The sequence below is a fragment of the Nocardia sp. NPDC056564 genome, from assembly GCF_042793755.1.
Taxonomy (GTDB): Bacteria; Actinomycetota; Actinomycetes; order Mycobacteriales; family Mycobacteriaceae; genus Nocardia.
In genome coordinates this window covers 256719-313276 of the sequence record NZ_JBHTUR010000010.1, presented here as the reverse complement: position 1 = coordinate 313276, position 56558 = coordinate 256719, and the positions used below count along the sequence as shown (strand labels likewise).

Below are 56558 nucleotides of genomic sequence, written 5' to 3'. Positions count from 1 at the left end.
TGCACCTCGTCCATCACCACGAACGACAGCCCGCGCAACGCGTCCGAGGACGCGTACAGCATGTTGCGCAGCACCTCGGTGGTCATCACGACCACCGGCGCATTGGGGTTGATCGACTGGTCGCCGGTGAGCAGGCCGACGCTGTCGCGCCCGTAGCGCTCGGTCAGGTCGGCGAACTTCTGGTTCGACAACGCCTTGATCGGCGTGGTGTAGAAGCATTTTCCGCCCGCGGCCAGCGCCAGGTGCACGGCGAACTCGCCGACGACGGTTTTACCGGCTCCGGTCGGCGCGCAGACCAGGACGCTGTGTCCCTCTTCGAGTGCCGTACAGGCGGTGCGCTGGAAGGGATCCATGCTGAACTTCAGCTCGGTGGAAAACTTCGCAAGCTCGCCCGTATGCGACCGGTGATGTGTCACCGTCAGAGGGTATCGGAGTAGTCCGACATCGAGCGCCCGGTTTTATCCGGGGGCGTCACCAGCGAGTCGGCGGGGTCGATCGGGTCGGGGCCGCTGATCGAGGACGCCTCTTCGTCGGACAGCGCGGCCAGGTCTTCGGCTTCCTTCCGCGCCCGGCGGATGTCGTTGATCCGGGAGAACTGGATCGCGACCTCGAACAGCACCGTCAGCGCGAGCGCCAGCGCCAGCATGGAGAACGGGTCCTGCGGGGTCACGATGGCCGCGAATACGAACAGGCCGAAGGTGATTCCGCGCCGCCACGCCTTGAGCCGCTTGTAGGTGAGCACGCCGATGAGGTTCAACCCGATGATCAGCAGCGGGGTTTCGAAGCTGACGCCGAAGATGACCAGCAGCTGGATGATGAAGCCGAAGTATTGCGAACCGCTCAGCGCGGTGATCTGGACGTTGTTGCCGATCGAGAGCAGGAAGCTCAGGGCATGGGCGACAACCACATACGCGAGCGCGGCGCCGGTGGCGAACAACACGGTGCCGGTGGAGACGAAGCCGATCGCGTACTTGCGCTCTTTCGCGTACAGGCCGGGGGTGATGAACGCCCACAGCTGGTAGAGCCAGATCGGCGCGGCGAGCACGATGCCCGCGGTCATGCCGACCTTCAAACGCAGGGTGAACTGCTCGAACGGCGCGGTGGCCAGCAGCTTGCAGGTCCCGTCCGGGCTGATCGCGGCGCGCGCGGAATCGGGCAGCGAACAGTAGGGCCCGCGCAGGATGTCGCCGAGGCTCTCGATGCCGAGAAACCCGTACTCGTACCAGATGAACCCCAGCACGGTGGTGACGATGACCGCCGCGATCGAGACCAGCAACCGGTAGCGCAGTTCCTGTAGATGCTCGACCAACGACATGGTGCCGTCGGGATTGGTCCGGCGCTTGCTCTGCCGGGGATCGAACGGGATTCGCATGGCTGGTGATTGCCCCTGGGTCGGAAGCTCGGCAACTGAACGCGCTGGCGACCGCACAAGGCGACCGCACTACTACCGGAGTGAGAACCTACTCACCCCGGGACGAGCATCGCGCTCAGAGCGTCTTCGGCTCGGCCTGCGGCTGGGGCTGCTGGGTGACCGACGGGGTCACCGGCTGCGCGGCAGGCAGTTGCTGCGCGGGCTGCTGCACCGGAGCGGCCGGCGCGTGGTCGGACTCCTTGCCCTCGTTCTGCATCTGACTGACTTCGCTCTTGAAGATGCGCAGCGACCGACCCAGGCTGCGGGCCGCGTCGGGCATCCGCTTGGCACCGAAGAACATCACGAAAACGACCGCAATGATCAGCCAGTGCCAGATGCTCAGACTGCCCATGATTATTACCTCCCAAGACTGGTGATGGTTCTGATGCTACCGGAGGGTGACGTGCGCGAACGCACCCTCCGGCCGGGTCGGCCCGGCGTTCAGCCACGTGGTGACGACTCTCTCAACGGGCGCTCGCGTGCGCGGCCCGCAGTTGTTCGTACAGTTCGGCTCCGGTCCAGGTCCGCCGGTCGCCCTGCTCGGCCGCGACGATCAGTTCGATCAGCCGTTGATTCACCGGGGTGGGCAGGCCGACCATCGTCCCCAGACCGATGATTTCCCCACAGAGCCAGGATATTTCGGTCTTGCGGCCGAGTTCGAGGTCGTCGGCCATGGACGAGCGGGCCATCGGGTCGACGGCCAGCACGCGGCCGAAGACGCGCCGGAACATGCCGTCCGGCACGGTCAGCAGCCAGGCCATCGCGGCGGGCGGCACCGGGGTCAGGCGGGCGGGGGTGATGCGCGCTTTGCGCATCACCGCGAGCGCTTCCCGCTGGGTCAGCGCCAGGCAGCGGCGATAGTTGCGGTCGGCGAGTTCCTCGCGCAGCGGACGCCCGGACAGCGCGTTGATCGGGTTGTTCAGGTTCAGCAGCAGCTTTGCCCACTGCACGGGCCGCAGGTCGGGGTAGCGGCGCAGCCCCAGGCCGGCCTGCTCGAAGATGCCGAGGAACGGGGTGAGGCCCGGATCGTCCTGCACGGCGAGCACGCCCTGGGTGCCGCGATGGAATCGGCCGCCCGGGTGATGCACGACGTTGAACATGACCATGCCGGCCAGCACCACGCAGTTGGGCAGGATCTCCCGGATGACGGTGTCGTTGCCGATGCCGTTCTGCAGGCTCAGCACCACCGTGCCCGGCCGGATCTTGCCGGTGAGCTCGCGCACCGCGTCCGCGGTCGCCGCCGATTTCACCGCGACCAGCACCAGGTCGGCCGAGCCGACATCGTTGGGTTCGGTGGCGACGTGGAAGCGGTCGGTGGGCAGCGAGTCGTCGCCGCCGTCGAGGTCGGTGAGCCGGAGCCCGGACGCGGAGATCTCGTCGAGCATCCGCGGCCGGCCGACGAAAGTCACGTCGGCGCCCGCGACGGCCAGTTTGCCGCCGACGAACAGGCCGATGCTGCCCGCGCCGACCACCATCACCCGACTCTTCACCCGGCCTCCTCGAATCCGGCCGCCGCGTAGGCGGCCAGTGCGGCGTTCGAGCGTTCGCGCACCGCGGCGACCAGCTCCGGCGGGCCGAGCACGGTGACGCCCGCGCCGAAACCGAGCAGCAGGCGAGCCATCCAGTCCAGGGTGGCGAACCGCATGGTCGCCTCCAGGCTGCCGTCGGCGTTCACCGCGACCCGGTGCATCGGATACTGGTCCAGAACCCAAGCGTAGTCGCCGTGAATGCGCAAGCGCGCCAACGGAACCGCGGGATCGTCCTGGAACAGGTCGAGGGCGGCGGATTCCTCGGTGGCGTGGCTCGGCGGCCTGGCCGGTTCGTCGAGTTCGGTGGCGGCCTCGATCCGGTCGAACCGGAACAGCCGCACACCCTCGGCCTGTCTGCACCAGGCCTGCAGATAGCTCATGTTGTCCACCAGGACGATGCGGATCGGATCGACCACGCGTTCGGTGACGACGTCGCGGCTGGCCGAGTAGTAGACCAGGCGCAACGCGCGCTGCCTGGCCAGGGCCGCACGCACCGTGGCGACGGCCGGGGCCTCCGGCGGCGGGATGCGGGTGTGGCCGGGTTCGGCGGCGGAACCGCCGACGATGGCCGATTCGATCTTCGCGATGGCGGCGTGCGCGGCGGTCGGGTCGACCATGCCCGGCATGTCCACGATCGAGCGCAGCGCCACCAGCAGGGCGGTCGCCTCGGTGGAGGTGAGGCGCAGGGGCCGGTCGATGCCCGCGGAGAAGGTGACCTCGATGCTCTCCTCGGAGAACGACAGGTCGATCAGGTCGCCGGGGCCGTAGCCGGGCAGGCCGCACATCCACAGCTGATTGAGGTCGCTCATCAGCTGTTTGCTGGTCACGCCGAGGTCGGCGGCGGCCTCGGCGGCGCTGATCCCCGGGTGTGCGATGAAGTACGGGATCATGTTCAGCAGGCGCGAAAGCCGAACGGAGAGCCGGGAATTCACGCCGTGACCTCCGTGCGGTCGAAGACCGAGCGCAGCCGGGCGACGACATCGGTGCGCAGCTCCTCCGGGGCGAGCACCACCGCGTCCGGGCCGAGGCCGGTGATCAGGCGGGCGATCCAGTCGCGCGAGCGAACCGGCAGTTCGACCACCGCGCCGGGCCGGCCGCCGATGGTGCGCTCGCCGGTGATCTGGCCGATGCGGCGCAGTTCGCGGCCGCGGCCGTCGGCCACCCAGACCGTGGCGGTGCCGCTGACCGGGGCCGAGCGGGTGACCTGGTCGACGATCTTGCGCAGATCAATACCGTCCGGTTTGCGGACCGCGTTCTCCGGGCCGTAGGCGGTGACGTCGTCGCCGATCCGGGACAGGCGGAAGCTGCGGACCGCGTCCCTGGCGCGGTCGTGCCCGACGAGGTACCAGCGGCCGTGCCGGGTCACCACGCCCCACGGCTCGACATCGCGCATCAGATATGGGGCGTTGATCGCGCCGCGGTGCTCGAATCGGACCGCCTGGCCCGCGTCGATCGCGGCGAGCAGCTTGCCGAGCACCGGTTCCGAGCCGCGGGTTCGCGCGGGAACGGCGGGCACCGAGGCGACGGCGGCGTCGGTCTCCACGTGGATTCCGGCGGCGCGCAGTTTGAGCAGGGCGCCGTCCGCGGCGGCGGCCAGTTCCGGCGATTCCCACATCTGCACGGCCACCGCGACGGCGGCGGCCTCCTCGTCGCTCAGGTCGATCTCGGGCAGCTCGTAGGCGTCGCGGTTGATGCGGTAACCCTCCACCGAGGAGTACCGGCCGACCGGCCCGATCTCCAGGGGTATGCCCAGGTCACGCAGCTCGTTCTTGTCGCGTTCGAACATTCGGCTGAACGCCTCGTCGCTGGCCGAGTCCTCGTATCCCGCGACGCTGTCCCGAATCCGCTCCGCGGTCAGGAACTGCCGGGTCGACAGCAGCGCGATGACCAGATTCATCAGCCGCTCGACCTTGGATATCGCCACCCGATAGAGGGTAATCGGCCCGGCTGCGCGCGTGCGCGTCGGCGCGCGATTCCCTCGATCACATGTGCCCCGGTCTGCGATGACGACGGCTCTGGGCGGGCAGTATTGACCCATGATCATCGCCTTCTCCGTGACCCCACTCGGCACCGGCGTCGATGTCGGCCGCGCCGTCGCCGAGGCCGTCCGGGTGGTCCGCGCCAGCGGTCTGCCCAACCACACCGACGCCATGTTCACCACCATCGAGGGCGAATGGGACGAGGTGATGGGCGTCGTCAAACAAGCCACCGACGCCGTCCTGGCCGCCGCGCCCCGCTGCAGCCTCGTGCTCAAGGCCGACATCCGCCCCGGCGTCACCAACGGCATGACCTCGAAGGTGGAGACCGTCGAGCGCTACCTCGCCGAGGGCTAGTCCAGCCGGACGCGACCGAGGGCCGTACGCGGCGACCCGACCCGATATAGCCGACGGCGACCGGCACCCGAAGGTGTCGGTCGCCCCGGTGGATCCACCTGGATGCGAGTGGACCTACATCGACGCGATGAGGCGGTCCACGCGTTCGTCTACCGAGCGGAACGGGTCCTTGCAGAGGACCGTGCGCTGGGCTTGGTCGTTGAGCTTGAGGTGGACCCAGTCGACGGTGAAGTCGCGGCCCGCTTCCTGGGCGGCGGTGATGAAGTCGCCGCGGAGTTTTGCCCTGGTGGTCTGGGGCGGGGTGTCGACGGCGGCGTCCACCGCCTCGTCCTCGGTGATGCGCTTGGCCAGGCCCTTGCGCTGGAGCAGGTCGAAGACGCCGCGACCGCGCTTGATGTCGTGGTACGCGAGGTCGAGCTGGGCGATCTTCGGATCGGACAGCTCCATGCTGTAGCGGTCCTGGTAGCGCTGGAACAGCTTGCGCTTGATCACCCAGTCGATCTCGGTGTCGACCTTGGCGAAGTCCTGCGCCTCGACCGCGTCCAGGGTGCGGCCCCACAGATCCACGACCTGGTCGATCTGCGGATCGCGATCCCGGTTGCGCAGGTGCTCGACCGCGCGGGCGTAGTACTCGCGCTGGATGTCCAGGGCACTGGCCTGCCGACCGCCGGCCAGCCGCACCGGACGGCGACCGGTCAGATCGTGACTTACCTCGCGAATGGCGCGAATCGGGTTGTCCAGGGCGAAGTCCCGGAACGAGACGCCTGCCTCGATCATCTCCAGCACCAGCGCCGCGGTGCCGACCTTGAGCATGGTGGTCGGCTCGGCCATGTTCGAATCGCCGACGATCACGTGCAGGCGGCGGTACTTCTCCGCGTCCGCGTGCGGCTCGTCGCGGGTGTTGATGATCGGCCGCGAGCGCGTGGTCGCGGACGAGACACCCTCCCAGATGTGCTCGGCCCGCTGGGACAGGCAGAACGTGGCCGCCTTCGGCGTCTGCAGGATCTTGCCCGCGCCACAGATCAGCTGACGCGTGACCAGGAACGGCAACAGCACGTCGGAGATCCGGGAGAACTCACCGGCGCGCACCACGAGGAAGTTCTCGTGGCAGCCGTAGGAGTTGCCCGCGGAGTCGGTGTTGTTCTTGAACAGGTAGATGTCGCCGCCGATGCCTTCTTCGGCGAGCCGCTGCTCGGCGTCGATCAACAACTCTTCGAGGACCCGCTCGCCCGCTCGGTCGTGGGTCACCAATTGGTGCAGGCTGTCGCATTCGGCAGTCGCGTACTCCGGATGGGACCCGACATCGAGATAGAGTCGAGCACCGTTGCGGAGGAACACGTTCGAGCTGCGGCCCCAGGACACCACCCGGCGGAAAAGGTACCGGGCTACCTCGTCGGGGGACAGCCGACGGTGACCGTGGAAGGTGCATGTCACACCGAACTCGGTCTCGATCCCCATGATTCGTCGCTGCACACTATCGACATTACAGCCATGTCATGCGCTCGCGTGGGGCTGCGGACAACACGAACGCATACGTCTTCACAACGATTCGGCTCGGCCTACCGGGGCGAGTGGGCAGTATCACCCCCGATCCGCCCCCGCGGCGGACACAGTTCGGGCCCGTGCACCGGTACGTCGCACCGGTGCACGGGCCCTGACTTCTGCTCGGTGGTTACTCCGCTTCGGGAGTCTCCTCCGCCGCCGGTTCGGCCGCCTTGGCCTTGGTGGCCTTCTTCGCCGGACTCAGCAACTGCTCCAGCGCGGAGTTGGTGACCCGGCGGAACGCCCGCCGCGGCCGCGCCTGCTCCAGCGCCGCGACCTCGAGCGAGTTCACGTCGAGCACCCGCTTTTCCTTCTCCGCGCCCTCGGGCACGCCCGCCTGCAACGCCCCGACCGCGACCTTGATCGCGCCGGCCAGGTCGAGACCCGGCTTGTAGGACGCCTTCAACGCCGTGAGGATCGGCTCGGTCGTGCCGCCCATCACCACGTATTCGCGCTCGTCCACGATCGACCCGTCGAAGGTGATCCGATACAGCACCGAGGTCGGCTGCTGCTCCGGATAACCCACCTCCGCCACACAGATCTCCACCTCGTAGGGCTTGAGCTGATCGGTGAAGATCGAGCCGAGCACCTGGGCGTAGGCGTTGGCCAGCGCGCGGCCGGTCACATCGCGGCGGTCGTACTGGTAACCGCGAATATCGGCCTGCAGGATTCCGCTGCGGCGCAGATTCTCGAACTCGTTGTACTTGCCGACCGCGGCGAAACCGACCCGGTCGTAGAGCTCACTCACCTTGTGCAGCGTCGCGGACGGGTTCTCCGCGACGAACAGCACACCCTTGTCGTACACCAGGACCACGACGCTGCGACCCCGACCGATCCCCTTGCGGGCGAGCTCGGTCTTGTCCCGCATGATCTGCTCGGCGGACGCGTAATACGGCAGTGTCATGCGCGAGCACTCCCCTCTTCCGCCGCCGCACGATCGGCGACGATGGCGCGCGCGATCACCTCGAGGCGGTCCTCGGTCACCTCGACCGCACCTTCCTCGTCGATCACGATCGCCGTCGGATAGATCCCGCGCATCAGATCGGGACCGCCCGTCGCGGTGTCGTCGTCGGCCGCGTCGAACAGCGCCTCCACGGCGATGCGCAACGCGCGCTCCTGATCAATTCCCTTGGCGTACAGCTTCTTCAGCGACCCCTTGGCGAAGACCGAACCCGATCCCACCGCGGCGTAACCGAACCGCTCCTCGCTGCGTCCACCCACCACGTCATAGGACACGATGCGACCGACCTTGTCCGGATCGGTGGCATTCACGTCGTAACCGACCAACATCGGAACCACCGCCAGCCCCTGCAGGGCGGCGGGCAAGTTCTCGCGCACCATCTTCGACAGCTTGTTGGACTTGCCGTCGAAGGTCAGGGACACGCCCTCGAGCTTCTCGTAGTGCTCCAGCTCCACCGCGAAGATCCGCACCATCTCGACGGCCATGCCCGCGGTGCCGGCGATGCCCGCCGCGGAGTAGCTGTCGGTGATGTAGACCTTCTCGATGTCCCTGCTGGCCAACAGGTTTCCCTGGGTGGCCCGCCGGTCACCGGCGATGAGCACGCCACCGCGGTAGCTGATCGCGACGATGGTGGTGCCATGCGGCGCGATGTCCCTCGCATCGGCGGCGCTGTGTGCCGCGCCATCGATCGGTCCGAACTTGTTGCCGGGCAACATTTCCGGAGCGTGCATGCGAAGGTATTCGGAGAAGGACGAGAGGGCGTACCCCAGGTGGAGACGCGAGGGGTCACCTACTGTCACTGGCCGCCTTTCTGAACGTACGCACGGACGAAGTCTTCGGCGTTCTCCTCGAGCACATCATCGATCTCGTCGAGCAGGTCGTCGGTGTCCTCCGCCAGCTTTTCGCGGCGCTCCTGACCGGCGGCGTCCGCACCCTCCGGACCATCATCCTCGTCGCCGCCCCCGGCGCGCTTGGTCTGCTCTTGTGCCATGGCAGCCGACCTCCTCTGTCCTCATCATGACCGGAGCTCAATTCTGAGCACGGCCCCGGTCATGAGCAATGTCCGTGCTCGTTCTTCAACACTACCCAGCCCGACCGACGCAGTGTCGTATTCCGTGCCGATGTGGGCCGAGTCGGTAGCGGTCTCGTGATCAGGTTGTGAGCTGTTCCACAAGATCAGCGGCCGAGGTCACGCCGTCCAGCAGCTTGCCTACGTGCGCCTTTGTCCCGCGCCGCGGTTCCAGGGTGGGGATGCGGACCAGCGAATCGCCGCCAAGGTCGAAGATCACCGAATCCCAGCTCGCCGCGGCGATGTCGGCGCCGAACCGGCGTAGGCATTCGCCGCGGAAGTAGGCCCTGGTGTCGGTGGGCGGGTTGGTCATCGCGTCCAGCACCTGCTGCTCGGTGACGAGCCGTTTCATCGATCCTCGGGCCACCAGGCGGTTGTAGAGGCCCTTGTCCAGGCGCACATCGGAGTACTGCAGGTCCATCAGGTGCAGCTTCGGCGCGGCCCAGCCGAGGCCCTCGCGCTGGCGCATGCCCTCGAGCAGGCGCAGCTTGGCCGGCCAGTCGAGCAGGCTCGCGCATTCCATCGGGTCACGCTCGAGCAGATCGAGCACCATGGCCCAGTTCTCGATGATGTCCTGCACGCGCTTGTCGTCGTTGCCGGTGCGGTCGACGAACTTGATCACCCGGTCCAGGTACATCCGCTGCAGCGCGAGACCGGTCAGCTCGCGGCCGTCGGTGAGCGCGACGGTGGCGCGCAGCGTCGGGTCGTGGCTGATCGTGTGCACGGCGGTGACCGGCCGGGCCAGCTGGAATTCGGACAGGTCCTCGCCGGCCTCGATCAGGTCGAGCACCAGCGCGGTGGTGCCGACCTTGAGGTAGGTGGACATCTCGGCCAGGTTCGCGTCGCCGATGATGACGTGCAGCCTGCGGTACTTGTCCGCGTCGGCGTGCGGCTCGTCGCGGGTGTTGATGATGCCGCGCTTGAGCGTGGTCTCCAGGCCGACCTCGACCTCGATGTAGTCGGCGCGCTGGGACAGCTGGAAGCCGGCGTGGTCGCCGGACTGCCCGATGCCGACCCGGCCGGAGCCGGTGATCACCTGACGCGAGACGAAGAACGGGGTGAGACCGAGGATGATCTGGTTGAACGGGGTGTCGCGGCTCATCAGGTAGTTCTCGTGGGTGCCGTAGGAGGCGCCCTTGCCGTCGACGTTGTTCTTGTACAGCTGCAGGCGCGGGGCGCCGGGCACGCTGGACGCGTGCCGCGCGGCGGCCTCCATCACGCGCTCGCCCGCTTTGTCCCAGATGACCGCGTCCAGGGGGTCGGTCACCTCGGGCGCGGAGTATTCGGGGTGGGCGTGGTCGACGTAGAGCCGGGCGCCGTTGGTGAGGATCATGTTCGCCGCGCCGACCTCGTCGGCGTCGATCACCGGCGCGGGCCCGTTCATCCGGCTCAGGTCGAAGCCGCGCGCGTCGCGCAGCGGCGACTCCACCTCGTAGTCCCAGCGGGTGCGTTTCGCGCGCGGCACACCCTCGGCGGCGGCGTAGGCGAGCACCGCCTGGGTTGAGGTGAGGATCGGGTTGGCCGACGGCTCGGTTGGGGTCGAAATGCCGTACTCGACCTCGATTCCGATGATGCGCTGCATGGGTCGAGCCTAACGGGCATCGCCGGGCGAAGTCCGAGGGCTGCCCGCGCCGGGCCGGGTGTCGGCGCCGTCGGCACCGGTGGAGCCCAATCTCATACCGCGGGTGGTACTTCCGGAGGACCCGCGCGAGCGCCGGTCGGCGGGACAGTCTTGGTATGACCGAATCTCTCGCCGATCCGCAGGTCGGCACCGCGGCGCGACACCGCGCGCCGGACACCCCCGCCGGAGCCGGGCACGCGCGCTTGGTCGCGCTCGACGTGCTGCGCGGCATCGCGATCCTCGGCACGCTCGGCACCAATATCTGGATCATGACCAACCGGGAGGGGCTGGTCGGCTATATCGCCGAGTTGAAGGAACCCGCGACCGGCTGGCTGTGGGCCGAGCGGGTATTGCAGCAGTTGGCGCAGGGCAAGTTCCTCGGGTTGCTGACCATCATGTTCGGCATCGGGCTGGCCATCCAGCAGGCCTCGGCACAGCGGGGCGGGCGGCGCTGGCCGGGCAGGTATCCGATCCGGTCCGGGCTGTTGCTGCTGGACGGCCTGCTGAACTTCGTGTTCGTCGCGGAGTTCGACGTCCTGATGGGGTACGCGGTGACCGGGTTGGTGGTCGCCTTCGTGCTTGCGACAGGTGAACGGGCGCAACGGCGTTGGTTGATCGCGTCGGCGGGCGTCCACCTGGCGATGCTCACCGCGATCGGGGTGGCGATGGCGTTCGCGCCGCGCGCGGAGCCGGCGCCGCACGAGCCGCTGGACCCGAATCCCTACGCGGACGGGTCGTTCTGGGATCTCGTGGTGTTCCGGCTGCACAATGCGGGCGAGTTCCGGTCGGAGACGGTGTTCGTGTTCGCCATGTCGGTGGCGCTGTTCCTGCTCGGCGCCCGGTTGTTCCGCGCCGGGGTGTTCCGGCCGGAGGGCGCGCGGCTGCGCAAGTGGCTGATGATCGCCGGGTTCGGGGTGGCGGCGCCGATCGATCTGATCGCCGGTATCGCGGGCAACGGCGACTACTTCATCGTCACCCGCTACGGCACCGCACCCGTTGTCTCCCTGGGCATCCTGGCCCTGGTCGCGCACTTCTACCTGCGGCGCACCGAGGTCGGGTTCCTCGGCCGGCGGATGACCGAGGTCGGGCGCACCGCGCTGAGCTGCTACATCCTGCAGAACCTGGTGGCGTCGATCCTGTGCTACGGCTGGGGTTTCGGACTCGCCGCCCGCGTCTCCCCCGATCTGCGGGTGCCGTTCACCGCGGGCATCTACCTGGTGGTTTCGCTGATCATCGGGACCGGAGCGCACTTCTGGCTGCGGCGCTTCCAGCGTGGGCCGGTCGAGTGGGCGTGGAACCGCAGCTTCCAGGCGTTGACCGGCGGCAAGGCCTGAGCCCGCTCAACGCGAGTTGGCCGAGTGCGCTTTCGACCCCGACGGCAGCTCGATGCGATCCATGACGACCCCGACGTCGAGGTTCGCGACGAGCCCGTCGTGGTCGAATTCGATGCTGCCCGCCATGCCGGAGCCGCTGAATTCGAGCAACCGCTGATTCGCCACGAACTCGGTCACCAATCCCCGTCTGCTCAGGTAACTCTGGGTGGCGCGCCGATAGTCGACCAGCGGTAACGCGCCTATTCCGTGCGCCAATACCCGCGCGATACCGGACGCGGTGGGCGGTGGCAGTTCGAACGCCGGATGTTCGACGAGAAACGCCACACAGGTGCCGTCGGTGACCCCGCAGTACGAACTCCAATGCCCGGAAATCACTTTCGCGGCGTCCGCGAGCAGCTCGGCCACCTGGTGCGGTTGCGGCGCCGCCCGGCCGAGCGCGACCGGCATTTCCGCGGCGCACAATTCGGCGACGCCATACCGGAAACCGAACTCGCGCACCATCCGGGCCACCGCGATCAGCGGCTTGGGGAATCCCCACGGATTCGCCCAGGCCCATAGCCAGGTCTCCGCATCGGCCGTGCCGAGCAGGTGAAAGTCGGTGCACTCGAATGTCTGCTCGTCGCCGACGAATTCGAGCCTGCCCCCCTCCATATCCGCCTGCCACCGGTGCGGGCCCAGCAGTTCTTCGACGTGTAGCCGGTGCTCGAGCGACAGCAACCCCGCGTCGTCGAGCAGCCTCGTCAAGGGCACAGGTTCGGACACCGGCATGAGCGTAGTCAACGCACTCCCCCTCGTATGTAACGCCCGATCCCACTAGTTTCATGGGGTGACCTTGGCCGACCGTTATCCGTTGTTGCACGCCCCTGCCCACTGGGCGTGGGGTGATATGGATGTCCAGTTCGCCGCCGAAGCACCACCCGACGAGCTGGTCACCAACATTCACCTCGTCTGCTTCGTCGGCGACACTATCGTGCTGTGCCGCGACGACCGCGACATCTGGCTGCTGCCCGGCGGCACCCGCGAGCGGGACGAATCCATCGACGAATGCGTCAGCCGCGAACTCCGCGAAGAAGCAGGCGCCCACCCTACCGGCCCGGTCCGCTGGATCGGCGCGCACTATGCCACCAGCAATCAGGCTGCGCCGTTTCGCGATTGGCAGCCGCATCCGCACAAGGCGTGGCTCTGGTGCGCCGCCGACGTCGTGCTGGATTCCGCGCCGACCAATCCGGACGACGCCGAGCAAATACTGGAAGTCCGCACGTTTCCGTTCGCCGAGGCCATGCGCCTGGCCCGCTCCGACGGTGAGCATTTGGCCGAATTGATCGCTCTGGCAATCGAATTGCACCGACCCTGACGACCTGACCGGACGGGATTACCGAGCGCGCAAGACTTCCGGCCGGATCAGCAGATCGCCGACGACCACGTCGCGCTCCAGCGGAACACCGAGGCTGCGCGCGTTGCCCTCGAACAGGGCAAGCACCGACTCGGTGAGAATGCCTTCGACCTGATCCGAGGAGAGGGTGGTGGCCGGGTCGGCGCGCCAGCTGTTCACCACGCCGTCGACGAAGCCGATGATGCCGAACGCCATCGGACGGGCCCGGCCGGGATCGATGCCGAAGCGGGACAACCAGATCGCGAACAGGTCGGCCAGCCGTCCGCCGATCCGGTCGCGCGCGCCGGCCAGCGACGAATCCCCCTGTGGCGCCGCGCCACCGATGAACCGGTGCAGGTTGGGATGGCGTTCGACCCAGCGGACATAGGTGCCGACCGCGCCGCGCACGGCGTCGCGCACCGTACCCTCCGGGTCGAGCTTCGGCATGATCTGTGCCAGCAGCGAATCCAGGATCTGCCTGCGGATCTGCTCGTCCAGATCAGTGCGGCCGTCGAAGTGGCGATAGACCACCGGACGCGGCAGCTTGAGCCGGTCGGCGATCTGCTGCACCGACACCTCGACGCCGTGCTCCTCGATGACCGTGATCGCGGCGTCGATCACGTCGGCGCGGCGCTGGGCTTTGTGCCCGTTCCAGCGGGTGGCGCGACCGTCGGTGACGGGAGGCTCGGGGTTTCCGCTGGTCGAGGTCACAGAATCACGATACCCGCAAGTAGGTTGACTGCGACAGACCGTCTCACTAATCTAAATGTGACAGCTTGTATCGGTTAGTCGACATGTTGGAGAGCAGTCATGGGCAACGAGGCCGCACTGATCCCGCAAGAGTCCTTCGCGCAGCGCCTACTGACCGGATCGGTCAAGAAGTCCTACGACCCGGTGGTCGACATGGACTGGGACGCGCCGCTGGATCCGGACAAACTCTTCCTCCCCGCGGAGGTCGTGTCGCTGTACGGCACCGAGCTGTGGGAGTCGATGACGCCGCAGCAACAGCGCGAACTGTCCCGCCAGGAGTTGGCGAACGTGCTCTCCGTCGGCATCTGGTTCGAGAACCTGCTCAACCGGCTCCTGTTGCGCGAGTTGCTCGCCGACGATCCGACCACCCGCCACTCGCACTACACGCTGGTCGAGATGGGCGACGAGTGCAGGCACATGATGATGTTCGGCAAGCTGATCGATCGCATCGAGGCCCGCCCGTACTGGCCGCGGCGCGCCGGCAGGCTGGCCATCGGCGTGCTGCCGATCTTCTTGCGCGGCTCCATGACCTGGGTCGGCGCGCTGGTCGGCGAGGAGATCTTCGACGCGATCCAGCGGCGCACCCTGGACGATCCGGAGTTGCAGCCCTTGGTTTCCCGGGCGATGCGCATCCACGTCACCGAGGAGGCGCGGCACATCGGCTTCGCCAGGGACGCGCTGGCCAGGATGGTGCCGACCATGTCGCGGGCCGAACTCGCCTACACCCGACTGTGTGTCGCGGTCGCGGCGCCGCTGTTCGTCTATCTGCTGACCAACCGGCACATGTACACCCGCGCGGGCCTGGACGGGCGTGCGGCCCGGCGGATGGCGGTCAACAATCCGGACGCCAAGCGCGCGCTCGGCATCGGCGCCGCGAATCTCGGTGTGTTCCTGCAGAAGCAGGGCCTGATCGGGCCGGTCGGCGAGTGGATCTGGCGGCGGCGGGGGCTGCTCGCATGAGTGCGGACCCCGAAATCGTCATTGTCGGCGCCGGTTTCGGCGGCCTCGGCATGGCGATCGAGTTGCGCAGGGCGGGCATCGACGACTTCGTCGTACTGGAGAAGGCCGGCGAGATCGGCGGCACCTGGCGGGAGAACACCTATCCCGGCGCGGGCTGCGACGTGATGTCGCTGATGTATTCGTACTCGTTCGAGCCGAACCGGCGATGGTCGCGGATGTTCGCCCGGCAGCCGGAGATCCTGGACTACCTGCGCCGCACCGTGGACAAATACGACCTGCGCGGGCACATCCGGTGCCATTCCGAGGTGGTGACCCTCGACTTCGACGATGCCGCCGACCGCTGGGACGTCGGCCTCGCCGACGGGCGGATTCTCCGCCCACGCTTGGTCGTGCTGGCGCCGGGACCGCTGCACGAACCCTCGGTGCCGGCCTTCCCCGGCCGGGACACGTTCCGCGGCAAGAGTTTCCATTCGGCGCGGTGGGACCACGACTTCGACGTGCGCGGCAAGCGGATCGCGGTCATCGGAACCGGCGCCAGCGCGGTGCAATTCGTGCCGCAGATCGCCAAGGACGCCGCCCAGGTGACGGTGTTCCAGCGCACCCCGCACTGGATCATTCCGAAACCGGACCGGCCGCTGTCCGCGGTGGAGCACGGGATGTTCCGGTATCTGCCCGGCGCGCAACGGCTTTACCGGTGGGCCATCTACTGGGGCTACGAGTCGGTGATCCCCGCGTTCATGAATCCGGAACTGATGCGTCAGGTGGAGAAGGTCGCCCGCGGTCATCTGCGCCGCCAGGTGCACGACCCCGAGCTGCGGCACCGGCTGACTCCCGACTACCGGCTCGGATGCAAGCGAATCCTGGTGTCCAACAACTACTATCCCGCGTTGCAGCGGGAGAATGTGCGGCTGGAGACCACACCCATCGCTGGCCTCACCGAATCCGGCGTCGCCACCGTCGACGGCGTCGAGACCGACTTCGACGCGATCGTCTACGGCACCGGGTTCAAGATTTCCGACCGGTTCGCCGATCAGCACATCGTCGGCGCCGACGGCTTGGCGCTGCAAACGGCCTGGCGCAACGGCGTCGAGGGTTTCCTCGGCGTCGCGGTGCACGGGTTCCCGAACATGTTCCTCATCGTCGGCCCGAACTCCGGTGGCGGTCATCAGTCGATCGTCTTCATGATCGAGGCGCAGGCCCGGTATATCCGCCAGTGCGTCGAGTTGTTGCGCCGGACGTCGAGCACCCGGATGGAGGTGCGCGCGGCGACCCAGCACGAGTTCAATCGCCGCACCCAGCGGAAACTGGCGGGCACCGTGTGGAATTCGGGCGGCTGCGACAGCTGGTACCTGGACGAGCACGGCGTCAACCGCGCCGCCTGGCCCGGGTCCAGCGTCTCCTACTGGCGCACCATGCGCCGACCCGATCCGGGACACTACGACCTCACCGTGGCGGCCGATCGTGAACCGGCACACGAGTATTCGGGTCCGGCCACGCTCGACTCGCCCGGGTCGCTGCGCTCGGTGACGGTCTCGCTCAGCGGCCACGCCGACCCGATCGACGGCCGGTACCACTGGTACGGCCGGATCACCGGCGACGATCTGCCCGACCCCGGCCGCGCCGAGGTCTTCCTCACCCTCCCCGGCCGTTTCCCCACCCCCGGCCGCCTCCAGGAGCGCGACCCGTGGGGCAACGTGCGCATCGTCGGCATCGGCGACCCGCCGTACCCCCTGGAACCCGCCGAGGTGCGTTGATCGGTGGGCCACTCCCGGCGCTCAGGCAGAATCGATGTCATGGCAACGGCAACCTGGCAGGGCCGCGTCCTCGCGAGCAGCGACGACACGGTCATCGTCGAAGGCAACCACTACTTCCCACCCGACTCCGTGCACACCGAGTTCTTCAAGCCATCCGAGACCAACACGTTCTGCCCGTGGAAGGGCACCGCGAGCTACTACACCGTCGTCGTCGACGGCGAAACCAACCCCGACGCCGCCTGGTACTACCCCGACCCCAAACCCGAAGCCGCCCAGATCAAGAACTACGTCGCCTTCTGGCGGGGCGTAGACGTCGCCTGACCGGCAGACGCACACCTCCGGATTTCAGGCATATGGAATCGCATGCCATTCCGTATGCGGGAAATCAGGAAGTGTGCGTCTGCGGATGGCCTTGGTCGGCAGGTGGACGGCCGGGAGTCGAGCGCACGGCAGCGTCCTAGGCAGACTTGGCGATCACACAAAGAATCGGCGGCAGGTTCGGCGATCTGCCGATACCACGCTGTCCGCACATCGGGTGGGCTGGAGTGCACGGCGGTGCGCGGCATCGCCGAGGACTCCGGAAGGCCCCCATGACACTGTCGTCACCGCGGTTCGCCGCGGCCAGCGTGCTGTGCTGCGCGCTCGCCGCCGGTGCCGCTCCGCCGCACGCGAACGCCGATCCCGGCCAGACCTGGTACGTGAGCGCGACCGCCGCGGCCGCCGGAAACGGCGCGGAAGCAACGCCTTTCAATTCCTTGCACGCGGTGCAGCAGGCCTCGAGTGCCGGTGACACCATCGTCGTCCTGCCCGCGCCGGTCGGCACGCCCCCGCTCGACGGCGGCCTCGCACTCAAACCCGGCCAGCGCCTACTCGGCCGCGAAGCGCCCGGAAGCGTTGCGGCCGTAGCCAATACGACCGCCGCCAACGACGGTGACGCGATCCGGCTCGCCCCGGACACGGAGGTCCGCGACCTCACCGTCACCAGCGCCCAGCGCGGCGGCATCTACGGCCGCAACGTCGGCAGCGCGGTCCTGAGCGGCAACACGGTCGCCGCCACCAACCGCGCCTGCCACGACGGATTCCTGGTGCAGCCGTTCCCGCCGATGATCGGCGTCCCGTTCGGCATGTCGCTCCCGGCCACCCCGAACGTGGTCGCACTGAACAACGGCTGGGCGGGCATCATGATCGACTCGGATACCGGCTCCAGCACCCTCACCCTCGACCGAAACACTGTGCGCGACACCGCGTGTGGCGACGGCATCGACGTGCGCACCACCGGCTCGGCTCGGGTCGAGGCCACCATCACCGACAACCTGACCCAGAACATCAACGAGGGCATCGCCAAGCTGTCGGTCCTGGCCCTGGGTTTGCAGAGCACCGGAACCTCCTCGCTCACGGCCACATTGCGCGGGAACACCCAGCGCGGCATCGCGCTCCCGGCGAACGATCCGCTCAACGCCGCCGCGGACAGCGAGGGCATCTTCGTCAACGCCGCCGACCGCGCCCGCATGCGAATCACCATCGACCGCAACAGCTATCGGCACGGCGGCGGTCACCTCTCCGCCAACGGCATCGAATTCGTCACCAGCAACGGCACCCCGGACAGCGAGGTGACCCTCACCGACAGCGAATTCCTCGATGTCCCAGGCGATATCGTGCAGAACCTGAATCTCAGCGCGGAGGGCGCCCGGCATGTCATGACCATCGACGGCCTCACCGCGTCGGGCTCCAGCTTCCCCGGCGCGGCGCTCAACCCGCTGGTGCCGGGCAATCTCGGCAGCTGCCTGTTCTCCGCCGGCTTCGGCCGCGACAACACCACCGCCCTCACCCTGCGCAACGCACAGCTGAGCCGGTGCAGCGCCGACGGCATCGGCGTCTACGCCTACTCCCCCGCCGGTCCGGCCCCGGCCACGGCGACCATGCGGTTCGACATCTCCGACACCACCGTCGCCGACACCACCGTCGCCGCCCTGCACGTCCGCGCCGTCGGCGACCTGGCCCAGCTCACCGGCAAAATCGAACGCTCCCGCTTCACCGGTCCCATCACCCTGGGCCAGAGCGACAGCACCCTCGGCCCCGGCTCGGTACTCGACTTCGGCAACGGCCGCCTGGCCAGCGCCGGCAACAACTGCTTCGCGCCCACCGTCGCCGCCGCCATGGCCGCCCCGGCCCTGCCGCTCGACCACCCCGGCTCCTGGCCGACATGCGGCTGAGAATGTCAGCTCGCTGACCAGAACTGCCCGCGCGCCACCGATGCGCGCGAGGCAGGCTGATCTACGCGGGTTCGCCAGCCTGCGATCAGGCGCAAGTTTGGTCAAATGCACAATGCCGTGCGCCACACTCTGCGCGTTTGTCGCTAGCGCACACACTCTCTCATGCGTTCTGCTGATAGATGACGATGAGGTCATCCCCGTCCCCACACGAGCGGGCATGACCTCGGCCCTTCGCTAGCAGAGGTTAGGTTCTTGGTTTCATCGACAGTCCCGGCGGCCGCCCGCCCGGACACGCTATGTGCGGCGTTCCAGTCAAACGTCGCGAAGTACCCGGACGCGGTCGCGCTGCGCACGCTCGGCGGGGCCGTCTCGATCACCTGGCGTGAGTACGGCGAGCGGGTGCGGGCCATCGCGACGGGGCTGGCCGCGCTCGGCATCGAATCCGGCGACACGGTCGCGATCATGCTGACCAACCGCCCGGAGTTCCACCTCTGCGATACCGCGATCCTGCACGCGGGCGCGACGCCGTTCTCGGTGTACAACACCAACCCGGTCGACCTGCTGGTCTATCAGTTCGGCAACGCGCGCAACAAGGCGGTCGTCTGCGAGAAGCAGTTCGCGCCGAAGATCCTGGAGGCCGTCGCCAAGGCCGCGGAGCAGGGCATCGTGGTCGAGCACGTGATCTGCGTGGACGAGGCCCCCGAGGGCGCCATCGCCCTGTCCGACGTCGAACGGGCCACCGCGGGCGGCTTCGATTTCGACGCCACCTGGCGCAAGGTGCAGCCCGACGATCTGCTCACCATCGTCTACACCTCCGGCACCACCGGCCCACCCAAGGGGGTGGAGCTCACCCACACCAACTTCATCGAAAATGCCCGCGTGCTGGACACATTCGGCGGCGGCGGCCCGGACGACCGGGTGATCTCCTACCTGCCCGACGCGCACGCGGCCAACCGCTGGTTCGCGCACTACCTGACCATCCTCGAGGGTTGCCAGATCACCACGGTGCCCGACTTCAAGCAGGTCGCAACGGCTTTGGCCGAGGTGCACCCGACCGTGTTCCTCGGCGTCCCCCGGGTGTGGGTGAAAGTCAAAGGCGCACTGGAGGAACGCTTCGCCACCGAGTCGCCGGTCAAACGCCGCCTGATCGACTGGGCGATCGGCGTCGGCCGGAAGAAGGCCCGCGCCACCTCCGACGGCCACGCCCTCGGCGCGCTCGACCGGATCCAGTACGCGCTCGCCGACCGGCTGGTGCTCGCCTCGATTCGCAGCGGTCTCGGCCTCGATCGGGTCCGCGTCGCGGTCACCGGCTCGAACGCGATCCCGCCGGAGGTGCACGAATTCTTCCTCGGCCTCGGCATTCCGCTGTGCGAGGGCTACGGCATGAGCGAGTGCACGGCGGGCGCCACGCTCAACCCGCCGGAGCGGGTGAAGATCGGCACGGTCGGCACCCCGATCCCCGGCGCCGAGATCAAGCTCGCCGACGACGGCGAGGTGCTGATCCGGGGCAAGATGGTGATGCGCGGCTACCGCGACGACCCGGCCAAGACCGCCGAGACGATCGACGGCGACGGCTGGCTGCACACCGGCGACATCGGCAGCATCGACAGCGACGGCTACCTCTCGATCGTCGATCGCAAGAAAGAGCTGATCATCAACGCGTCGGGCAAGAACATGTCGCCGGCCAACATCGAGAACACGGTCACCGACAACTGCTCGCTGATCGGCACGGTGGTGGTCATCGGCGAGCAGCGCCCGTTCAACACCGCGCTGCTGGTGCTCGATCCGGACCTGGCCGCCGCCTACGCGCAGCGGCACAACCTGCCGGGCAAGACCGTCGCCGAGCTGGCCAAGGATCCGGACATCTTGACCGCCGTCGAGCAGGGCATCGCCGCCGCGAACAGCAAACTGTCCAGGGTCGAGCAGATCAGGAAGTACATCGTGCTTCCCGAGGTCTGGGAGAACGGCAGCGACTACCTGACCGCTACTGGCAAACTCAAGCGAAAGCCCATCTCCAGCGGCTACACAGATACCATCGAAGCCTTGTATTCGACTTAGGTCCGGGAAGAAGAACAGCATGATGCCATCGCGGACTCGGGTGTTCGACGATCTCCATCGGCGGACCGCGTCGATGCTCGAAGCGTTCTACGCCGCGCTGCCGCCGTACCAGCGGCTGCCGCAGTCGATGGTGGAGACCGACTTCGCCCGGGGCACCAAGCTCAACGTCGACCTGTTCTTCGACTACCTCGTCCGGGGCGAGGAACCCGCGGAGGAGGACACCAGGGAACTCGTCGAGCTGGCGATGGACCGGTTGCGCGACGGCACCCCGCTGCCGGAGGTGCTGGAGCGCTACCGATTCGGCGCGGCGTTCATCTGGGAGCGGCTGCGCGCCTCGGCCACCCCGGCCGAGCGCGAGCTGCTCTTCGACGCCTCGCTCATGCTGCTCAAGTACGTCACGCTGATCACCTCGCGGATCGCCACCGCGGCCACCCAGCGCGTGCACGACCCGCGCTGGGAACTCCTGGAACGCAGGCGCGGCATCGCCGACGCGCTGCTCACCGGCCGCGACCCGGTGGAGTGGGCCAACGATCCGGTGATCCCGGTGGCCGACGCCTTCCTGGTCGCGGTGTTCCGCCTGTGCGGCACCAGGGGCGGGCCCGCGTCGGCGCTGCGGCACCGGGTGGAGGCGATCCCCGGGGTGTTCCTGCGGCTCGACGCGGGCGGCTGGACCGCACTGATCCCGCTGCAGGCCGGCGACGACGGTGCGGCCACGTTGTCCGCGCTCACCTCCCGGCTGCCCGCGCAGGAACCGGCCGAACCGCCGCCGTACTGGGTGGGTGTCGGCGCGGCGCGCAGCAAGGACGCGATCCCGGCCATGTACGCCGAGGCGCGCGTGCTCGCCGAACTGGGTCGCTGCCTCTCCCGGCGGGAAATCCTGTGCCGCCGAAAGGATTTGCAGTTCGAATACACGGTCGCGGTGAGCGACGCGGCCCGGCCTGGACTCGCGTCGGTGCTCGCCCCGCTCGATGCGCAGCCGATGCTGGCGGAGACCCTGGAGGTGTTCGTCGACAGCGGTTTCAATCAGCTGGCGACGGCGCGACAGCTCAATGTGCACCGGAATACGGTGACCTACCGCCTTTCTCGGGTACACGAGCTGACCGGACTCGACCCGCATCGCCCGGCGGACGCGATGACCCTGTCCGCCGCGCGGCTGGCCAGGCGGCTCGAATCCGCCGCGTTCGCGCCGTAATCCGCTGCGGCGACACAACTTTTAGGCACTTTTCCAAAGACACGGCGAATCCCCTTCGGAATTGCCGGTGTTGCGGCACCACGCTTATGCGTTGTGCTGTGTAGCGACGATGAAGTCTGCCCAGCAAAGGTTCAGGTAGTTGAGAATTGCGTTCCGGGCGCGGACATTCCGCCGCGCTCTGCCGGTTGCCGCCGCCGTCACCGCCGTCGGTCTGATCCTTCAGCTCGCCGCCGCGGCAAACGCGGTACCTACCGCTGGCCCAGTTCCCAACGCACCGGCCAACTTCGGCCTGCCCGCCGGCTACCAGCCGACGCCCGAGCGCTACGGCATCGCTTACGAACTGGGACATATCGTTCCGCTCTCCGACGGCACCCAGTTGCAGACCGAGGTGCGCTACCCGACCGACCCCGCCACCGGACAACGCGCCGCGGGCGAGTTCCCGGTCGTCGTCAACTTCACCACCTACGGCGCGGTGTCGAGCGCGCTCGCCGCCGCGGTGACCAGCGTGATCGATACGCTGCACATCGCGCTGCCGGATCAGCTGAAGGACGCGCGCCGCATCATCAACCAGGCCACCAGCGCTCAGGACATGCTGGTGCGGCGCGGCTACATCGAGGTGATCGCGGACGTGCGCGGCACCGGCGGGTCGACCGGCGCGTGGAATCCCGCGTCTCAACAGGACGGCCTGGACGGCGCCCAGCTGGTCGAATGGGCGGCGAAGCTGCCCGGCGCCAACGGCAAGGTCGGCATGTACGGGTACTCGTTCCCCGCGCTGTCCGCGCTGCGCACGGCCGAATCCGTATCCCCCGGTTCGCCGCTGAAGGCGATCGTGCCGATGGCCATGCCGAACAACATCTTCAACGAGGTGCTCGGCCACGACGGCATGATGAGCCCGATCCTGCTCACCGCCATCTCGGTGCTGGTGCCGTACCTGAGCCTGATCGGCCCGTTCATCAGCGCGGTGGTCTCGCCCCAGATGTTCATCAAGACCTTGGTCGACCATCTGCAGGCGGCTGTCTCCTCAGACAGCACGATCAAGTTACTGATCGAGGCGTATGGCGGCGGACCGCTGGCCTACGACGGCAAGTTCTGGCAGGACCGCCGGTTCGAGACCGACCTGAACCGGGTGGTCGACAACGGCATCGCCATGTACCAGGTCGGCGGCCTGTGGGATCTGTATCAGGAAGGCCCGTGGCGCAACTACTCCCAGTTGCAGAACCTCGCGGCGGGCAAGGACCAGTTCGCCCCGATGGCGCCGGGGCAGGCCACCGACGGACGGTTCCAGCTGCTGATGGGTCCGTGGTATCACGTCGGGCTGGGCTTCGGGCCCGGGTCGCGGATGGACACCGACATGATCACGCTGGCCTGGTTCGACCGCTGGCTCAAGGACATTCCGAACGGCATCGACCGGACCGACACCCCGCTGCACGTGATCGACCCGAACAACATGGCGGTCGCCACCGCGCGCTACCCGTTCGAACAGGCCGCGGTGCAGCAGCGATACTTCGACGGCGATCGGCTGGTCGCGCGGCCGCCGACGGTCGCGGACGCGTCGGATCGCCTGGACTACACCGGGATCGACACCATCTGTAACCGGCAGAGCCTCGGCCAGTACAGCGCGGGGCTGTTCGATTTCCTGTTCCGCCTGTTCAACGCGTACAACCCGTGCACGGAGTGGGTGCGGGAACCGATCGCGGGCCTGCGCTACACGATGGACCCGGTCACCGAGCCGACGGTGCTGGCCGGGCCGGGCAGCGTCACCCTGTATGCGTCCTCGACCAGCAACGATGCCGCCTTCCAGGTGTGGCTCGACGACGTCGCGCCGGACGGTTCGGCGGTCAACATCACCGGCGGGTCGCAGCTGGCCAGCCAGCGCACGTTGAATGACGAAAAGACTTGGCGCACAACGGATGGCACGATCTACGCGCCGGAGCACGTGATCCGCGAGGACGCCGAGCGGCTGCTCACCCCCGGCGAGGTGACCGAGCTGGCCATCAAGATCCGCCCGACCTTCTACCGCCTGGAGCCCGGACACGCGCTGCGCCTGCGGATCACCAGCGGCACCTTCCCATCCACTATGCCCATTCCGACCGATTTGCCGCGTTTGCTCGGTTCGTCCCAGCAGTTGCACCGGGACGCGGCCCGGCCGTCCAGCCTGATCGTCCCGCTCGCGCCGGCCTCGGCGTTCGGCGGCTGAGACACCGGACGCGCCCGAGGCCGGAACCGCCCGGCCCGGATGCGTCCCAGGTCACGTTTAGCCCCCCTTCAGGTGCGGGAGCTGTAAAGATTATGGAAACCTGGGATGAATTCCAGGTGCATTGAGACACATTGTCCAGCAATCTATCAGCTACCTGAACATTAAGCGTTTCACATCCTCGCTGGCAGTGGCGTCGGGACCGCCCATTGCGCCGTTCGCAACGCCGTTGTCCGCGATTGCGGGGCAAATACCGGTGATCAGGCTCACCGTCACATTCATCGAGAATTTCTTCTACAGTTTGTCTCGTTCCGGTCCGACGATGACGTCCCGGGACCGTTCGGACAAAGTTCTCGGATGCAGGCCGAAATTCTTGTCACTATTCGGATCGGCAATTCCCTTACCGCTCGGGGGATCGCCGATGGGCAGCTGAAGGTGTGTCATGGAATTCATCGAACTGGCCGATTATCCGCTGCCGAGCGGCCGAGTGATCGAGTGGCTCCCGACTGCCACTTCGCACTGGGCCGACTGGCCGCGAGATACTCGCGCCGTTTCCTATAATCACGAGCATCATCTTCGAGATGCGGTGGAACACAGTCGAATACGGGACCGCCGCCACTACTGGCTCGGTCACGCGTTCCGGATCGACGGACCGCTCGACCCGCAAGCCTGGCGGACCGCACTGGACGCCTGGATCGACCGGCACGAGGGACTGCGCTCGCATGTCGCCATCGAGGGCGGCCAGCCGGCCAGATACACCCTGCCGCCCGGTGAGATCCGGGTACAACCGGTCGACGCGGGCGCGCCGACCTCGACGATGGCGACCTATCGCCTGGTCAACAGCCTGCTGGACGACGGAACGTCACCGCTGCGGTGGCCGTCCTACGTCTGTGTGACCATCGCGGGCCGGGCCGGCGTCACCGTCATCTTCGCCGCCGATCACTCGATCATGGACGGCTACTCCAGCGTCTCCACCAGCGGTGAGCTGCTGGCGCTGTACAACGCCGCCCGCTCCGGTGAACCCGCGCAGCTGCGCGACACCGGCAGTTACGTCGACTTCAGCCAGGACGAACGCATCCGCGCCGCGGCGACCACCGCCGATCATCCCGCCGTCGACACCTGGCGGACGTTCTTCCTGGAAGACACCTACAGCGACCGTCCGGCCGGCACCCTCAGCCGGGTCGCGGCGGCGCCGATCGACCTGGTCGACACCGCCGAGACGCCCCGCCGGGCGCCGCAACGCACCCTGTCCGTCGAGGTGCTCGACGCCGACGCCGCCGACGCCGCCGCCCGGATCGCGCGCGAGCACGGTCAGGGACTGTTCGCCCTGTTGCTCGCCGCGTTCGCGGTGACCACCACCGAACTCGGCGCGGGCCGCGATTTCCGCACCGTGATCCCGCTGCACACCCGGTCCGACCCGCAGTGGGCCGAGACCCTCGGCTGGTTCGTCGGGCTCGCCCCGTTCCAGCTCGACTGCGGCGCGGCGCGCACGCTCGCCGAGCTGATCCGCCCGGCGGGCGAGGAACTGCGCCGCACCAACGGCGCGGCGACGGTGCCGTTCGCCAGGGTGTGCGAACTGCTCGGCGCCCAGCCGAGCATCTCGTTCATGGTGTCCTACATGGATATCCGCTCCGCACCCTGCGCGGCGACCTGGACCGAGACCGGCACCTGCTGCCTGCGCAGCAGCAACGTCTCGACCAACGAGTTCTACTTCTGGATCGCCCGCACCCCCTTGGGCGTGACCCTGAACATGCGTTATCCGGGCACCACCAAGGCGACCCGCGATGTCCACCGCCATGTGCTGCGCATGCGCGACCTGCTCGCCGAGCTGACCCGCTACGGCGATGCCCGAATCCGTCCGATCGAAGGAGCGCCGCTGTCATGGTAGAGATGACCCTCACCGAGCACTGGCAGCCGAAACCCGGCGTGCTACTCGAGTTCACCACCACCGCGGCGAGCCAGGCGGCCACCGAGACCACCGCGCCCTCCGACATTCCCGCGACCTATCTGCAGGAGTCGCACATCCGCCGCTGGTCGGCGCGCAGGCAGACCAACGACCCGCTCGCCTCCGAGCTGTCGTTCTGCTTCACCGTCGCGCGACCGCTCGACCCGGAGGCGCTGCGCCGGACCTACATCGCGTTCCTGCAGCGCCACGAGACGCTGCGCTCGTGGTTCCGGATCGACGAGTCCGACGGCGGGTTCGCGCTGACCAGGTACCTGCTCGACCCGGCGGCGGTGGACCTGGAAACGCACACCCTCGCCACCTTCACCGACAGCGGCGAGCTGCGCGACACCTTGGTCGCGAAGTTCAAGGCCAACGCGAATCCGACGCGCTGGCCCGCGATCGTCTGCTGCGCGATCGACCACGGCGCGGACGGATTCACCATCGTCTACAGCGCGGACCACGCGTTCACCGACGGCATGTCGGTGCTCACCTCCACCTACGAATTCCACGCGCTCTACACGGCGTTCAGCACCGGCCAGGAGCCGGTGCTGCCGCCGGTCGGCAGCTACGTCGAGTTCGCCAGGACCGAGCGGGCCGCGGTCGCCGCCCAGCCGCCCGAGCTTGAGCAGCTGGCCGGACTGCTCGCCGAGAAGGGGCATCAGGTTCGTCCGCTGCCGATCGAACTCGGCCTCGAACCCGGCGCGGTCGCCGACAGCTACGGCACCAAGGTGGACATGCTGGACGCGGCCGAGATCGACGCGTTCGCCGCGGCCTGCAAGAACGCGGGCGGATCGTTCTCCGCGGGGTTGTACGCCGCGGTGGCCCTCGCTGAGCTCGAATTCGCGGGCCGGACCAGCTACCTGGGCATGAATGTGGTCGGCACCCGAAGCGAGCCGCAGTATCAGCTCGCCCAGGGCTGGTTCATCAACCTGATGCCGATCGCGTTCGAGCTCGACGGGGCGCACCGGTTCACCGAGCTGATCGGCCGCGCCGGTGTGGCCCTGGACTGGACCAAGCCGCTGGCGAACGTGCCGATCCACGCCGCGCTCGACCGGGCGGCCGCGCTCACCGGATCGCCGCTGCCGGTCACGACGGACTGGCCGTGGGTGTCCTACCTGGACATGCGCGCGGTGTCCGGCCCGGCCCTGGAGGCGGCCATGCCCGGCGTCTCCGGGATCAACGGCCTCGGCTCGCGCAGCAAGATCGGGCAGACCTCGCCCATCTGGTTCAACCGCGAGCTGGAGCGGCTGCACGTCACGATGATGTACCCGGACACGCCGGTCGCGCACAAGTCGGCCGCCGACTATCTCGGACAGATCCGCACCGTCTTGCGCGCCATCGCCGAAACCGGTGATTTCGCGGTCACCGCACCAGCTCTCGCGAGGTCATGATGCAGTTGCTTTTTCTCGACCAACTGAATGCACCACCGGGCACCCTGCTCGAATGGGCCGCGGTCGCGGAGCCGGGACCGACGCCCGATGCCACACCCCCGTCCTCCAACCAGGCGATCCATCTGTCCTCGGGCGGGCCGACCACCTGGCTCGCCGCGACCTTCGACGTGGCCGGCCCGATCGACGAATCCGCCTTGCAGACGGCCTTTTCGGTGTGGCTGCCCCGCCACGACGCGCTGCACTGCAGCTTCGAGCCGCCGGCCGACGGCAAGCCGGCGTCGGTGCACGTGGTGGTGGACAGCGATATCCGGCTGGTCCCGCAGGCCGCCGTCGAGACCGCGACCACCGAGGACCTGCGCACCGTCCTCGGCGGCAGGCTCGATCAGGCGTGCTCGCCGTTCAGCTTCGCGCCGTACTTCCTCGGCGCGATCAGCAGGCCGGAAACCTCCACCGTGGTCTGCGGATTCGATCACGCGGTGTGTGACGCCTGGTCGATCACCATCGCGGTGGCGGAACTGGACGAGCTCTACCGGGCGGCCTGCGAGGACGGTCACGACGCTGCCGTCGCGGCCGCGGGCCGGCTGCCCGAGCCGGGCAGCTTCCTGTCCTATTCGACCAGGGAGGCCGCTATTCCGGCGGCGGCCACCGGCCCGCTGATCCGTTCGTGGCGGGACTTCCTGCACGCCGCGGGCAACGACCTGCCGCACTTCCCGCTCGATCTCGGCGTCCCGGCCGGGACGCTGGCGCCGTTCGGCAGCGATGTGCGGCTGCTGCTCGGCGCGATGGCCACCGACGCGCTGCATCGCAAGTCGCGGGCCGACGGGTACTCGATGTTCGCGGCGCTGCTGGCCGCGGTCGCGATGGCCGCGGCCGAGCTCGGCGGGCGCACCGGGATCGACCTGGTGTTCCCGGTCCACACCAGGCGGGAACCGCGGCACCACAACACCTTCGGCTGGCTGGTGTCGAACGCGCCTGCGCATGTGCCGGTGGCGCACGACTTCTGCGCGACCGCGCAGTCGGCCGACGACGCGGTCCGGTCTGGGCAGCGGCTGGCGCAGGTCCCGGCCAGCCGCGTACTCGCCGCGATGGGCAGCGACCTGCGCCGGACCAGGCAGGATCTGTTCAGCGTCTCCTACACCGACTACCGGCGGCTACCCGGCGGATCGCGCAGCGACACGACCCGCACGGTGCCCCGGAATCCGGCCCAGCTCAGTCGCAGCGCCCCGCTCGACGACGTGCAGTTGTGGTTCACCCGCACCGACGACGGGCTCGCGCTGCGCACCCGTTTTCCCGCCACCGCCACCTCCGGGCGGCTGATCGGTGAGTTCCTCGACAAGGTCGCCGCGACCCTGTCCGCCGCGATCTCGGTCCGGGTATGACGGCCAGGTACTCGCCCAGCGTCAACCCGGCTCGACTCGTCGGCCCGGCACCCGCGACGACGTGGGTGCCGGGTCGCGGAACGAACGACCCGTTCGAGCTCCGGCGATCGACAAACTACGACGGCCGGGGAGCCGAACCCGATAGTCTCAGCACAGGATCCAGCGAGGGACTCCCTCGTGAAAGCCGGGAGCGTCCGATGATGAAGGCTCTGGTCAGCAACGACTTCTCGACGTCATCGGACGCCGAAGCCACCGAACCGGGACAGTGGCGGGGCACTGCGCTACTACGGCCCGGCATTCTGGCGTTCGAGGGCGAAATCCTACCGACGGAACTACACGCCCATCACGCCGTGCAGATCATGGCCGCCTGTACCCCCATCTCCGTGGTGGACGGCAGCGGGGTGCGGCAGCAGGGCACGCACATCCTCATCCCCACCGACGCGCCACACCGGGTCTGCGCCGGGGCCAGGCACGGCGTCGCGATCTACCTGGACCCGGAGACCATCGCCGGTGCGGCCGCCGACCGGCGGGCACACCTGCACGGCTGGGTGCAGGGGCTGAACGTCGATCCCGCGCACGGCAGGCTGGCCGGGCACGTGGCCGACGTGCTCTCGGATCTGCTGCGGGACAACGCGACCATCGGCCTCGACGACCGGCACGGCGTGGTGACCGCGGCCTTGCAGCTGCTGCCCGACATGGTCAAGGACGGGTCGGTCCGCGGCTCGGATGTGGCGCGGCAGCTGGGGATCTCGGCGACCCGGCTGACCCATCTGTTCACCGAACAGGTCGGGATTCCGTTGCGCCGCTACATCCTCTGGCTGCGGCTCTACATCGCGATGAACGGCGTCATGGCCGGTGACGACGTCGACACCGCGTCCGACTCGGCCGGTTTCGCGGACAGCTCGCATCTGACCAGGACGTGCCGGCGCACGTTCGGGTTGCCGCCGTCGATGATGAGCCGCGACGTGGACTGGGACATCAGCCTCTGAGCTGACTCCTCGACTGCCCCGTCGTCCCGGTATTCGCCGGGATGGCGGGGCACTGTCGTGCGTGGAGCCAGTATGCTCGGGAGATGATCTCGCGGGCTCGGCTGATGGCGTATGCGGTTGTCGCATTCGTGCTGCCCGCGCTCGTTCTCTTCGCGATACCGGCGGGTGAGCCCGGCTCGGTGGCCGTGGTCGGTGTGGTCGCGGCGTCGCTGTTCGTCGCGCTGGCCACCCTGCACACCGCCGCGGCGCTGCCGCTGGTCCAGGTCGGTTCCGGGCCGCCACCGTCCGCGCAGCGGCGCCGGCGTGGCTCGTTCCTGCGCCAGAGCAATCCGGACACCCCGGGGCGTCCGCGCCCACGAGCACCAGGGTTCGCGACCGCCTGACGACCGCCCCCGCACCGCGGGGCGTCGTCGGCGTTGTCGTCGACCCCGTCCGTTCTCGTGCGCGCACGCACGCCCACAGTCAGGTGCTTGTCCATGCTCGACTTCGTCTATTACCCGGTGTCCGCCATTCTCTGGGTCTGGCACTACCTCTTCGCCGCCGCCTTCGGACCCGCCAGCGGTCTCGCCTGGGTGCTCGCGGTGATATTTCTGGTACTCACCCTCCGCGCCGTCCTTTTTGTACCTTTCCTGAAACAAGCGCGCACCCAAGCAATTGTCAAAAAATTGCAACCCGATGTTTCTAGACTGAAACAAAAATACAAGAATGATCGCGCGCTACAAGCGAAAGAAATGCAGAAGCTGTACAAAGAGAACGGCATCAATAGCTTCGCGACACTGATTCCGATGATCGGTCAGGTTTTCGTATTCATCGGGTTGTTCCATGTGTTGCGCTCGTTCGATCGCACCGCGGGCCTCAGCCACCTGCCGTTCCAGGCCACCTCGACCCCGATGACGCCGGAGCAGAACGCCGCGACGCCCAACTACGTGTTCAGCGCCGCCGACGTGCAGTCGTTCCTGCACGCGAAGCTGTTCGGCGCCCCGCTCTCGGCCATCCTCGGCGGAGCGGGCGATCTCCTGGCAACGGTGGCCGTCGTGGCCGTCCCGTTGATGCTGATCGCCGCTGTCGCAACGCATTTCACCGCGCGGGCGTCGCTGAACCGGCAGGAAACCACCCAGATTCCGCTGATGCGCCCGCTGAGCCTGTGGGCCTTCCCCGCGTTCGCGCTGATCGGCGGCGCGCTGGTGCCGGTGGCGATCCTGCTTTACTTCGTGACGAACAACGCGTGGACACTGGCCCAACAGCACGTCGTGTACCACCGCCTCGACGCCGAGGCCGCGGCCGAGGCGACGCGGATCGCGGCGGCCCGAGCCGAGTCGGCGCCCAAGCCGGGAGCCAAACCCAACCGAGCGCCATCGACGCCCAAGCCCGGCGCCAAACCGGTCCGTGCACAGTCCGCGCCGAAGCCCGGCGCCAAGGTGGTGCACGCGCAATCGGTGCCGAAACCCGGCGCCGAGGTGGTGCACGCGGAGTCGGTGCCGACCCCCGATCGCACCCGGTCGACACCGAAGTCCAGGGCGAAGTCGGCGCACGCGAGGTCCGCGCCGAAGCCCGGCGCCAAGCCGGCCCGGCGTCGATGAGGCACTGAGCCGCGCTCGGGGCGGGACCGACGACGCGGTCCCGCCCCGGCCATCGGCTACCGGTAGGCGATGACGGCCTTCTTGTTCGAACCGTCCGGCAGGCACTGGGCCGTGACCGCGCCCGTGCGGCGCGCGTCCTCGGTGAGCTTCAGGCATTCGCTCATCGACAGCCCGGGGTACACCTGGGTCTGCGGCGCGGCGGCCGTCGCCGGACCCGCCGCGCTCAGCGTGGCGAGGCCGCTCGCCGCGAGCATCACGAAACCCATTGCCGCAGCTTTCTTCACCATGATTCCCTCCCGTTTCTCCCGCGCCGACCCGGTCACAGCGCGTCGAGCGCCTTGCCCAGGTTGCGCGCGACGGTCGGCCAGCCGCCGCCCATCATCCGGCGGGACAGCTGCTGCATCGGATCGTCCGGATCGAATCCGCTGTGCCGCAGTAATACTCGGGTGCCGCGCCCCTCCGGACGCAGACTCCAGGTGATCCGCCAGTCGGCGGGGTTCGCCGCGGTGGCGTCCGCCCAACTGATCTGCAAGCGCTCGGCCTCGATCACCTCCAGCACCTCGCAGGCGACCTCGCCGGAGAAGTTCACCGCGGGAATCGGCTTGGCGCGCATGCTGAATCGACAGCCGAGCACCGGCTCGAAGCCCTCCGGCTCCATCAGCCAGCGGCTCATCAGCTCGGGGGTGGTCAGCGCCCGCCACACCTTCGCCGGCGGATGCGGGTAGAACTGGTCGACCTCGACCGCGGTCAGGTCGTCGCTCATGGTCATGTCCCGTCGTCCATCTCGTCGAGTACCTTGCCGAGCTCGGTCAAGCTGTCGCGCCAGTACCGCTCATACGGGTTGAGCCAGTCGCGCAGCGCGAGCAGCGGGTCCGCCGCGAGCCGGTAGTAGCGGAACCGCCCCTGCCGCTCCTCGGTGACCAGCCCGCAGTCGCGCAGCACCTTCAGATGCTCGGACACGCTGGGCCGGGCCATGTCGAAGCGTTCGGCGATGGCCTGCACGGTCTGCTCGCCGTCGAGCAGTCCGTCCAGGATGTCCCGGCGGGTCGGGTTGGCCAGCGCGCCGAACAACAGGTCGATCGCGCCGGCTTTGGTTCGCTGCGGCATGTTCGCTTTCCGAATATCGATCAGCACCGGCGGAACAGGACACACGCGGCCGGCGCGGCACCGCCGACAATACCGAGGCGCCCCGCCGCGGCCGCGACCACGGGGCTACTGCTGCCAGTCCTGCGCCGGAGGCGCTTGCAGCACAAAGGAATTGCCGTCCGGATCGGTGAACGTGGCCTGCCGCCCCCACGGCAACTCGTTCGGCCCGTCGACCTCCGCCCCCGCAGCCCGCAGCCGGGCAACGGCACCATCCACATCGTCGCTACCCAGAATCACCCCGGCCAGCCCACCCGCACTCGCCCCCGGAAACGGCCTGTGCAACACGATCGACGTCCCCGCCGCCCCCGGCGCCACCTCGAGCCACCGATTGTCCCCCACCACCCGATCGGCCCGCACGGCAAACCCGAGCACCGACCCATAGAACTCCTTGGCTCTGTCCTGGTCAGACACAAAAGCCGTAATGGTGTTGATCTGATTGATCGTCATACCACCGACTATAGGTAGGATTTTTCCTACCTGTCAACCTTGCTGATAGGCGGCAGGAGCCGAGATCACGGCCGGCGAGTTCGGTGGCGATTCGCTATCCGGCCGCGGGACGCGCTTCGACGTAGTACTCGGCGGACAGTGCCTTCAGCCAGGGGCGGACCGGGGCGGGGGCCCATTGGGCCGAAGGGTCTTGCCGGACAGTGGGGTTCGTGAGGTGGATGGCTCTGCCGCGCGTGTGCAGGGTGAAATCGCCTGCCGCGCTGATGTTTTTGACCCAGTCGACGTCGCGTCCGTAGGTCAGGGCGATGCGGTAGACGCCGTCGCGGTGGAATACCGCGACCGGAGTTCGGTACTCGCGGCCGGACTTTCGACCCCGGTGCTGCACGAGGGCGAAGCCGGGGGCGCGGCCGGCGAGCAGGCCCGCCGCACGATTGGTGGCATGCCGGTTGAATTTCGCCAGTGCGCGGGGAAGCACCATCGGCGCGGTCCTCTCTCGAGTCTGCGAGCGCACCTAACGCTACTCTCGACCGGTGTCAGCGCAGCCGGAACCAGTGCAGCAGAAGTCCGAGACGATCGCCGTCTACGACGCGGCCGGTCAGGCGGTCGGCGCCGCCGATCGGGCGGCCGTCTACCGCGACGGAATGTGGCACGCCAGTGCCGGTGTGCTGCTGCGATCCGGCGACGGCGAGCGGATCTACGTGCATCGCCGCACCGACACCAAGATGGTCTTCGCCGGTATGCACGACTGCCTGGCCGGCGGGGTGGTCGACCCGGGCGAATCACCGCGGGAAACCGCGGTCCGGGAATTGGCCGAAGAACTCGGCATCACGCTGACCGGCGCCGATGCGCTACAACCCGCGGCAACCGCGGCCTGGGATGGACAGTGGCAGGGCCGCCCCATGCGCTGCCACCTCTTCGCTTACGAACTGCGCTACGACGGACCGATCCGCCACCAGGCCGAGGAGATCGCCGACGGCTGGTGGTGGACGGACGCGGAATTGCGTGCCCACCTGGCAGACCCGGATTGGCCGTTCGTGCCGGACACCCGGGTACTCGTCGGCGATCTTCTCACCTGAGCGCTACCCCCGGACGCTCGTCGTACTCAACTACGCGGTCAGGCCGCGCTGCCGCTCCCCAGGGACAGCAGGGTGGTGGCGATGTTGGCGAAAACTTCGAGCAATTCCATGGTTCTCCGTAACTCGGGTCTATCGATGGGGCGATTACCCGGAGGAGGCTACCGAACTCGCCCACGCGGCGAAAGCGCCAGGATTTCTCGTCTGCAGCAGCACCCGCCCCGGCCCGACGAAGTCGAAAACGAAACCCTCACCGGACTTCAGCGACTGGATGGACCGCCCGACCACCGCGCGCCGGATGGTGAAGTTCATCGCCAGGTCGTAGGCCACCACGTGCCCGGTGTCGATGGTGATCGGCTCCCCCGGCTGCAGATCGATGACGTCGATCGCGCCGAACACACCGACGACGATCTCGCCCTCGCCGTGCGCGCGCAGGCCGAACCCGCCCTCGCCGCCGAACAGGTTCGCGAACCCGCCCCACTTGCTTTCCACCTGCACGCCATGGGAATTCGCGATCCAGCCGCCGCGGCTGATGAAGAACGGGCGGTCCTGGGTGATCTGCAAGTTCAGCATGTCGCCGGGCAGCGCGGGCGCGACGTCCACCCAGCCGCCCTGCTGCGGCGCGCTGAACGTGGAGACGAAGAACGATTCGCCGGCCAGCACCGAGCGCTTCAGCCCGGCCAGGATGCCGCCTTCGGCCTTGGCCGCCAACGTGACTCCCGCCGAATGGGCGACCATGGCGCCACTTTCGACCCGCATCGGCTCGCCCGCGGCGAGGAAGCATCGCGCGATGGTGGACGCCGGGTTGTGGCGCAGTTGTACCTTCATGAAAGCCGACCCTACCGCCTGATTCGCGGCGGCAGGGACACCACTATCGGGGGTATGAACCGGTCAGCCGAGCGACCGCAACGCGGCGTCGTCGCGCGCCACGACCGCGCCGCCGTCCGCGGTCAGCACGATGGGCCGCTGGATCAGCCGCGGGTGCTCCGCCAGCGCCTCGATCCACCGGTCCCGATCGGCGGGCGTGCGGCCCCAGCCGGCGATCCCCAGGTCCTTGGCGATCTGCTCGCCGGTGCGGGTGATGTCCCACGGCTCGGCGTCGAGCCGCCGCAGCACATCCCGCAGTTCGTCGGCGGTCGGCGGCGCGTCCAGATAGCGCCGCACCGAGTACGCCAGGCCGGCCTCGTCCAGGAATTTGGTGGCGGTGCGGCTCTTCGAGCACTGCGGGTTGTGCCAGATCTCGGTCGGACCAGATGTCATGTGCGCAGCGTACCGAGCGGTATTCGCGGCACGGCCGACAAAGCGGCCGCGACACCGTTTGATTGTCCGCCGGCTGGATAAGCTCGATTCGATGCGTAAACGACTCCGTACGATCAATGCCGTCGACCGCCGCCTGGTGCAGCGCACCGCCCGCCTGCGGCCGACCCCCGCCGACCAGCTGCTGCGCTCACTCAGCATGAGCGCCAACCACAGTCGCCTCTGGATGGGCATCGCCGCCGTCCTGTTCGTGGCGGGCGGCCGGGCCCAGCGGCGCGGCGCGGTGCGCGGCCTGGCGGCGGTGGGCCTGGCCAGCGGCGTCGCGAACGGGGTCGCCAAGCCGCTGTTCCCGCGCAGGCGCCCGCCGGTGGAGGCGGTGCCGCTGCTACGGCGGCTGGTCAAACCGCCGGTGTCGTCGTCGTTCCCGTCCGGCCACGCGGCCTCGGCGGCGGCGTTCACCACGGCGGTGGCGCTGGAGTCGCCCGGTACCGCAGCGGTGATCGCGCCGCTCGCGGTCGCGGTGGCCTACTCGCGGGTGCACATCGGCGTGCACTGGCCCTCCGACGTGGTGGCCGGGGCCGCGCTCGGTTCCGGGGTCGCGCTGGCGACCAGGCGGTGGTGGGCGGTGCGGGACGACGAACCCGCCACGCTCGGTCCGGCGAAGCGCACCGAACCGCTGCCCGGGGGGCGCGGGCTGCTGTTCGTGGTCAATCCGTCCTCCGGCACCGACGACGGCGGCGAACTGGCCGACCTGTTGCGCGAACGCTTGCCCGAGGCGCAGCTGCTCGAGCTCGCGGGCGAGGTCGATCTCGCCGCCGAGATCGACGCACGGGTGCGCCGCGGCGATGTCGCGGCGCTCGGCGTGCTCGGCGGCGACGGAACGGTGTCGACCGTGGCGGAAGCCGCTGTGCGCCACAACCTTCCGCTGGCGGTGTTCGCCGGCGGAACGCTCAACCACTTCGCCCGCGACATCGGCGTGGAGGATCCGGCGACGACCCTGGCCGCCCTCGAATCGGGCCAACTGGTGCTGATCGACACCGCCAGGGTGCGATTGGACGAGGCCGAGGAACGCACCTTCATCAACACCGCCAGCCTCGGCGGCTACCCCGACTTCGTCCGCCTGCGCGAGCGCTGGGAACGCCGGATCGGTAAGTGGCCCGCGGCCGGAATCGCCATGCTGTGCGTGCTGTTTCGCGCACAACCCCTGCACGCCACGCTCGACGGCAAGCACAGCGCCCTCTGGATGCTGTTCCTCGGCAACGGCGCGTACCACCCGGCCGACCAGATCCCGATGTCGCGCCCGCGCATGCACGATGGCACCCTCGACGTCCGCTATCTCCGTGCGGACCTTCGCTTCTCCCGCCTCCGGCTGATCTTCGCCACCTTCACCGGCACGCTGAACCGATCCGACACCTACGTGCACCGGCGCGTCGGACGCCTGGACGTCCGGGTCGACGGCGCACCGGTCTCGCTGGCCACCGACGGCGAGGTCAACCACACGGCCAAACGATTGGCCTTCGCCAGCCAACCCGCCGCGCTGGCCGTGTTCCGCGCACTCGACGCCGACGCGGAGTGACCTCGGCGACCATACTGAGGTCATGACTGATCGACCACCCGAAAACCCTTACGGCACACCGTCCACCACCGGCCCGGAACCGCTGCGGTCGTACCAGGGCACGGTCAACCGCGTGGTGCGGGCACTGCTGCGCCTGCCGGTGATCTCCGGCTTCGTCGGCAAACGCCTGCTGACGTTGCACGTCGTCGGCCGCAAGTCAGGCAACGTCTACGACGTGCCGGTGGCCTACACCACCCACGACGGCACCCTGCTGATCGGTACGGCCCTGCGCCCGTGGGTGCAGAACCTGCGCGCGGGCGACCCGGTCGAGGCATCGCTGGGCGGCAAGCCGCGCACCTTCGTTCCGGTGGTACACACCGGTGAGCAGGACGTCATGCGGCTGTACGAGATCATCGCGCGGGACAACAAGGCCAACGCGAAGTTCAACGGAATCGGGTTCGCCGCAGACGGTTCGCCGAACCGGGCCGACCTGTATCAGACGTGGCAGCAAGGCGGCGTGGTCATCGTGCTCACTTCGCGCTGAGGCCCCGCGAGACGATCGATCGCGGGGCCTCCTCGCAGCCGGTCAGGCGACGTACTCGTCGGCGACCTCCAGCACCTCGTCGACGATCTCCAGACCGATCCGCAAGTCGTCGGCCGACGTGGTGAGCGGCGGCGCGATCTGAAAACGGTTGCCCGCGCTGAACGGCCACAGCCCGCGGGCCTTCGCGGCGGCGGTCAGCCTGGCCATCGGCTCGGCCGCCGCACCGGCGGCGGCGAACGGGATCAGCGGTTCCCTGGTCCGCGGGTCACGCACCATGTCCAGGGCCCAGAAGAAGCCGAGCCCGCGCACCTCGCCGACGCTCGGATGCCGGGTTGCCAACTCGTGCAGGCCTTTTCCGAGCACATCCGCGCCCACCGAACGCACGTGCGCGAGGATCCCGTCCCGCTCGAAGATGCCGATCGACGCGACGCCCGCCGCACACGCCAGCGGGTGCCCCGCGTAGGTGAGGCCGCCGGGATAGACCGTGTGGTCGTAGCGCTGCGCGATCCGCTCGGCGATCAGCACGCCGCCGAGCGGCACATAGCCCGAGTTGACGCCTTTCGCGAAGGCGATGAGATCCGGCGCGACATCGAACGCCTGCACCGCGAACCACTCCCCGACCCGGCCGAAGCCGACCATCACCTCGTCGGCGATGTAGACGATGCCGAATTCGTCGCAGAGCGCTCGCACTCCGGCCAGATAACCCGGCGGCGGAATCAGCACACCGTTGGTCCCGACGACCGTCTCCAGGATCAGCCCGGCGATGTTCTGCGGGCCTTCCAGCTCGATCACCTGCCGCAGATGGGTCAGCGCGGCCGCTGTCTCCTGCTCGGGAGTGCTTGTCCCCCAAGGCGATCGATACGGGTACGGCCCGAAGAACCGCACCACGTCGACATTGGTCGGCTCGGCGCCCCACCGGCGCGGTTCCCCGGTCAGCCCGATCGCCACGCCGGTGCCGCCGTGATAGGAGCGGTACGCGGCGAGCATCTTGGTCCGGCCGGTGAAGCTACGGGCCAGCCGCACCGCGTGTTCCACCGCCTCCGCGCCGCCGGTGGTGAACAGGACCCGGTTCAGCTCGCCCGGCGCGCGTTCGACGATCAACCTGGCCAGCTCGCTGCGCGCCTGGTTGCCGACGGTCGGCGAGATGGTGGTGAGCGACTGGGCCTGCGCGATGATCGCCGCGATCATGTCCGGATGCTGGTGGCCGATATTGACATTCACCAGCTGCGAGGAGAAGTCGAGATAGCGGTGGCCGTTGTCGTCCCAGAAGTAGGAGCCGGACGAGCCGACGATGGTCGCCGGGTTCAGCTCGGCCTGCGCGGCCCACGGATAGAAGACGTGATCGGTCGAACTCACTTACCCCCCTCGGCCAGCGTGACCTGCTTCGGCGCGTAGCCGGCTCCGGTCACATCGACGCCGGCGGCCATCAGCTGCTCCAGCGCCTTCATCACGTAGTCGCTGCTGTAGGCGCTCGCGTCCGGGTTCTTCGTCAACACCGTCGCGCCCTCTTGGTTCTTGGTGTCCTTGGCGATCTTCACGGTCCGGTCCCAGGCCGTGCTGTCGACCATGCCGATGCCGGCCGGCGACGGCCAGATCAGCTTGTTCACCTCGTTGATCTGCCACTGCTGGTGGGAGGCGCCGAGCGTGCTGCCCGCAGCGACGGTGATGTCGCGGCACTTGTCCACGTTGTCCCGGCAGAAGATCCAGCCCTTGAGCGAGGCGGCGATGAACTTCACCGTCTGCTCTTGGTATTTGGCGTCCTTCAGCTTCTCGGTGTTGGCCCAGATCGCGTCCTGGAGCATCGCGACACCCTCGGCGTTCCAGTCGATGGTCGCGAAATCATCTGCGGTGTAGAGCTTTCCGGTGGCCGGGTTCTTCGTCTCCAGCAGCTGCGCGTACTCGTTGTAGGACATGGCCTGCGCGGCGGCGATGTCCTTGCCGAGGAAGGCGTTCATGTCGAACTGCTGCTGCACCAGCTTGACGTCCTTGGCCGGATCGATGCCCGCCTTGGTCATGCCGGCGAACAGCTCGAATTCGTTGCCGTAGCCCCAGTTTCCGACGGTCTTGCCGCGCAGCGCGGCCGCGTCGGCAATGTTGTCCGACTTGAACGACACCTGCTTGGTGCCGGAGCGCTGGAAGATCTGCGCCACATCGGTGATGCCCGCCCCCGCCTCGCGGGAGGCCAGCGCCTTCGGCACCCAGGCGATGGCGTAGTCGGCCTGCCCCTGCGCGAGCACGGTCTGCGGGACGATATCGGTTCCGCCGTCGAGGATCTCGACGGACAGTCCCTGTTCCTTGTAGAAACCCTGATCGGCCGCGGCCAGGTAGCCCGCGAACTGCCCCTGTTTGAACCATTGCAGCTGTAACTTGACCTTGGTGAGCCCGTCCGCGGTGGTGGTGGACCCGCCGTCGGTGGTGCTGCAACCGGTCAGCGCGGCCGCGACCAGTGCGGCGAGCGCGAGGCCGGCACGGAATCGCTTGGGGGACTTCATCATCTAGCTCTCCAGAGGGTGGTGCGGGGTCTGCGGGTGAGTTGTTCGAGGAGTAGGACGGCGGCGAGGAACAGCAGGCCGACGAGCACGGCGCCGGCCACGTAGGCCCATGCCCTCGGGTAGGCGGTGTTGGCGGCGGCGGAGGTGATGCGGCTGCCCAGACCGTTCTGCAACCCGCCGAAATATTCGGCGATAATAGCGGCGATCACCGCGCCCGGCGCGGCAATGCGCAGGCCGGTGAACAGGTACGGCAGCGCCGCGGGCAGCCGGACGGTGCGGGTGACCTGCCAGCCGCCCGCCGCGTACGACGTCATCAGGTCCGTGTGCACCTGCGGGACCTGGCGCAGGCCCCTGGCGGTGCTGACGAACATCGGAAAGAACACGACGATGGTCACGACCATCCGGCGCGGCGTATCCGTGGTGGTCGAGTACATCGAATTCAGCAGCGGCGCAAGAGCGACGATCGGCACCGCGGCCGCGGCGGCCGACAGCGGGGTCAGCAATCCCTCGACCAGACGGAACCGCACGGCCAGCATCGCCGCGCCGATGCCGAGCACCGCGCCGACCAGCAGCCCGATCAGCGCATTGGTTCCGGTGGCGGTCGCGGCATCGGCGATCCGGCCGAAGTTCGCGGCGAACTCGCGCGCGATCGCGGTGGGCGCGGGGAGCAGGAACGAGGGCAGCCCGGCGACGACGGTGAGCACCTGCCACATGGTCAGCGCGCCGACGCCGAACAGCAACGGCGGCAACACCGTTCGCCACGGCAGCGCCGATTTCCCGGACATCACACCTCCCGGCCGGCGAGCGGATCGCCGGGACCGCCGCGCAACGCCTCGCGGACGGCGGCCACCGCCTCGAAGAACTCCGGGCTGGACCGCACGTCGTCGCCCGCCTCGGCGGCGTCGCGCCTGCCCCAGCCGCCGGTCGGCACGATCGCGGTGATCCGCCCCGGTCGCGGCGACATGACGACCACCCGGTCGGACAGGAACACCGCCTCCGGAATCGAGTGCGTCACGAAGACCACGGCGGCCCCGGTCTCCCCCGCGATGCGCAGCAGCTCGCCCTGCATGCGTTCGCGGGTCATCTCGTCGAGCGCGCCGAACGGTTCGTCCATCAGCAGCAGCGAGGGCTTCGGCGCCAGCGCGCGCACGATCGCGACCCGCTGCTGCATGCCACCGGACAGTTCGGCGGGATAGCGCTTGGCGAAGTCGGTCAGCCCGGCCATGTCGAGCAGTTCCGCGCTGCGCGCGCGGCGTTCGCTCTTCGGCACCCTGTGCAGTTCCAGGGGCAGTTCGACATTCGCCTGCACCGTGCGCCAGTCCAGCAGTCCGGACTGCTGGAAGGCGATGCCGTAGTCCTGGTCGATCCGGGCGCGGCGCGCGGTCTTGCCGTGCACCGTGACGGTGCCGCCGGTCGGCTGCTCGAGGTCGGCGATGATGCGCAGCAGTGTCGACTTGCCGCAGCCGGAAGGGCCGATCAGCGAGACGAATTCGCCCGCGGCGACGGTCAGCGAGACCTCCGCCAGCGCGGTGACCGACCCGGCGGCGTAGATCTTGCCCACGTCCGCGAGCTCCACCGCGGCGATGCGCTCGGCGGCCGGCTCGGCGAGGTCGGCACCCGACTGCTCGGCCGCCGGATCCGGCTCTGCTGTCGCCGTGGCGACGGCCGGTTGTGCTTTGGCGGTCAACGGATACCTCCTGAAAAGCTGCCCGCCCACCCGGGCGGACGGTAGTAGCGGTGTACGGATTCGATGACCAGGGCGTTCAGGATCATCGGACCGCCGCCGACCCGGGCGACACGGCAGTCGTGTCGGCGGCGACGAATCGTGTTTCCGGGATCGGCACTGCCGATGCCGGTCTCCCGGCGAGCACAGCTGAGTCCCAGCGCACTCGGTCGTCGCTCAGCCGCCGCGCGAACCCCGGGCGGGACGAAAGGTGATCGCGCTGGGCCGAGCCGGGGCCGGCCGTCTCGGATCGGTGGTTCATGAGGTTCCGCCCGGTGCGCGCGATACGCCCGCGGGGCGGCTGTAGCGACGCAACGCCGATTCGGCTAGGCCGACGACGGCGGTGACCGCGACGCCGAGCAGGGCGGCGGCGAGGACGGCGGCGTAGAGCCGCGACGCGTCGCCGGTGGCCTGTTGCGCGAAAACGATGATCTGCCTGCCGATTCCACCCGCGGTGCCGGTGGAGATCTCCGCGACCACCGCGCCGATCACCGAGGCCGCGGCGGCCAACCGCAGGGCGGGCAGGAAGTGTGGGACGGCGGTGGGAAACCGCAAGTGCACCAACGTTTCCCACCAGCTCGCCGAATAGCTGTGCAGCAGTTCGACCGACGCCTTCGACGGCGCCTGCAACCCGCGCAGCATGCCGACCGCCACCGGGAAGAACGCGAGGTAGGACGCGATCACCGCGATGCTCATCCACGGCCGCCACGGCTCGCCCGCGATCACGATCTTGCCGCCCCACCCGGCCACCAGCGGGGCCAGCGCGATCAGCGGAACCGTTTGCGACACGATGATGTACGGCAGCAGACCGCGTTCGACCCAGCCGAAGCGTTGCATGAGGATCGCCAGCGCGACGCCGACCACGGTGCCGATGAGCAGCGCGAGCAATGCCAGTCCGAAGGTGAATCCCGCTGTCCGGAGCAAGGTTTCGCCGACCGTGCCGGAATTGTCCCGCTCGCCGAGCACCGTCACCACCGACCACACGTGCGGCAGCGCGCCGTCGCCGGTGCGGGGCAGGATCCGCTGGTCGCCGATGCTCACACCGCGTTCCGGGACAACGAGTTTCACCACCTCCCAGAGGGCGAGCACCAGCACCAGCACGGTCACCGCATAGACCACACGGGCCGTCCGCACCCTCATCTGTCCTCCAGGCGCACCGGTAGCGCCCGCCGCGCGCCGCGCACGGAACCGCCACCGATCCCGTCCACAGCCACCCGATTCACCCGCGCCGGCCGGCGGGTAGCGGCCCGGTGCGGGCCGAACTCGATCAGCGCCAGGGCCGTCGCCGAGAGGACGCCCAGAATCAGCGCCGTCATCACGCGCCCTCCGTCGCGGTGACCGGGTGCGCCAGCCGGGGCAGTACCGATTCGCCGTACGCCTCGAGCGTCGCGGTTTTGGCGTCGTGTTGCAGGTAGACCGCGAACTGGTCGACTCCGAGCTTCTCCAGCTCCCGCAGCCGGGTCAGCTGGTCGTCGGGCGTGCCGATCAGGCAGAACCGGTCCACGATGGTGTCGGGCACGAAGTCCGCGTGCGTATTGCCCGCGCGTCCGTGCTGGTTGTAGTCGTAGCCCTGCCTACCCGCGATGTATTCGGTGAGCGCGGCCGGAACATCGCTGCCCGCACCGTATTTCGCCACGATGTCGGCCACGTGGTTGCCCACCATGCCGCCGAACCAGCGGCACTGTTCACGGGCGTGCGCCAGCGCGGCCGCCGAACCGTCGGTGACGTAAGCCGGTGCGGCGACACAGATCTTGACCGAGCCGGGGTCACGCCCCGCGCGCTCGGCGGCCGACCGGACCCGCGCGATGGTCCACGCGGTGATGTCCGGGTCGGCCAGTTGCAGGATGAACCCGTCGGCGACCTCGCCGGTGAGATCCAGTGCGCGCGGTCCATATCCGGCCATCCAGACCTCGAGCCGGGACGCCCCGGCCCACGGAAACCGCACGATGGTATCGCCGACCCTGGCGCTGCGGCCGTTGCCGAGCTCCCGGATCACCTCGATGGACTCGCGCAGCGTAGCGAGGGTGGTCGGCTTGCCGCCGAGCGTGCGCACCGCCGAGTCGCCGCGGCCGATGCCACACACGGTGCGGTTGCCGAACATGTCGTTCAGCGTGGCGAAGGTCGACGCGGTCACCGTCCAGTCCCTGGTGGCCGGGTTGGTCACCATCGGACCGACGACGACCTTCCTGGTCGCGGCCAGGATCTGGCTGTAGATGACGTAGGGCTCCTGCCACAGCAGGTGCGAGTCGAAGGTCCACACGTGCGAGAACCCGTGGGTCTCGGCCTGTCTGGCCAGTTCGACCACCCTGGAGGCGGGGGGTGTGCATTGCAGCACCACACCGATGTCCATGCGGCACTCTCCGTTTCGAGGTCGACGACAGCTCGGCTGTCAGATCAGGTTCTGCGACAGTTCGCGTTTGACGAACCGGCCGTGCCCGGCGCTGCCGAGGTAGGTGCCGTCGTCGATGACCACGCGGCCGCGGGAAAGCACGGTGTCGACGTGGCCGTCGATCTCGAAGCCCTCGTAGGCCGAGTAGTCCATGTTCATGTGGTGGGTCTTGCCGAGACCGATGCTGGTGTGCCCGTTCGGGTCGTAGATCACGATGTCGGCGTCGGCGCCCGGACTGATCACGCCCTTGCGCGGATACATGCCGAACATTCGCGCCGGTGTCGTGCAGCAGACCTCCACCCAGCGCTCGAGCGAGATCTGCCCGCTCTTGACGCCCTGGAACATCAGGTCCATCCGGTGCTCGACGCCGCCGATCCCGTTCGGGATCTTGCTGAAATCGCCGATGCCCATTTCCTTCTGGTCCTTCATGCAGAACGGGCAGTGGTCGGTGCTGACCGTGGTCACGTCGCCGGTGCGCAGGTAACGCCACAGCTCGTCCTGATGCCCCTCGGCGCGCGAGCGCAGCGGCGTCGAGCAGACCCACTTGGCGCCCTCGAAACCCGGTGCGCCCAGCTGCTCTTCGAGCGAAAGGTACAGGTACTGCGGGCAGGTCTCGCCGAACACGTTCTGGCCGTTGCCCCGTGCGGTGGCGATCTGTTCCAGCGCCTGCTTCGCCGACACGTGCACCACGTACAGCGGCGCACCGGTCAACTGCGCCAGCATGATCGCGCGATGGGTGGCCTCCTCCTCCATCTGCCACGGCCGGCTGGTCCCGTGGAAGTAGGGGGCGGTGTCGCCGCGCGCGATGGCCTGCTCGACCAGCACGTCGATGGCGATCCCGTTCTCCGCGTGCATCATCAGCAGCGCGCCCAGATCGCCGGCCGACTGCATGGCGCGCAGGATCTGGCCGTCGGTGGAGTAGAAGACGCCGGGGTAGGCCATGAACAGCTTGAAGCTGGTGACGCCCTCGGACACCAATTCGCTCATGCCCTTGAGGGATTCGTCGTTGACCTCACCGATGATCTGGTGGAAGCCGTAGTCGATCGCGCACTTGCCCGCGGCCTTCTGATGCCAGGCGCCGAGCGTATCCTGCAACCGCTCCCCCGGCGTCTGCACGACGAAGTCGACGATCGTCGTCGTGCCGCCCCACGCGGCGGCGCGGGTGCCGGTCTCGAAGGTGTCGGACGCCTCGGTGCCGCCGAACGGCATCTGCATGTGCGTATGCCCGTCCACGCCACCGGGAATCACGTACTTCCCGGTCGCGTCGATGGCCACCTCGGCGGTCGCGGCGAGGTCCGCGCCGAGGGCCGTGGAACCGGGTTGCACTACGGCGACGATGGTTTCGCCGTCCACCAGCACGTCGAGCGGTTGCGATCCGGTGGCCGAGACCACCGTGCCGCCGTGGATGAAGGTCAGAGTCATGTCGTCGCCGATCTAGGGAGCCACCAGCGGACCGTAGGCATCCGGCCGGCGATCGCGATAGAAGGCCCACCGGTCGCGCACGGTCTTGATCAGGTCCAGATCCAGGTCGCGGATCACCAGCTCGGGATCGGTGTCCGAGGCGACCTCGCCGACGAACTTGCCCTCCGGGTCGACGAAGTAGCTGGTGCCGTAGAAGTCGTCGTCGCCGTACTCCTCGATGCCGACCCGGTTGATCGCGCCGATGTAGTACTCGTTGGCCACCGCGGAGGCCGGCTGCTCCAGCTTCCACAGGTAGCCGGACAGGCCGCGCGAGGTCGCGGACGGGTTGAACACGATTTCCGCGCCGGCCAGGCCGAGCGCGCGCCAGCCCTCCGGGAAATGCCGGTCGTAACAGATATAGACGCCGACCTTGCCCACCGCGGTATCGAAAACCGGCCAGCCGAGATTGCCCGGCCGGAAGTAGAACTTCTCCCAGAAGCCGTTGACGTGCGGAATATGGTGTTTACGGTACTTGCCCAGGTAACTGCCGTCGGCGTCGATCACCGCGGCGGTGTTGTAGAGCAGCCCGGGTTGCTCCTGCTCGTACACCGGCAGGACCATCACCATGCCCAATTCCTTTGCCAGCGCGGCGAATCGGTCCGTGGTGGGGCCGGGCACCGACTCGGCGTACTCGTAGAACTTCGTGTCCTGCAACTGGCAGAAGTAGGGGCCGTAGAACAGCTCCTGGAAGCAGATCACCTTCGCGCCCTGCGCGGCCGCCTGACGCGCGTAATCCTCGTGCGCTTTGATCATGGACTCTTTGTCGCCGGTCCAGTTCGTCTGGACGAGCGCGGCTCGAACGATTCCCATGCTTTGTTATACTTCACTCCGAACCAATTCGGTTGTGTTACAAGATTGCGGAAACAGTTTCGTAGCCGTAAACCTTCCGGCGGGGTCATGGTTACCGTGCCGCGCCCGACGCAGAATGACCGTGTGACCGAGGCAATCCGAGAGTCAGCAGACGATCCGGGCGGGACACGGTCGACCGCTGCCGACATGCGGTACGCAAACGCACACCTTTCGATGCGCCGCACGCTTCTCGATTTCCCGCACCTGGAATCGCATGCGATTTTCGGTGCGGGAAATCGAGAAGCGTGCGGGAAGCCTGCAGGTAGACCTCGGGGGGCACGGTGACGACGGAGCCGGTGGCGTGGGATGGGGCGGGGTGGTTCATTGCGGAGTTGGCGGATCGGACGCCGGCCGGAATCGCGGCGGCGGTCAGCAGGCAGATTCGTTCAGGGGTATTGACGGCGGGGGCCCGGCTGCCCACCGTACGCGAGGTCGCGCGTGAGTTGAAGGTATCGCCCGCGACGGTGAACCAGGCGTGGCGGGCGCTCGCCGCGGCGGGTGTGATCGTCGCGCGGGGACGCGCGGGCACCTTCGTCGGCGCACCGGCCACCCCGGGGGCGGGCAACGCGGTCGGCCGATATCAACGGTTGCACCCGCCGTCCAGCAGTGCGTTTCGGATCGATCTCTCCCGCGGCACCCCCGACCCCGAGCTGCTGCCCGATCTCGGTGCGGCGCTGCGGGATCTGACCCGCGACGGGGCCGGCGACCTCGCCGCCGACTACCTCGGCGAGGCGGTCCTGCCGGAGCTGGCCGCGAAAGTCCGGGCCGACTGGCCCTTTCGGGCCGAACGAATCGCGGTCCTCGACGGCGCGCTCGACGCCGTCGATCGCCTCCTGACCACGCACATCCGGCTCGGTGACGCGGTGGCGGTCGAAGATCCCTGCTTCCCACCGTTTCTCGACCTGCTCGCCGGGCTCGGCGCGCGGCCGGTCCCGGTCCGGATGGACGAATCCGGCCTGCTGCCCGCCGAACTCGCCCGCGCGGTCACCGACCACGGCGCCACCGCGCTCATCCTGCAACCCCGCGGCCAGAACCCCACCGGGGTCTCGATCACGGCCCGGCGCATTCGCGAGCTGTCCGACCTCCTCCTCGACACAAACACGCTCGTCATCGAAGACGACCACTCGGCCGGAATCGCCGCCGCCCCACTGCGTTCCCTGGGCGGGCGGCTCCCCCGCCGCACCGTCCACATCCGCTCCTACTCCAAATCGCACGGCGCGGACCTGCGCCTGGCCGTGGTCGGCGGCCCGGCCGACCTCCTCGATCCGGTCGTCGAACGCCGCATGCTCGGCGCGGGCTGGACCAGCAGGCTGCTGCAACGGGTGCTGCTGAGCATGCTCGACGACGAGACCGCCGAGCACACCGTCACCACCGCGCGGGCCGAATACCGCAGGCGCTCAGCCGAACTCCGCCGCGCGCTGGCTCGCCGCGGGGTCACCGTCGCCCGCGGCGACGGCATCAACCTCTGGCTTCCGGTGGCGGACGAGAACGCCGCCATGATCTCGCTCGCCGCCGCGGGCATCAAGGCCGCGCCGGGCGGCCCGTTCATCGTCGGCGACCCGCCGCCCACCGATCATCTGCGCATCACCATCTCCCCGCTCGCCGACGCCGAGCTCGACTGGCTCGCCACCGAACTGGCCGCCGCGACCACCGCCGTCCCCACCTACCGCCGCATCCGGCGCACCTGAGCCGTTCTCGCACAGTCGTTTCAGCATCCACACATAGCTCAGAGACATCTGTCGTCTGGTCGGCGGCACCGTTGCGTCGGATTCCATAGCCCACGGACATCTATCGACGACCCGAGGAACCCGTCAGTTATCGACCCGGCAACCTGGTGTTCGATTTCGCGCAGATCGAGACCGTCCCCGCACGCAAACGGCGGCGAGATGGGATGATTCGGCTCGGCATCAGCGGGTGCGCAATCCGAATGAAGGAGATTCCTAGCGGTGAGCAGCGAAGTGCAGGGGCGGCAGTTCGGCAACAGCAAACGTGGACGGCGGTTCGGCGTGCCGCGCGGGGTGCTGCGCGTCGTCGGCGTCGCGGCCGTCGCGGCGGCGCTCGCGGCATTCGCGTCCGGAGGTGTTTCGGCGAACACGTGGACCGTGCGCACCCAGCAACAGCCAGGGCAATGCGCCGCGCCGGCGGAAGGCGTGGCGACCTCGCGCACCTACCTGGCCCCCGGCCCCGCCACCGAACCCGGCGCCACCTACTCGGCGACGCTCGACACCACCTGTGGCGCAATCCAGATCGCGCTCGACCCGCGGGCGCCGCAAACGGTCAACTCGTTCGCGTTCCTGTCCAACGAAAAGTACTTCAACCACACCAAGTGCCACCGGATCACCACCAAGGGCATCTACGTCCTGCAGTGCGGCGATCCGACCGCCGAGGGCAACGGCGGCCCGGGCTACCAGATCCCGGACGAGAACCTGGCCGGCGCCACCTACCCGGCGGGCACCGTCGCGATGGCGAACGCGGGACCGAATACCAATGGCAGCCAGTTCTTCCTGGTCTACCAGGACAGCCCGCTGCCCCCGAGCTACACCCCGTTCGGGCGCATCACCGCCGGCCTCGACGTCCTCCAGGGCGTTGCCGCGGCCGGCACCCGCGACGGCAGCCCGGACGGCATGCCGCGCGACGACGTCGTCCTGAACAAGGTCGAAACCACCAAGATCTAGTTTCTCCCCTCGAGACAATGGCGGCGTCCCTGGACGCCGCCATTGTCGTATCCAGGGGCGTTGGAGGGCTGTCCGTTCAGGAAGTAGACCGCTTCCCACAGATGGTCGTCGGGGTCGGTGAAGTAACCCGAATAGATGCCCCATGGACGTTCGAGCGGCGCGCGGACGACGGTGCCGCCGGCCTGCTCGGCCCGGTCGAGGATGCGATCGACGTCGTCGCGGGCGTCGACGAAGAAGCCGAGACTCATCGGCGAACCGGCCACCCGCTCGACCGGTAGCGCCGCGTCCGCGGCCAGGTCGGTGCGCGAGTACAGCGACAGAATCAGGCCGTTGCCGAGGGTGAACATGGCCGCCGCGCCGCCCGGAGTGTCACCATTCGCGACATACTCGGTGCCGATGATGCCCGGTGTGGAGAGTCCGAGTCCGTCTCGATAGAAGCGCAGTGAGCGCTCGAGCTCGCGCACACCCAGGGTGATCGCATGGATACGGACCTTCATGCTCGCGCTCCTCCGCTCGAGTGGACGTGGTGTGCATCCAGTCAACCCGCGCGGTGGCGATTGGTCTTGAACGAATCGGACACCGGCGCGTCACCGGTTCAACCGGCCCGCTGGGCGAGGGTGATGATCTCCGGGCTGCTCGCCGTCAGCGGGCCGCGATCCCAATCCCCGAACTGCTCCGCGACCACCAGTCCCGCCTCGGACAAGAACCCCGCCAGCCCGTCCCGATCGAGAAAACGCAGCGTGCTGTGGCTCACCTCGGCCTGCTCCCAGCGATCGCAGGTGAAGGTGTGCGTGAACGAAACCAGGTCGCCCACAACCGGTTCCCGCACCTGACACACGCAACGCACCACCGCACCCTCCGCATCCGACACCGCGCCGGAGTACCGCTGATCCCACGTCTCCCATTCCCGCACAAGCGGATTGCGCGTCTCGAACGCGAACCGGCCGTCCTCGGTCAGCACCGACGCGATCACCGCCAACATCGACCGCAACTCGGCATCACCGACCAGTTGCTGAAACGCGTGCCCGGTCATCACCACCAAGTCGAACTGCCGCCCCCACCCCCGCACCGCCGCCGCATCCCCGAGCACCCACTCGATATCCCCCTGCGCCCGTGCGACTTCCAACATCGCCGCCGCCGGATCCAGCCCACACAGCCGCCCATCGTGCCCGTCCCGCCGAGCCCGCCGCAACAGCTCCCCGGTCCCGCAACCGACATCGAGCACAGACCGCGCACCCATCACCAACGGCAGATAGAACGCGAAGTCCCCCCGCCCCGCCCACGGATTGAACCGGTCATACACCGCAGCCAACCGTGCCGCACCGAACGCCCGCTCAACCATCCTCGAAGGCTGCCAAACCCGCCGCCCCACCGCCACCCGATTTCCGGCTCAGCCACGCACACGCCGGATTCCAGCGGAGATCGGTGCGTGGTCCCGCAAGATCGTTGGGCGGATGGTCGGACCGAACGGTAGGCCCCGCGGAAGTCAGTGCCTACAGCTTCAGTAGTCCAGGCCAGGCCTCCGACCAGGGAGCGCGGGGTTGGTCGCAGCGCCAGATGGTGACGTCGCGGGTCGAGCCGGGGAAGCCGAGGCGGGCGTCGGCCCGCCCGATGGGGGTAATCGAGCCGAAGAGGGGGCGGATGTCGGATTCGTCGTTGCCCACCCAGAGGACGGTGGTGGCGGTGTCGGGCGGAGTGCCGAAGTAGCCGAAGCCGCGGTTGGGGCTGTAGACGGCCGGAAGGTCGGTGCCGAGGACGTCGAGAGCGCTTGCCTGCCAATAGGAGTCGGTGATCACCACGACGTTCGCGCGATCGGCTTCGGGCAGCGATCGGTAGGCGGCTGCGGTGGCCGCGGCGAGTTCGGGCCAGCCGAATTTGCCGTAGACGCCGATCGACAGGCCCGCGTCGGCCGCGCTGCTCGCGGGCTCGATCCTGGACTCGGGTTGCCAGGGCAGCGTAAATGCCGCCAGCACAACGGATACGACGATCATCGTGCCGGTGATGATCGTCCGCAGGCGGCCGGTCTGGTCGGTCCAGCGCACCGCGCCGGCGGCGAACAGCGCGGCGTAGCAGCCCGCCGCGTAGTAGGCCCGGCCGTCGGTGGCGATGAAGGCGACGGCGAGCAGTATCGGGAGCGGGGCGAGGAATCGATACCCGCGCAACGGTTCCCAGCGGAACAGGGTCACGATGCCGTAGATCAGCAGCACGCCGCCGAGCAGCCCGGCGGACGCCAAGGCCAGCGGCAGCCAGGTGTAGCGACCGCCGACGGTGGCCTGTTCCGCGGCGACCACCGCGCCGAGCCGCAGCTGCGGCCAGTCGTGGGCGGACTGCCAGATCAGGCTCGGCAGCGTCACACAGAAGACCAGCACCGCGCCCAACCACAGTGCGGGGCGGCGGAACAGATTGCGCGGACCGTAGATCGCCACGCCGATCGCGACCGCGATCCAGAAGAACGGAATCAACCATTTGACCTGCATGTCCAGCGCGGTGGCCAGGGACGCCGACAGCAGCAGCGAGTCGTGCCTGGTGCGCACCCAGCGGATCAGCAGCCAGCTGATCAACACCCACAGCGCGGTGTCGACGGTGTTGGTGGCCAGCTGGGTTCCCTGCACCAGCAGGAAAGGCGAGGTCGCGTAGGCGGTCGCGGTGAGCAACTGGGCGTTGCGCGCTCCACCGAACTCCCTGGCGATCTGGGCGCTGATCAGCACCGCGGCGACGGTCACCAGCATCGCCGGAATGCGCTGCGCCACCAGCGATTCCGGCGCGATCAGGTCCATCAGCCGGGCGATGGCCGGCAGCAGCGGGCCCTGATCGGCGTAGCTGACGGCGAGCCTGCGCCCGGCGGAGATGAAATACAGCTCGTCGCCGAAGAATCCGTAGCGGCCCGCCGAGGCCAGCAGCGCGATCGCCGCCACGATCGCGATCGCGCCGACTCCGACGACGGCGAACGGCGGCTGCCCCTCGTCCGTATCGGGTTGCCGCACTTGGGTTGTCGCAATGTCAGTCATCTTCCCCCACTTTTCGCGTAGCCACATCGAACAACCGGCACATGTGTGCCGCGTACTGGTCCATCGCGAAGTCCGGCTCCCGGATCGCCCGCCCGGCCGCGCCATCGATCGCGTCCCGGATGGACTTCGCCATCAGCAGCGGATCGAATTCGCCGAAGTCCCCGGCGCGCTGGCCCTCGCGCATGATGTCGACCAGCGGCACGATGATCTCCTGCTCGCCGTCGGCCGAGGCGAACCTCGGCCTGCCCTCCGCGTCGCGCAGATTCAGCACCACATCGGTGAGCGCCGCGACGTAGTTCACGTTCGCGGCGATGAAGGCGAGATTCGATTCGATGTAGGCCAGCAACATGTTTCGCGACCCGACCGCCTCGGCGACCTGCGGCGCGATGTGCTCCGCGCCCGATACGTACAGCTGGATCACCAGCTGCGTCATCAGATCGTCTTTCCCGGCGAAGTGATAGGAGATGACCCCCTTGGAGATCCCGGCATGCTTCGCGATTCGGGCCAGCGACGCATTGCCGTACCCGACCTCGGAGATCACCTCCACCGCGGCGGCGATGATCTGCCGCCGCCGCGCCTCCTCGATGAACGACCTTTGTCGACCGTCTGGACTATTTTCTGACCGCACGGCCAGATATTAGCACGATCAGCCAGTGAAGTGCCGGGTGCTGCCGCGCTCCCACCCCGGATCGCCGTCCCGGACGAAACCGATCCAGCTGCGGCGCATCTCGTCGACCAGTTGCCCCGGTCGCTCGCCGCGCAGCATCGGTGCGTGCTGCCACGCCTGCGCGTCACCGAGCAGGAACGGCAGCTCGAGGCAGTGGCACGCACCGAACGGACTGCCGTCCGGCTGCCAATCGAACCGGTACAGCCACGGCGCGACGCCGCGTTCGCCGAGCGCCGCGCCCAGCCGCCGCGTCGGTCCGCCGAATCCCTGCTCGGTGGCCTGTGCCATGGCGTTCCAGTCGTCGGCGAAGAACGCCGCCGCCTCGTCCCTGGTCGTACCGAGCAGGATCGGCATCGTGGCGCGCCGGCCCACCGCGTCCGCCGGGTCGGCATCGACCAGCACTCCGTCCCCGGTCAGCTGGAACGGCGGAACGATCCGCGACGGGGCTCGGCTCGCGACCGCGGCCTGCGCGGCCAGCAACTCGGCAACCGGTACCGCGGCGAGCTGTTCGGCCTCGACACCCAACTCCCGCAACAGCTTTTCACCGGTCCGCGCCGCCTCGTCCGGCGTGGCGGGCAGCATGCCGAGCGGCGCGCTCTGCAACACGGCCTGCTGGAACAGCCCGCTCCCCTGCGCGCCGGACAGCATCGCCACCAGCGATATCGCACCCGCCGACTGCCCGGCGGCGGTCACCCGGCCGGGATCACCGCCGAAGGCCGCGATGTTCTCGCGCACCCAGGTGAGCGCGGCGATCTGATCGAGCAGCCCCAGGTTTCCGTCGCTCACCCCAGGCAGCCGCAGATACCCGAACACGCCGAGCCGATAGTTCACCGTCACCACCACGACGTCCCCCAGCGCCGCGAACTCCGCCCCGTCGTACCACCCGAGACTCCCTGCGCCACTGGAGAACCCGCCGCCGTGCAGAAACACCAGCACCGGATGCCCCGCCCCCGGCGGCGCCCACACGTTCAGCGACAGGCAATCCTCACCCTGCCGAATCTCGAAGTCCCCCATCACCCGCGCCAGGCGCGAAGCCAATTGCGGTGCCGCCGGACCGAATTCGACAGCCTCCCGGACGCCGGTCCACGGCGCCCCCGGCACCGGCTCACCGAATCGCGCGGCCTGCGCATAGGGAATACCCCGAAAGGCCGTCACCGCCCCGTCGACAACACCACGCACGGCCCCCGCGGTCGTCTCGACAACACCCGCCCCATTGATCTCACTGGTCATACGTCCGAGTCTGCCCCGCCCCCACCCACCGAACCACCGGCCCGGGTTGGGTTCGTGCACGAACTCGCCGACCGATCCGCCGGGCGCACACACGAAAAAGCCGCGCCCCCAATGGAGACGCGGCCCTTCGTACTGAAATCTACAGGTACTGACCCGTGCTGGACTCGGTATCGATCGCCCGGCTCGCGCTGGCGTTCTTGCCGGTGACCAGGGTGCGGATGTAGACGATCCGCTCGCCCTTCTTGCCCGAGATGCGGGCCCAGTCATCGGGATTCGTGGTGTTGGGCAGGTCCTCGTTCTCGGAGAACTCGTCCTGGATCGAATCGTAGAGATGCTGGAGACGCAGGCCGGGGTTGCCGGTGTCGAGGACGGACTTGATCGCGTACTTCTTGGACCGGTCCACGATGTTCTGGATCATGGCGCCGGAGTTGAAGTCCTTGAAGTACAGGACCTCCTTGTCACCGTTGGCGTAGGTGACCTCCAGGAAGCGGTTGTCCTCGCTCTCGGCGTACATCCGGTCGACGACCCGTTCGATCATCGCCTGCACGCACGCCAGCTTGTCGCCGCCGAACTCGGCGAGATCGTCGGCGTGCAGGGGCAGCGTCTCCGTGAGGTACTTGGAGAAGATGTCCTGTGCCGATTCGGCGTCCGGCCGCTCGATCTTGATCTTCACGTCCAGGCGGCCGGGCCGCAGGATCGCGGGGTCGATCATGTCCTCGCGGTTGGAGGCGCCGATCACGATGACGTTCTCCAGGCCCTCGACGCCGTCGATCTCCGAAAGCAGCTGCGGCACAACCGTGGTCTCCACATCGGAGGACACGCCCGAACCGCGGGTGCGGAAGATGGAATCCATCTCGTCGAAGAACACGATCACCGGGGTGCCCTCGGACGCCTTCTCGCGCGCCCGCTGGAAGATGATCCGGATGTGGCGCTCGGTCTCGCCCACGAACTTGTTCAGCAGCTCGGGGCCCTTGATGTTCAGGAAGAACGACTTGGCTTCCTTGGCATCCTCACCGCGCGCCTCGGCGATCTTCTTGGCCAGCGAGTTGGCCACCGCCTTGGCGATGAGCGTCTTACCGCAACCGGGCGGACCGTAGAGCAGCACGCCCTTGGGCGGGCGCAGCGCGTACTCGCGGAACAGGTCCTTGTGCAGGAAGGGCAGCTCCACGGCATCGCGGATCTGCTCGATCTGCCGGCCGAGACCGCCGATATCGGTGTAGTCGACGTCCGGAACCTCTTCCAGCACAAGGTCTTCGACCTCGGCCTTGGGAATGCGCTCGAACGCGAAGCCCGCCTTGGTATCCACCAGGAGCGAATCACCGGGGCGCAGCTTGCGGATCGGGGAGTCCGGGTCGTCCACGTCGTCGTACTCGGCGACCTTGGCCAGCGGACCCGACAGCCAGACCACGCGTTCCTCGTCGGCATGACCGACAACGAGGGCCCGACGGCCGTCATCGAGGATCTCCCGCAGGGTGCCGATCTCGCCGATCGCGTCGAACACGCCCGCCTCGACGACCGTGAGTGCCTCGTTGAGGCGCACGGTCTGCCCGTATTCCAGGGTCGAGGTCTCGATGTTCGGTGAACACGTGAGCCGCATCTTGCGGCCGGAGGTGAACACGTCGACCGTCTGATCGTCGTAGACGCCGATCAGAATGCCGTATCCGCTCGGCGGTTGACCGAGCCGGTCGACTTCCTCGCGCAGCGCGATCAGTTGCTGCCGCGCTTCCTTGAGGGTGTCCATCAGCTTGGTGTTGCGAATCGTCAGCGAATCGATGCGGGCTTCCAATTCCCGTGCACGATCCGGCGAATCGGCGAGTTGCCTGCGGAGTGCAGCCGCTTCGGCGCGTACCGCCTCGAGCTCTCTCCAGGCCGCCGAATCCGAATTCTCGATGGGGCTCATGTGCTGCTCCTCCCAGTCCCGGTCTATCAACGCTACCGGGCGCGAACCGTTCTCGCTTTCCGACATGGTTTCGTCGTGATCACATCTGGGCTGCGATCGACCGCCGGATAACCATGTTAGCCTGCCCTAACCCGCACTCGGTGAGCCCGCTCGCCGACCGAGCCGAAAGGTTGCTGAAGATGCTCCTTCCTGCCAGAACCCTCCGCGTTTCTCTTGCTACCGCTGCCGCCGCCCTCGCCGTTACCGCCGGGCTCGTCGGCTGTAGTTCCGATGACAACAAATCCGATGCCACAGTCTCTTCCTCCAGCGTCGTGGCCGCCAGTGCGTCCAGCAGCGCCGCGCCCGCGAGCGCGCCGACGCCGGAGACGTTGCAGGCGGTGCTGGTCAAGCTGTCCGATCCGGCGGTACCCACGGCCGACAAGGCCAAGCTGATCGTCAACGGCGAAAAGCGCACGGCGAACATCGATCAGATGAACAAGGGACTGGCCGGGTACACGTTGACCTACACAGTGGCCGATGTCACAGTCCAGGGCAACGCCGCGACCGCGCAGGTGACCATCAACTC

The 56558-nt window shown here is 68.3% G+C and carries 57 protein-coding genes (2 of these 57 cut by a window edge); 22 read left to right on the top strand and 35 right to left on the bottom strand.

What is annotated here, in order from left to right; all coding sequences use genetic code 11:
* The 6 genes from ACFQ9K_RS25365 to ACFQ9K_RS25340 form a co-directional block, all read right to left on the bottom strand.
* Positions 1-353, bottom strand: partial view of a DEAD/DEAH box helicase gene (locus ACFQ9K_RS25365; protein WP_378724797.1) — the beginning only. Its footprint begins 2287 nt before the window's first position; only the first 353 of its 2640 coding nucleotides appear in the window; its start codon is at positions 351-353; its stop codon lies off the left edge, out of view.
* Between the two features lie 65 nt (positions 354-418).
* Positions 419-1372: a twin-arginine translocase subunit TatC gene (gene tatC / locus ACFQ9K_RS25360; protein ID WP_378724785.1), complete on the bottom strand. Its 954-nt coding sequence runs from the start codon at positions 1370-1372 to the stop codon at positions 419-421.
* A 115-nt stretch (positions 1373-1487) separates the two neighbouring features.
* Complete coding sequence (tatA, locus tag ACFQ9K_RS25355) at positions 1488-1763, bottom strand: Sec-independent protein translocase subunit TatA (RefSeq protein ID WP_150404601.1); 276 nt, start codon at positions 1761-1763, stop codon at positions 1488-1490.
* Positions 1764-1875: 112 nt separating this feature from the next.
* On the bottom strand, positions 1876-2901 hold the full coding sequence (locus tag ACFQ9K_RS25350; protein WP_378724782.1) for a 2-dehydropantoate 2-reductase: 1026 nt from the start codon (positions 2899-2901) through the stop codon (positions 1876-1878).
* Positions 2898-3872, bottom strand: coding sequence for a helix-turn-helix transcriptional regulator (locus ACFQ9K_RS25345; RefSeq protein ID WP_378724780.1), 975 nt, complete (start codon positions 3870-3872; stop codon positions 2898-2900). Before ACFQ9K_RS25345 ends, ACFQ9K_RS25350 begins: the two co-directional genes overlap by 4 nt.
* Positions 3869-4864 carry a helix-turn-helix transcriptional regulator gene (locus ACFQ9K_RS25340; RefSeq protein WP_378724778.1) on the bottom strand — a complete coding sequence of 332 codons (996 nt, stop codon included), beginning with the start codon at positions 4862-4864 and terminating at the stop codon, positions 3869-3871. Before ACFQ9K_RS25340 ends, ACFQ9K_RS25345 begins: the two co-directional genes overlap by 4 nt.
* Before the next feature lie 112 nt (positions 4865-4976).
* On the opposite strand from ACFQ9K_RS25340, the gene ACFQ9K_RS25335 reads away from it, so the two are divergent.
* Complete coding sequence (locus ACFQ9K_RS25335) at positions 4977-5273, top strand: MTH1187 family thiamine-binding protein (protein WP_378724776.1); 297 nt, start codon at positions 4977-4979, stop codon at positions 5271-5273.
* 114 nt (positions 5274-5387) lie between these two features.
* On the opposite strand, the gene pafA is transcribed toward ACFQ9K_RS25335, so the two are convergent.
* The 5 genes from pafA to dop form a co-directional block, all read right to left on the bottom strand.
* The gene (pafA, locus tag ACFQ9K_RS25330; protein WP_186818252.1) at positions 5388-6746 is read right to left on the bottom strand and encodes a Pup--protein ligase; all 1359 of its coding nucleotides are present in this window, start codon (positions 6744-6746) and stop codon (positions 5388-5390) included.
* A gap of 199 nt (positions 6747-6945) precedes the next feature.
* On the bottom strand, positions 6946-7719 hold the full coding sequence (gene prcA / locus ACFQ9K_RS25325; protein WP_364730866.1) for a proteasome subunit alpha: 774 nt from the start codon (positions 7717-7719) through the stop codon (positions 6946-6948).
* On the bottom strand, positions 7716-8576 hold the full coding sequence (gene prcB, locus ACFQ9K_RS25320; RefSeq protein ID WP_378983683.1) for a proteasome subunit beta: 861 nt from the start codon (positions 8574-8576) through the stop codon (positions 7716-7718). The genes prcA and prcB overlap by 4 nt, the downstream gene beginning before the upstream one ends.
* Positions 8573-8767 carry a ubiquitin-like protein Pup gene (locus ACFQ9K_RS25315; protein WP_150404595.1) on the bottom strand — a complete coding sequence of 65 codons (195 nt, stop codon included), beginning with the start codon at positions 8765-8767 and terminating at the stop codon, positions 8573-8575. Before ACFQ9K_RS25315 ends, prcB begins: the two co-directional genes overlap by 4 nt.
* A gap of 160 nt (positions 8768-8927) precedes the next feature.
* Complete coding sequence (gene dop, locus ACFQ9K_RS25310) at positions 8928-10427, bottom strand: depupylase/deamidase Dop (RefSeq protein WP_375914356.1); 1500 nt, start codon at positions 10425-10427, stop codon at positions 8928-8930.
* Positions 10428-10582: 155 nt separating this feature from the next.
* On the opposite strand from dop, the gene ACFQ9K_RS25305 reads away from it, so the two are divergent.
* The gene (locus ACFQ9K_RS25305) at positions 10583-11800 is read left to right on the top strand and encodes a DUF418 domain-containing protein (protein WP_378722246.1); all 1218 of its coding nucleotides are present in this window, start codon (positions 10583-10585) and stop codon (positions 11798-11800) included.
* A 6-nt stretch (positions 11801-11806) separates the two neighbouring features.
* On the opposite strand, the gene ACFQ9K_RS25300 is transcribed toward ACFQ9K_RS25305, so the two are convergent.
* Positions 11807-12562, bottom strand: coding sequence for a DUF6882 domain-containing protein (locus ACFQ9K_RS25300; RefSeq protein ID WP_378722247.1), 756 nt, complete (start codon positions 12560-12562; stop codon positions 11807-11809).
* A gap of 64 nt (positions 12563-12626) precedes the next feature.
* Here ACFQ9K_RS25300 and ACFQ9K_RS25295 point away from each other — a divergent pair, with 64 nt between their 5' ends.
* On the top strand, positions 12627-13154 hold the full coding sequence (locus tag ACFQ9K_RS25295; protein ID WP_378722248.1) for an NUDIX domain-containing protein: 528 nt from the start codon (positions 12627-12629) through the stop codon (positions 13152-13154).
* An 18-nt stretch (positions 13155-13172) separates the two neighbouring features.
* Here the strand turns inward: ACFQ9K_RS25295 and ACFQ9K_RS25290 are convergent, their stop codons facing one another.
* A complete protein-coding gene (locus ACFQ9K_RS25290; RefSeq protein WP_378722249.1) occupies positions 13173-13883 on the bottom strand; it encodes a TetR/AcrR family transcriptional regulator in 711 nt (236 codons plus the stop codon).
* A 99-nt stretch (positions 13884-13982) separates the two neighbouring features.
* Between ACFQ9K_RS25290 and ACFQ9K_RS25285 the strand changes: the two genes are divergently transcribed.
* From ACFQ9K_RS25285 to yidC, 13 genes are all read left to right on the top strand, one after another.
* Positions 13983-14882 carry a diiron oxygenase gene (locus ACFQ9K_RS25285; RefSeq protein ID WP_378722250.1) on the top strand — a complete coding sequence of 300 codons (900 nt, stop codon included), beginning with the start codon at positions 13983-13985 and terminating at the stop codon, positions 14880-14882.
* Positions 14879-16636, top strand: a complete 1758-nt coding sequence (locus ACFQ9K_RS25280; RefSeq protein WP_378722251.1) for a DUF4873 domain-containing protein — start codon at positions 14879-14881, stop codon at positions 16634-16636. The genes ACFQ9K_RS25285 and ACFQ9K_RS25280 overlap by 4 nt, the downstream gene beginning before the upstream one ends.
* A gap of 39 nt (positions 16637-16675) precedes the next feature.
* Positions 16676-16957 carry a DUF427 domain-containing protein gene (locus ACFQ9K_RS25275; RefSeq protein ID WP_378722252.1) on the top strand — a complete coding sequence of 94 codons (282 nt, stop codon included), beginning with the start codon at positions 16676-16678 and terminating at the stop codon, positions 16955-16957.
* A 269-nt stretch (positions 16958-17226) separates the two neighbouring features.
* On the top strand, positions 17227-18849 hold the full coding sequence (locus ACFQ9K_RS25270) for a hypothetical protein (RefSeq protein WP_378722253.1): 1623 nt from the start codon (positions 17227-17229) through the stop codon (positions 18847-18849).
* 252 nt (positions 18850-19101) lie between these two features.
* On the top strand, positions 19102-20907 hold the full coding sequence (locus ACFQ9K_RS25265) for an AMP-dependent synthetase/ligase (RefSeq protein ID WP_378722254.1): 1806 nt from the start codon (positions 19102-19104) through the stop codon (positions 20905-20907).
* 19 nt (positions 20908-20926) lie between these two features.
* Positions 20927-22099, top strand: a complete 1173-nt coding sequence (locus tag ACFQ9K_RS25260) for a PucR family transcriptional regulator (protein WP_378722255.1) — start codon at positions 20927-20929, stop codon at positions 22097-22099.
* 139 nt (positions 22100-22238) lie between these two features.
* Complete coding sequence (locus ACFQ9K_RS25255) at positions 22239-24296, top strand: CocE/NonD family hydrolase (RefSeq protein WP_378722256.1); 2058 nt, start codon at positions 22239-22241, stop codon at positions 24294-24296.
* Positions 24297-24735: 439 nt separating this feature from the next.
* The gene (locus tag ACFQ9K_RS25250) at positions 24736-26181 is read left to right on the top strand and encodes a condensation domain-containing protein (RefSeq protein WP_378722257.1); all 1446 of its coding nucleotides are present in this window, start codon (positions 24736-24738) and stop codon (positions 26179-26181) included.
* On the top strand, positions 26175-27629 hold the full coding sequence (locus tag ACFQ9K_RS25245; protein WP_378722258.1) for a condensation domain-containing protein: 1455 nt from the start codon (positions 26175-26177) through the stop codon (positions 27627-27629). Before ACFQ9K_RS25250 ends, ACFQ9K_RS25245 begins: the two co-directional genes overlap by 7 nt.
* Positions 27629-29008, top strand: coding sequence for a condensation domain-containing protein (locus tag ACFQ9K_RS25240; RefSeq protein ID WP_378983680.1), 1380 nt, complete (start codon positions 27629-27631; stop codon positions 29006-29008). The genes ACFQ9K_RS25245 and ACFQ9K_RS25240 overlap by 1 nt, the downstream gene beginning before the upstream one ends.
* Before the next feature lie 197 nt (positions 29009-29205).
* The gene (locus ACFQ9K_RS25235) at positions 29206-29997 is read left to right on the top strand and encodes a helix-turn-helix domain-containing protein (RefSeq protein WP_378722260.1); all 792 of its coding nucleotides are present in this window, start codon (positions 29206-29208) and stop codon (positions 29995-29997) included.
* Between the two features lie 83 nt (positions 29998-30080).
* The gene (locus ACFQ9K_RS25230; RefSeq protein ID WP_378722261.1) at positions 30081-30380 is read left to right on the top strand and encodes a DUF6412 domain-containing protein; all 300 of its coding nucleotides are present in this window, start codon (positions 30081-30083) and stop codon (positions 30378-30380) included.
* 93 nt (positions 30381-30473) lie between these two features.
* Positions 30474-31577, top strand: coding sequence for a membrane protein insertase YidC (gene yidC, locus ACFQ9K_RS25225; RefSeq protein WP_378722262.1), 1104 nt, complete (start codon positions 30474-30476; stop codon positions 31575-31577).
* Positions 31578-31633: 56 nt separating this feature from the next.
* Here yidC and ACFQ9K_RS25220 read toward each other — a convergent pair whose 3' ends face one another.
* From ACFQ9K_RS25220 to ACFQ9K_RS25200, 5 genes are all read right to left on the bottom strand, one after another.
* Positions 31634-31864 carry a hypothetical protein gene (locus ACFQ9K_RS25220; protein WP_378724532.1) on the bottom strand — a complete coding sequence of 77 codons (231 nt, stop codon included), beginning with the start codon at positions 31862-31864 and terminating at the stop codon, positions 31634-31636.
* 32 nt (positions 31865-31896) lie between these two features.
* Entirely contained in the window at positions 31897-32346 is a 450-nt protein-coding gene (locus tag ACFQ9K_RS25215) for an SRPBCC domain-containing protein (RefSeq protein ID WP_378724530.1), read from the bottom strand.
* Positions 32343-32684 carry an ArsR/SmtB family transcription factor gene (locus ACFQ9K_RS25210; protein ID WP_378724528.1) on the bottom strand — a complete coding sequence of 114 codons (342 nt, stop codon included), beginning with the start codon at positions 32682-32684 and terminating at the stop codon, positions 32343-32345. Before ACFQ9K_RS25210 ends, ACFQ9K_RS25215 begins: the two co-directional genes overlap by 4 nt.
* Positions 32685-32789: 105 nt before the next feature.
* The gene (locus tag ACFQ9K_RS25205; protein ID WP_378724526.1) at positions 32790-33170 is read right to left on the bottom strand and encodes a VOC family protein; all 381 of its coding nucleotides are present in this window, start codon (positions 33168-33170) and stop codon (positions 32790-32792) included.
* Between the two features lie 94 nt (positions 33171-33264).
* A complete protein-coding gene (locus ACFQ9K_RS25200; protein WP_378724523.1) occupies positions 33265-33648 on the bottom strand; it encodes a nitroreductase family deazaflavin-dependent oxidoreductase in 384 nt (127 codons plus the stop codon).
* 52 nt (positions 33649-33700) lie between these two features.
* Here ACFQ9K_RS25200 and ACFQ9K_RS25195 point away from each other — a divergent pair, with 52 nt between their 5' ends.
* The gene (locus tag ACFQ9K_RS25195) at positions 33701-34246 is read left to right on the top strand and encodes an NUDIX domain-containing protein (RefSeq protein ID WP_378724521.1); all 546 of its coding nucleotides are present in this window, start codon (positions 33701-33703) and stop codon (positions 34244-34246) included.
* Positions 34247-34390: 144 nt separating this feature from the next.
* On the opposite strand, the gene ACFQ9K_RS25190 is transcribed toward ACFQ9K_RS25195, so the two are convergent.
* Together ACFQ9K_RS25190 and ACFQ9K_RS25185 are read right to left on the bottom strand one after the other, a co-directional pair.
* A complete protein-coding gene (locus tag ACFQ9K_RS25190; RefSeq protein WP_378724519.1) occupies positions 34391-35071 on the bottom strand; it encodes a TIGR00266 family protein in 681 nt (226 codons plus the stop codon).
* A 63-nt stretch (positions 35072-35134) separates the two neighbouring features.
* Positions 35135-35503: an arsenate reductase family protein gene (locus tag ACFQ9K_RS25185; protein ID WP_378724517.1), complete on the bottom strand. Its 369-nt coding sequence runs from the start codon at positions 35501-35503 to the stop codon at positions 35135-35137.
* Between the two features lie 91 nt (positions 35504-35594).
* Between ACFQ9K_RS25185 and ACFQ9K_RS25180 the strand changes: the two genes are divergently transcribed.
* Together ACFQ9K_RS25180 and ACFQ9K_RS25175 are read left to right on the top strand one after the other, a co-directional pair.
* Positions 35595-37076, top strand: a complete 1482-nt coding sequence (locus tag ACFQ9K_RS25180) for a bifunctional phosphatase PAP2/diacylglycerol kinase family protein (protein WP_378724515.1) — start codon at positions 35595-35597, stop codon at positions 37074-37076.
* A gap of 22 nt (positions 37077-37098) precedes the next feature.
* Complete coding sequence (locus ACFQ9K_RS25175) at positions 37099-37599, top strand: hypothetical protein (protein ID WP_378724513.1); 501 nt, start codon at positions 37099-37101, stop codon at positions 37597-37599.
* A 42-nt stretch (positions 37600-37641) separates the two neighbouring features.
* Here ACFQ9K_RS25175 and ACFQ9K_RS25170 read toward each other — a convergent pair whose 3' ends face one another.
* The 9 genes from ACFQ9K_RS25170 to ACFQ9K_RS25130 all read right to left on the bottom strand — a co-directional run bounded on the left by ACFQ9K_RS25170 (position 37642) and on the right by ACFQ9K_RS25130 (position 46474).
* On the bottom strand, positions 37642-38955 hold the full coding sequence (locus ACFQ9K_RS25170; RefSeq protein WP_378724511.1) for an aspartate aminotransferase family protein: 1314 nt from the start codon (positions 38953-38955) through the stop codon (positions 37642-37644).
* Entirely contained in the window at positions 38952-40094 is a 1143-nt protein-coding gene (locus tag ACFQ9K_RS25165; RefSeq protein WP_378724509.1) for an ABC transporter substrate-binding protein, read from the bottom strand. The genes ACFQ9K_RS25170 and ACFQ9K_RS25165 overlap by 4 nt, the downstream gene beginning before the upstream one ends.
* A complete protein-coding gene (locus tag ACFQ9K_RS25160) occupies positions 40091-40876 on the bottom strand; it encodes an ABC transporter permease (protein ID WP_378724507.1) in 786 nt (261 codons plus the stop codon). The genes ACFQ9K_RS25165 and ACFQ9K_RS25160 overlap by 4 nt, the downstream gene beginning before the upstream one ends.
* Positions 40876-41778, bottom strand: coding sequence for an ABC transporter ATP-binding protein (locus ACFQ9K_RS25155; RefSeq protein WP_378724505.1), 903 nt, complete (start codon positions 41776-41778; stop codon positions 40876-40878). The genes ACFQ9K_RS25160 and ACFQ9K_RS25155 overlap by 1 nt, the downstream gene beginning before the upstream one ends.
* Before the next feature lie 294 nt (positions 41779-42072).
* Positions 42073-42954 (bottom strand): ABC transporter permease, encoded by an 882-nt coding sequence (locus ACFQ9K_RS25150; protein WP_378724503.1) that lies wholly within the window; start codon positions 42952-42954, stop codon positions 42073-42075.
* Entirely contained in the window at positions 42951-43130 is a 180-nt protein-coding gene (locus ACFQ9K_RS25145) for a hypothetical protein (protein ID WP_378724501.1), read from the bottom strand. The genes ACFQ9K_RS25150 and ACFQ9K_RS25145 overlap by 4 nt, the downstream gene beginning before the upstream one ends.
* The gene (locus ACFQ9K_RS25140; RefSeq protein WP_378724499.1) at positions 43130-44164 is read right to left on the bottom strand and encodes a TIGR03842 family LLM class F420-dependent oxidoreductase; all 1035 of its coding nucleotides are present in this window, start codon (positions 44162-44164) and stop codon (positions 43130-43132) included. Before ACFQ9K_RS25140 ends, ACFQ9K_RS25145 begins: the two co-directional genes overlap by 1 nt.
* 39 nt (positions 44165-44203) lie before the next feature.
* A complete protein-coding gene (gene hydA / locus ACFQ9K_RS25135; RefSeq protein ID WP_378724497.1) occupies positions 44204-45625 on the bottom strand; it encodes a dihydropyrimidinase in 1422 nt (473 codons plus the stop codon).
* A 12-nt stretch (positions 45626-45637) separates the two neighbouring features.
* A complete protein-coding gene (locus ACFQ9K_RS25130) occupies positions 45638-46474 on the bottom strand; it encodes a nitrilase-related carbon-nitrogen hydrolase (RefSeq protein WP_150404566.1) in 837 nt (278 codons plus the stop codon).
* A gap of 320 nt (positions 46475-46794) precedes the next feature.
* Between ACFQ9K_RS25130 and ACFQ9K_RS25125 the strand changes: the two genes are divergently transcribed.
* Both ACFQ9K_RS25125 and ACFQ9K_RS25120 read left to right on the top strand, forming a co-directional pair.
* A complete protein-coding gene (locus tag ACFQ9K_RS25125) occupies positions 46795-48201 on the top strand; it encodes a PLP-dependent aminotransferase family protein (protein ID WP_378720979.1) in 1407 nt (468 codons plus the stop codon).
* Positions 48202-48459: 258 nt separating this feature from the next.
* Positions 48460-49188 carry a peptidylprolyl isomerase gene (locus ACFQ9K_RS25120; RefSeq protein ID WP_378720977.1) on the top strand — a complete coding sequence of 243 codons (729 nt, stop codon included), beginning with the start codon at positions 48460-48462 and terminating at the stop codon, positions 49186-49188.
* Here ACFQ9K_RS25120 and ACFQ9K_RS25115 read toward each other — a convergent pair.
* The 6 genes from ACFQ9K_RS25115 to arc all read right to left on the bottom strand — a co-directional run bounded on the left by ACFQ9K_RS25115 (position 49185) and on the right by arc (position 55993).
* On the bottom strand, positions 49185-49685 hold the full coding sequence (locus ACFQ9K_RS25115) for a VOC family protein (RefSeq protein ID WP_378720975.1): 501 nt from the start codon (positions 49683-49685) through the stop codon (positions 49185-49187). The genes ACFQ9K_RS25120 and ACFQ9K_RS25115 overlap by 4 nt on opposite strands.
* Positions 49686-49783: 98 nt before the next feature.
* Positions 49784-50530 (bottom strand): class I SAM-dependent methyltransferase, encoded by a 747-nt coding sequence (locus ACFQ9K_RS25110; RefSeq protein WP_378720974.1) that lies wholly within the window; start codon positions 50528-50530, stop codon positions 49784-49786.
* A gap of 151 nt (positions 50531-50681) precedes the next feature.
* Positions 50682-52196, bottom strand: a complete 1515-nt coding sequence (locus ACFQ9K_RS25105) for an ArnT family glycosyltransferase (RefSeq protein ID WP_378720973.1) — start codon at positions 52194-52196, stop codon at positions 50682-50684.
* Positions 52189-52824 (bottom strand): TetR/AcrR family transcriptional regulator, encoded by a 636-nt coding sequence (locus ACFQ9K_RS25100; RefSeq protein ID WP_378720972.1) that lies wholly within the window; start codon positions 52822-52824, stop codon positions 52189-52191. Before ACFQ9K_RS25100 ends, ACFQ9K_RS25105 begins: the two co-directional genes overlap by 8 nt.
* Before the next feature lie 18 nt (positions 52825-52842).
* Complete coding sequence (locus tag ACFQ9K_RS25095; RefSeq protein WP_378720971.1) at positions 52843-54093, bottom strand: carboxylesterase/lipase family protein; 1251 nt, start codon at positions 54091-54093, stop codon at positions 52843-52845.
* 139 nt (positions 54094-54232) lie between these two features.
* Entirely contained in the window at positions 54233-55993 is a 1761-nt protein-coding gene (arc, locus tag ACFQ9K_RS25090; RefSeq protein WP_378720970.1) for a proteasome ATPase, read from the bottom strand.
* Positions 55994-56172: 179 nt separating this feature from the next.
* Between arc and ACFQ9K_RS25085 the strand changes: the two genes are divergently transcribed.
* On the top strand, positions 56173-56558 hold the 5' portion of the coding sequence (locus ACFQ9K_RS25085; protein ID WP_378983676.1) for a hypothetical protein. It continues 124 nt past the right edge of the window; the window shows 386 of its 510 coding nt (coding positions 1-386); the start codon lies at positions 56173-56175; the stop codon falls past the right edge of the window.

Bases quoted from the DNA above. Each gene is read 5' to 3' on its own strand.
- ACFQ9K_RS25250 (WP_378722257.1), top strand. From the start codon at position 24,736: ATGGAATTCATCGAACTGGCCGATTATCCGCTGCCGAGCGGCCGAGTG.
- ACFQ9K_RS25175 (WP_378724513.1), top strand. From the start codon at position 37,099: ATGACTGATCGACCACCCGAAAACCCTTACGGCACACCGTCCACCACC.
- ACFQ9K_RS25220 (WP_378724532.1), bottom strand. From the start codon at position 31,864: ATGGTGAAGAAAGCTGCGGCAATGGGTTTCGTGATGCTCGCGGCGAGC.
- yidC (WP_378722262.1), top strand. From the start codon at position 30,474: ATGCTCGACTTCGTCTATTACCCGGTGTCCGCCATTCTCTGGGTCTGG.
- ACFQ9K_RS25240 (WP_378983680.1), top strand. From the start codon at position 27,629: ATGCAGTTGCTTTTTCTCGACCAACTGAATGCACCACCGGGCACCCTG.
- tatC (WP_378724785.1), bottom strand. From the start codon at position 1,372: ATGCGAATCCCGTTCGATCCCCGGCAGAGCAAGCGCCGGACCAATCCC.
- ACFQ9K_RS25095 (WP_378720971.1), bottom strand. From the start codon at position 54,093: ATGACCAGTGAGATCAATGGGGCGGGTGTTGTCGAGACGACCGCGGGG.
- ACFQ9K_RS25200 (WP_378724523.1), bottom strand. From the start codon at position 33,648: ATGGTGCTTCCCCGCGCACTGGCGAAATTCAACCGGCATGCCACCAAT.
- ACFQ9K_RS25305 (WP_378722246.1), top strand. From the start codon at position 10,583: ATGACCGAATCTCTCGCCGATCCGCAGGTCGGCACCGCGGCGCGACAC.
- ACFQ9K_RS25245 (WP_378722258.1), top strand. From the start codon at position 26,175: ATGGTAGAGATGACCCTCACCGAGCACTGGCAGCCGAAACCCGGCGTG.
- ACFQ9K_RS25280 (WP_378722251.1), top strand. From the start codon at position 14,879: ATGAGTGCGGACCCCGAAATCGTCATTGTCGGCGCCGGTTTCGGCGGC.
- hydA (WP_378724497.1), bottom strand. From the start codon at position 45,625: ATGACTCTGACCTTCATCCACGGCGGCACGGTGGTCTCGGCCACCGGA.
- ACFQ9K_RS25215 (WP_378724530.1), bottom strand. From the start codon at position 32,346: ATGACCATGAGCGACGACCTGACCGCGGTCGAGGTCGACCAGTTCTAC.
- ACFQ9K_RS25130 (WP_150404566.1), bottom strand. From the start codon at position 46,474: ATGGGAATCGTTCGAGCCGCGCTCGTCCAGACGAACTGGACCGGCGAC.
- ACFQ9K_RS25185 (WP_378724517.1), bottom strand. From the start codon at position 35,503: ATGACATCTGGTCCGACCGAGATCTGGCACAACCCGCAGTGCTCGAAG.
- ACFQ9K_RS25230 (WP_378722261.1), top strand. From the start codon at position 30,081: ATGATCTCGCGGGCTCGGCTGATGGCGTATGCGGTTGTCGCATTCGTG.
- ACFQ9K_RS25145 (WP_378724501.1), bottom strand. From the start codon at position 43,130: ATGACGGCGCTGATTCTGGGCGTCCTCTCGGCGACGGCCCTGGCGCTG.
- ACFQ9K_RS25165 (WP_378724509.1), bottom strand. From the start codon at position 40,094: ATGATGAAGTCCCCCAAGCGATTCCGTGCCGGCCTCGCGCTCGCCGCA.
- ACFQ9K_RS25140 (WP_378724499.1), bottom strand. From the start codon at position 44,164: ATGGACATCGGTGTGGTGCTGCAATGCACACCCCCCGCCTCCAGGGTG.
- ACFQ9K_RS25190 (WP_378724519.1), bottom strand. From the start codon at position 35,071: ATGAAGGTACAACTGCGCCACAACCCGGCGTCCACCATCGCGCGATGC.
- ACFQ9K_RS25260 (WP_378722255.1), top strand. From the start codon at position 20,927: ATGATGCCATCGCGGACTCGGGTGTTCGACGATCTCCATCGGCGGACC.
- ACFQ9K_RS25110 (WP_378720974.1), bottom strand. From the start codon at position 50,530: ATGGTTGAGCGGGCGTTCGGTGCGGCACGGTTGGCTGCGGTGTATGAC.
- ACFQ9K_RS25150 (WP_378724503.1), bottom strand. From the start codon at position 42,954: ATGAGGGTGCGGACGGCCCGTGTGGTCTATGCGGTGACCGTGCTGGTG.
- ACFQ9K_RS25335 (WP_378724776.1), top strand. From the start codon at position 4,977: ATGATCATCGCCTTCTCCGTGACCCCACTCGGCACCGGCGTCGATGTC.
- ACFQ9K_RS25180 (WP_378724515.1), top strand. From the start codon at position 35,595: ATGCGTAAACGACTCCGTACGATCAATGCCGTCGACCGCCGCCTGGTG.
- ACFQ9K_RS25315 (WP_150404595.1), bottom strand. From the start codon at position 8,767: ATGGCACAAGAGCAGACCAAGCGCGCCGGGGGCGGCGACGAGGATGAT.
- ACFQ9K_RS25270 (WP_378722253.1), top strand. From the start codon at position 17,227: ATGACACTGTCGTCACCGCGGTTCGCCGCGGCCAGCGTGCTGTGCTGC.
- prcA (WP_364730866.1), bottom strand. From the start codon at position 7,719: ATGACACTGCCGTATTACGCGTCCGCCGAGCAGATCATGCGGGACAAG.
- ACFQ9K_RS25105 (WP_378720973.1), bottom strand. From the start codon at position 52,196: ATGACTGACATTGCGACAACCCAAGTGCGGCAACCCGATACGGACGAG.
- arc (WP_378720970.1), bottom strand. From the start codon at position 55,993: ATGAGCCCCATCGAGAATTCGGATTCGGCGGCCTGGAGAGAGCTCGAG.
- ACFQ9K_RS25160 (WP_378724507.1), bottom strand. From the start codon at position 40,876: ATGTCCGGGAAATCGGCGCTGCCGTGGCGAACGGTGTTGCCGCCGTTG.
- ACFQ9K_RS25285 (WP_378722250.1), top strand. From the start codon at position 13,983: ATGGGCAACGAGGCCGCACTGATCCCGCAAGAGTCCTTCGCGCAGCGC.
- ACFQ9K_RS25275 (WP_378722252.1), top strand. From the start codon at position 16,676: ATGGCAACGGCAACCTGGCAGGGCCGCGTCCTCGCGAGCAGCGACGAC.
- ACFQ9K_RS25205 (WP_378724526.1), bottom strand. From the start codon at position 33,170: ATGACGATCAATCAGATCAACACCATTACGGCTTTTGTGTCTGACCAG.
- dop (WP_375914356.1), bottom strand. From the start codon at position 10,427: ATGCAGCGCATCATCGGAATCGAGGTCGAGTACGGCATTTCGACCCCA.
- tatA (WP_150404601.1), bottom strand. From the start codon at position 1,763: ATGGGCAGTCTGAGCATCTGGCACTGGCTGATCATTGCGGTCGTTTTC.
- ACFQ9K_RS25235 (WP_378722260.1), top strand. From the start codon at position 29,206: ATGATGAAGGCTCTGGTCAGCAACGACTTCTCGACGTCATCGGACGCC.
- ACFQ9K_RS25210 (WP_378724528.1), bottom strand. From the start codon at position 32,684: ATGCCGCAGCGAACCAAAGCCGGCGCGATCGACCTGTTGTTCGGCGCG.
- ACFQ9K_RS25115 (WP_378720975.1), bottom strand. From the start codon at position 49,685: ATGAAGGTCCGTATCCATGCGATCACCCTGGGTGTGCGCGAGCTCGAG.